The sequence below is a fragment of the Bradyrhizobium sp. CCBAU 51745 genome (assembly GCF_028128715.1).
Classification (GTDB): Bacteria; Pseudomonadota; Alphaproteobacteria; order Rhizobiales; family Xanthobacteraceae; genus Bradyrhizobium; species Bradyrhizobium manausense.
Window position 1 is genome coordinate 230,686 of record NZ_LBJP01000093.1, and the last position, 56,562, is coordinate 287,247.

Below are 56,562 nucleotides of genomic sequence, written 5' to 3' on the forward strand. Positions count from 1 at the left end.
CCGCGAGCGCGCGGGTGTCGAACACCCACTGCATCGCATAGGGCGAGCAGAACTTGCCGTGGAAGTCCGCGGTGCCGGTGGAGTGGGTGATGAACAGCCGCTTCTTCTCGTTGGCGATGTTCTGCAGCGCAAGGCCGACGGCCGAGACCGGCACGTCGACGATCAGGTCGACCTGGTCGACATCGTACCAGCGCCGCGCGATCGCAGCGCCAATGTCCGCCTTGAGCTGGTGGTCGCCGATCACGATGCGGATCGGCTTGCCGAGCACAGTGCCGCCGAAATCGTCGATCGCCATCTGCGCCGCCGTCACCGAGCCCTGGCCGGTCGGCGCGGAGGCGGGGCCATTCATGTCGGTGAGCACGCCGATCTTGACGACGTCGTCGGACACCTGCGCCATCGCGGCACCCGACAGCAGCGCCGCCGCCAAGGCGGCCGCAACCGGCAGTCCAAATTTCATTGGATTCACGCTCGTCCTCCCCTGATCCGGCGCGTTGACCGAAACTTGCCGGGTACGGCCCGGCTGAATTGGTTTCTTTTGCAACTATTTGGGGGTGGGCGTCAATCTCAGGCCGCGAAACGGATTTGGCCTGCGGGCGAGGGATCGTACCCGGTCAGCTCCTCGGCGCGTTGGCACAGCCGCCGTTCGTCCAGGAACCGGATCAGGGCCTGCATGGCGGGGCGGAAATAGCTGCGCTGCCGCATTGCGAGGTCAAAATTCTCCCAGACCAGCGGCACGAAATCGAGCCCGGCCGAGCGCGCTGCCGCGCGCGTCGCGACGCCGCAATCGGCTTGTCCGGCGCGGACCATCTCGGCGAGGTCGGGCCCGGTGAGGGCCGGCGTCTCCACCCGTCGCAGATCGCGCGTCGAGGCGCCGGCGCGCTTCAGCAGCACGTCGAGCAGCATCTGCGCGCCGGTGCCTTGCTGTCGCATCGCCATCCGCGCGCCGAGCGCGAGCACGTCGGAGAGCCCCTGCAACTGCTTTGGATTGCCGGACGGCAGCACGAGCCCTTGTTCGCGGCGCACGAAGGCGACCAGCAGCGCATCATGTAAGTCAGGTGCGTCCCGCAGCGCCGTCACGCTGGCGTCGGAGGCAAGGTTGCCTTCCGCGTCGAGGCTGTGGAAGTGCACGGCGACCGCCATCACCTCGTTGCGTTGCAGCCGCTCGAGCCCGCGTGCGCTGCCTTCTGTCATCGATCCGAGGCCTGAACCGGACTCGCGGAGGCTCCAGTCCAGCAGCTCGTCCTGGCTGCCGCCCACCACCGGCGGCGGCTCTGCCGTCAGCATGCCGGCAGGGCGCGCCAGGCCCGACAGCACCCAGAGGTCGAGCTCGTGTCGCGGGAAGAGCCATTTGCCTGTTACCTTGGTGCAGGGGATCGCGCCGTTGGTTACGAGTTCGTAGAGCTTGCGTTCGCCGAGGCGGAGATAGTCCGCGGCTTCGCTGGTCGTCAGGAATTCCATCCTGCATTCCTATGCAAATTCTTGCTTCCTTTTTGACGTTCAACGCAGGGGAATTCTGCATTTCAGTTTTTGTCCGCGGGAACCATGCCTGATCATCTCGCTGCTTTGCAACACGTCCGCACGCCGGTTTTCACTGCTTTAGTGAACGATCTTAAAGCGTGCGCGTGCTTGCCGAGATTTCCCGAAAGACCTTCCCAATGGGTATCGCGTCACGAGTGCGGCGCAATCGATCATCATCATGATCGCGTCATAGCAATGGGAACCTGATATGGGCCGCCTGTCCGTCGCTTTCGCGCTTTCCTGCGGCCTCACGGCGGCCGTTGCGGCCGCGTCCGCGCAGGACCGCAGTATCGTCCTCGCGACAACGACGGCGACGCAAGAATCCGGCCTCATGGATTATCTGCTGCCGATTTTCCGCGACAAGACCGGCATCGAGATGACGGTGATTGCACGCCGAAGCGACGAGGTGCTCGATGTTGCCCGGAGAGGCGAGGTCGACGTGGTGTTGATGCATGCCCGGCCGCAGGAGGAGAAATTCGTCGCTGACGGTTTCGCCAGCAAGCGCTACGACGTGATGTACAATGATTTCGTGCTGATCGGGCCGAAGAGCGATCCCGCCGGCGTGAAGGGCAAGGACATCGCCACTGCGCTGAAAGCCATCGAAGCCAAGGGTGCGCCGTTCGTGACGCGCGGCGATCGTTCCGGCACTCATGCGGCGGAGCTCGCACTCTGGATCGTTGCCGGCATCGACATCGCCAGTGCCAAGGGCGCCTGGTATCGCGAAAGCGGGCAGGGCATGACCGCGGCGCTCGATGCCGCACGCAAGGCGAATGCCTATATGCTTGCAGATCGCGCCAGCTGGATCTCGTTCAGGGAACGCGGCGATCTCGACATCATCGTCGAGGGCGACAAGCGGTTGCTCAACCAATATGGCGTGATGCTGGTGAACCCGGAAAAATTTCCGGACGTGAAGAGAGAGCTGGGCCAGACCTTCATCGAGTGGCTGATCTCTCCGGAGGGGCAAGCGGCGATCGCCGGTTACAAGGTCGACGGGCAGCAGGTGTTCTTTCCGAACGCGGACAAATCGGGCGGCTGACGGCCGAGGTAGGAGCGGTTGCCAAACCGCGCGATGCGTGGTCCATCATGAGACATGATCCAGCGCCTGCCGCCTTCATTGACGCCGCTCGAGACCGGGCTCGCCGCACTGCTGCGTGGCGTCGATCCGGTCGTGCCGGTCGAATTGTCGCTGATTGAAGCGGCCGGCTGTATTTCCGCGGGCATGCCATTGCTGCCGGCCTCTCCGCCGCGCGACATCGCTGCAGTGGATGGCTGGGCGCTTTGCGCCCGCGATCTCGTCGGCGCGTCCTCCTATTCGCCGCTGCCTCTGGCCGGCCTTCCGGTGTGGGTCGAGGCCGGCGGCGCGATGCCGGCGGGCTGCGATTGCGTGCTCGATGTTGACGCAGTCGAGGTGTCGGGCCCGCTCGCCCAGGTGCTGATGGAGGGCGTTCCGGGACAAGGTGTCGCGCGTGCGGGCAGCGATATCGCCGAGAACGCGCCCGCGGCCGCAACGGGATGTCCCGTCGATGCAGCAGCTCTGTTGCTCGCGCGCGTTGCGGGTGCGGACAGGCTGAGCGTCAGGCGGCCGCGCCTGCGCATCGTCAACGTGCCGGGTGGAAGCGCGACGCTGCAGATGATCGCCGAGCTTTCAAGCGCGGCAGGGTTGGATGTGAGCATGCATGAAGCCGGTTCGCGCGATGCGGCGTCGATCGCAGCGGCGCTCGATGTGTCCGCCTGCGATCTTCTGCTGACGATCGGCGGCAGCGGCGTCGGTCGCGCGGATGCCGCGGTGACGGCGCTGGCTGAGCGCGGGGCGGAGCTCGCCCACGGTCTTGCGCTCCAGCCTGGACGGACCGCAGCCGCTGGTCGGCTCGGAAACATTCCGGTCGTCGCCTTGCCCGGTTCGCCGGCTCAAGCGCTTGCGGTCTGGGTTGCGCTGGCGCTTCCGCTGATCGATCGATTGTCGGCACGGCAACCACGTCGCACGGTGACCTTGCCGCTCGCGCGAAAAATCGCATCCGGCGTCGGCATTGCCGAGATCGCGCTCCTGGCGGAGGAACATAAAACCTGGATGCCGCTTGCCATGGGCGAATGGCCGCTGCACGCAATCGGCCGATCCGATGCATGGTTGCTTATTCCCGCGAGCCGCGAGGGATTTGCTGCGGGCGAACCGGTCGATGCTTATTTGATGCGGGAATGATATGGGTTCCGGCATGACGATGATCCCAAGGCCGCCAGATCGCAGCACGCTCGAGCAGGAGCAGTTTCTCAAAATCCTTTCGCGTGAGGAGGCGTTGGTGCGCTTCGATGCTGCGCTGTTTCCGCGTCCGGTCCCGAATGAGGCGCGCAAGCTCGCCGATGCGCTCGGTGCGGCCCTTGCTGAAGACATCACCGCGCCGATCGACGTGCCGCCCTTCGATCGCTCCAATGTCGACGGCTTTGCCGTGCGCTCGGCAGATCTTTCAGTCGCCGGCGAAGGCGCGCCCGTGCGGCTGGCGCTGAACGGCGAGACCATTCACTGCGGCACCGCACCTGTGCTGCAAGTGACGACAGGAACCGCAACGCCAATCGCGACCGGCGGCCCGCTGCCGCGCGGCGCCGATGCCGTCGTCATGGTCGAGCACACCCAGCCGTCCGGCCTCGCTGCGATCGATGTCCGTCGCGCAGTCTCGCCGGGGCAGTTCGTCTCGTACGCCGGCTCCGACATCGCGCGCAGCGAAGCGCTGTTGCGCGCCGGCACAATCATCGGCTCGCGCGAGATCGGCATGCTGGCGGCCTGCGGCATAGCCGAGGTCAGAGTCGCACGGAAGCCGCGGGTTGCGGTGATCTCCACTGGCGACGAGCTCGTGCAGCCCGGCGAGGCGCTTGCGCCGGCGGCGATCTACGACACCAATGGTGCGATCGTCGCAGCCGCGATCAACGAGAACGGCGGCGAGGCGATCTTCCTCGGTGCGATTCCCGACGACGAAGTCAGGCTGGAAGTGGCGATGCGTCAGGCGCTGGCGGATTCCGACATGCTGGTGCTGTCGGGCGGCACATCGAAGGGAGCGGGCGACCTGTCCCATCGCATTATCGATCGGCTCGGCCTGCCCGGCGTCATCGCGCATGGCGTGGCGCTCAAGCCCGGCAAGCCGCTGTGCCTTGCCGTGTGCGACGGCAAGCCGGTGGTGATCCTGCCGGGCTTTCCGACCTCGGCGATGTTCACCTTCCACGACATGATCGTGCCGGCGCTGCGCAAGATGGCCGGATTGCCGCCACGCTCCGATGCCAAGGTGAGTGCGACCGTGCCGGTACGCATTGCCTCCGAGCTAGGCCGTACCGAGTTCGTCATGGTCTCGCTGGTCGACGGCAAGGACGGGCTGATCGCCTACCCTTCCGGCAAGGGCTCAGGTGCGATCACATCCTTCGCGCAGGCCGATGGCTTTCTGCGCATCGATGCGCTCGCCGACCAGATGCCGGCGGGGACGAAGGCCGAGGTGACGCTGTTCACGCCGCATGTGCGGGTGCCTGATCTCGTCATCGTTGGCAGCCATTGCACCGGCCTCGATCTCGTGACCGCGCCGCTCGCCCATGCGGGCCTCACTGTGCGCTCGATTGCCGTTGGCAGTCTCGGGGGCCTGGCGGCGGCCAAGCGCGGCGAATGCGATTTCGCGCCGATCCATCTGTTCGACGACAAGACGGAGACCTACAACGCGCCGTATCTCGTCGAGGGGCTCGAGCTCGTGCCGGGATGGCGGCGGATGCAAGGCATTGTCTTCCGCAAAGGCGACAAGCGCTTCGAGGAGAGGGGCGCAAACGAGGCCGTCGCTGCCGCGGTCGCCGACCCCGCCTGCATCATGGTCAACCGCAACCAGGGCGCCGGCACGCGTATCTTGATCGACCGCCTGCTCGGCGGAGCGCGCCCGGAAGGCTATTGGAATCAGCCGCGCTCGCACAACGCGGTTGCCGCCGCCGTCGCGCAGCACCGTGCGGACTGGGGCCTGACCATTGCGCCGGTCGCCCATGCGGCCAATCTCGGTTTCATTCCGTTCGCGGAAGAGCATTATGATTTTGCCTTGGTGACCTCGCGCAAGCAGCGTCCGGCCGTGCAGGCTTTTCTCAATGCGCTCGGCTCGGAGGAGGCGCGTACGGCGCTGCAGCGAGCCGGATTCCGGCCTGCCTAAAGCGCGATGAGATGGGGTTCAATCGTCATCGCGCCTAAGCTCTTTGTTTGAGGATGATCTCCGCGCAAGCGCGTTCCGCTGACGTCGCCAGGGAAAACCGCTTCACACTTTTCCGGATCATGCTCTAGACGACCGAGCCGATGCCGTTGGCTTGAGCGGCGCGCTCTCTCGCGCATTCCCGCTCCTCGGCTTCCGCATGGCTGATCCGGAGTGCGTCCCGATCAGTAGTCGCAGCTCGTCTCCATCCGGTTCGATGTTCCGTTAAATGCTAGGATGCCGCATCCAGTGCCGCGAGACGCTCGGCTGCAGTGATGTCCTCCACCGTGTTCGCATTGAAGAACGGATCGAGCGGCTCGGCGGGCCATGTTACTGTCGCAAGCGGATAGCGCGCGGTCCAGCGGTCGATCTTGCGGAGATCCTCGACGACCAGGGCGTGGCGCAGCTCGTCGCGCAAGGCGACGCGCCACAGGCCAATCACCGGATGCGACTGGTCGCCCGAGGCGGCGACCGCGAGCTGCGCGTTCTCCCGCGCCCGCGCCGCGTGGAGCCGTGCGACGAGGTCACGTGGCAGGAACGGGCAGTCCCCGGCGGCGCTGAGCACCCATTCGATCTCCGGCCGGTTTGCTGCGGTCCAGTCCAGTGCGGCCAAAATGCCGGCGAGCGGACCGGGGAAGCCGGGCACGTCGTCGGCAACAACCTGCAAGCCGAATGTAGCGAAACGCGCCGGATCGCCATTGGCGTTGAGGATCAGTCCATCGCACTGGGGCGACAGGCGCGCGATCACGCGCTCCAGAATGGTGCGGCCGCCGATGGTGCGCATCGGCTTGTCGCCACCGCCCATGCGACGTGCCAGGCCGCCGGCGAGCAGCACGCCAAGAGTCGGTGGAAGGCTCGTTGGCGGAATGCTAGTCGTCACCACTTTCGCCCTTGCGCTTGTGCCTCGCTGATTCCTCTTCGACGTAAGCGAGGTTCTGGTCGTAGACGATCCGCTCCTCGCCGGCGAGTGCGATGAAGCGCTTGCCGCGGGTGCGTCCGACCAGCGTCAGGCCGACTTGCCGCGCGAGATCGACGCCCCAGGCGGTGAAGCCGGATCGCGACACCAGGATCGGAATGCCCATGCGTACGGTCTTGATCACCATCTCCGAGGTGAGGCGGCCCGTGGTGTAGAGGATCTTGTCGCCGGGATCGACGCCGTGGCGGTACATCCAGCCTGCGATCTTGTCGACCGCATTATGGCGGCCGACGTCCTCGGTGTAGCAGAGCGGCTCGCCTTCCTTGCACAGCACGCAGCCATGGATCGCGCCGGCCTCGAGATAGAGCGATGGCATGGTGTTGATGGTTTGCGTCATCCGGTAGAGCCAGGAGGTGCGCAGCTCCGCCCTTGGCAGCGCGACGCTCTCGACCGCTTCCAACAGATCGCCGAAGGCGGTGCCCTGCGCACAGCCGGAAGTCTGCGTGCGCTTCTTGAGCTTGGCTTCGAAATTGGTGTGGTGTGAGGTGCGCACGACAACGACCTGAAGGTCGTCGTCATATTCGACCTCGGTGACCGCGTCGTTATATTTCAGCATGTTCTGGTTCAGCAAATAGCCGAGCGCCAGATATTCCGGATAGTCGCCGATCGTCATCATGGTGACGATCTCCTGGGAATTCAGGTAGAGCGTCAGCGGCCGCTCCATCGGCACCTTGATTTCGACCCTGGCGCCGGTCTGGTCAGTCCCGGTCACGCTCTGGGTCAGGCGCGGGTCGCCGGGGTCAGGGATAATCAGAGGCACCGGGGCCTTGTCGATCTTCATCATGGCCGCGACGTTAGCATGACATTCGCCCCAAGCCGATATAAGCATGCCGGGGAGTGGGCAAAATGCCTGCGTTCGTCAGTGCGAGCGAAGCGATCCGGCATCTTTCCTCGGAAGCACCCTGGATTGCTTCGCTGCGTTCGCAATGACGGGGAGAGGCCGGAGGTTCCATCTGCTCGCGAGCCGGTGGCGGAGATCGAATGGTTATGAAAGTCATCGGCCTTGCAGGCTGGAGCGGAGCGGGCAAGACCACGCTGTTGACGCGGCTGATCCCGCATTTCAACGCGCAGGGCCTGCGCGTCTCCGTCATCAAGCATGCCCACCATCGGTTTGACGTCGATGTGCCCGGCAAGGATTCGTGGCGCCACCGCGAGGCCGGGGCGGCCGAGGTGCTGGTGGCGTCGTCGAACCGCTGGGCCTTGATGCACGAGTTGCGCGGCGCAGCCGAGCCGCGGTTGCCGGAACTTCTCGGCAAGCTGTCCGCGGTCGATCTCGTCGTGGTCGAAGGCTTCAAGCGCGAGCCGCATCGCAAGATCGAGGTGCATCGGGCCGCCAATGCCAAGCCGCTGCTGTTCCCCGATGATCCCGGCATTGTCGGGATTGCCACCGACGCTGCGGTTGAAACCCGGCTGCCGACCGTCCATCTCGATGACATCGAGGCTGTAGCGGCTCTCATGCTGCGTGCCGCCATACAGGTCGAGGATGCGATGGCAAGAAGCGCGGCGACGCGCTGACGAGGCACCATGGCGCAACTGTCGGACGATTGCTTTGCTTTCGGCGGACCGATGATGTCGGTCGACGAGGCTGTTGGCCTGATCACGACCCGCGTCCACGCGATTGCCGACCTAGAGACGGTGGCGCTCGTGGATGCCGACGGGCGCGTGCTGGCGCGCGATATCGCGGCGCCGCTGCCGTTGCCGCCTTTCACCAACTCTGCCGTCGACGGCTATGCCGTCGGCGACGCGGATCTTCCGCAGGACGGGGAACAGGCCTTTCCGCTCGATCGCCGTATCCAGGCCGGCGGCCTTGCGGAGGCGCCGATCAAGCCCGGCCACACTGCACGCATCTTCACGGGCGCGCCGATGCCGCCGGGGGCCGGGACCGTCTTCATGCAGGAGGATGTCCGCATCGATGTATCAGGAAAGATCGTGCTGCCATCAGGGCTGAAGTCGGGTGCGAACGTCCGGCCGGCAGGCGAGGATATCCCCGTTGGCCAGATCGCGCTGCGAGCAGGCCTGCGACTGCGGCCGCAGCATGTTGCCCTTGCCGCCGCGTTTGGTCTGACCCAACTCGATGTGGTCAGGCGCATTCGCGTCGCCGTGTTCTCGACCGGCAACGAGTTGGCCTCGCCGGGCGAGCCGCGTGCGGCCTCGCAGCTGTTCGATTCCAACCGTTTCATGCTGATGGCGATGCTGCGCCGGCTCGGCTGCGAGGTCTCCGATCTCGGCATTCTGCGCGACGAGCGTGCCTCGCTTGCGAGCGGATTGAAGCAGGTTGCAGGTCAGCATGATCTGATCCTCACCACCGGCGGCGTCTCGACCGGCGAGGAGGACCACGTCAAGGCGGCGGTCGAGAGCGTCGGCTCACTCGTGCTGTGGCGGATGGCGATCAAGCCCGGCCGGCCTGTGGCAATGGGCATCATCGGCGGCACGCCGCTGATCGGGCTGCCCGGTAATCCCGTCGCAAGTTTCGTCACATTCGTTCACGTGGTGCGGCCAACCGTGCTCGCGCTCGCCGGCAGCCTGCCGGAGCCGCTAGCGCCGATCCCGCTGCGTGCGGCGTTCACCTATAGGAAGAAGCTGGGTCGCCGCGAATATGTTCGCGCCTCGTTGCGCCGCGCACAGGATGGCGCGCTGGAGGCAATCAAGTTCCCGCGCGAAGGAGCAGGCCTGCTGTCGTCATTGGTGGAGACCGATGGCCTCATTGAACTCGGCGAAGATATCACGCGCGTCGAACCCGGCGACAGCGTAGGTTTCCTGTCCTACGCCAACCTGCTCTGAGGCCCTCGCGTTGACGCAATCGATCCCTCCCGCCATGTTGCCCTGATGACCAGAACGACGCTTAATCTCACCGGGCTCAAATGCCCGTTGCCGGCCCTCAAGACGCGCAAGGCGCTGAAACCATTGCAGCCGGGCGATCAGCTCGAAGTCCTCTGCACCGATCCCTTGTCGATCATTGACATTCCGAACCTGATCCGCGAGACGGGCGACACGGTGGAGATCACCGAGCGCAACGAGGCGCGCATCGTGTTCTTGATAGAAAAAGCGAATGGCTCGATAAAAAGTGCCAATGGTGCGCTGCGTTCTTAGGCGCGTTACTGCGCTGATACCGACCTTTTGTCTATCGACATCGATCCCGGCTTCTGCCCCAATTGACTTTGTCCGCGCCGGCGCGGAGGTTGAATCGTGTCCGCGATACGCGGATCAGCGGGCCACGCACGAAGCCGTCACATCGTATCGGGCATAGAGTCCTGTTCGAGGGGTTAACTTCTCAGACATGCGTGACGGTCCTGGCGCGTGTTGGATGATTTTGCGGAGCAGCGGGGACCAGAGCTGCGCCGCAATGGGCTGAGGAACAGGATCGTAGCGGCAGTCTCGCTCAGAAGGGCGACTGCAGGGGAGGAGTGCATGACGACAATCGAGAGCGCGGGAAGGATTTCAGGCGCTGGCGCAGGAATTTTCGATCGCGAACATACGGTCGCAAAGGCAGGCTTCAACCGATGGCTGGTGCCGCCGGCGGCGCTCTGCATCCATCTCTGCATCGGCATGGCCTACGGCTTCTCCGTGTTCTGGCTGCCGCTGTCGCGCGCGATCGGCATCACGCAGAGCAAGGCCTGCCCGGACATCTCGCTGTTTCAGGAGCTGTTCACCACCACCTGCGATTGGAAGGTCGCGAGCCTGGGGTGGATGTACACGCTGTTCTTCGTGCTGCTCGGCGTCTCCGCCGCGATCTGGGGCGGCTGGCTCGAGCGCGCGGGCCCGCGCAAGGCGGGTGCCGTCGCGGCCTGCTGCTGGGGCGGTGGTCTTCTGATCGGCGCCTTCGGCGTCTATGTCCACCAACTCTGGATCATGTGGCTCGGTTGCGGCGTGATCGGCGGCGTCGGTCTCGGTTTGGGCTACATCTCGCCGGTGTCGACGCTGGTGAAATGGTTCCCCGACCGTCGCGGCATGGCGACCGGCATGGCCATCATGGGATTTGGCGGCGGCGCCATGATCGGCGCGCCCCTCGCCAACCTCCTGATCAACTATTTCAAGACGCCGACCTCGGTCGGTGTCTGGGAGACGTTCGTTGCGATGGGCGTCATCTATTTCGTGTTCATGATGATCGGCGCGTTTGCCTATCGCGTGATCCCGGTCGGCTGGCAGCCCGAGGGCTGGACGCCGCCGAGCGAAAAGAAGTCGATGATCACCGAGCATCACGTGCATCTCGACAATGCGCACAAGACGCCGCAGTTCTGGCTGATCTGGTGGGTGCTCTGCCTGAACGTGTCGGCAGGCATCGGCGTGATCGGCATGGCCTCGCCGATGTTGCAGGAGATCTTCGCCGGCAAGCTGATCGGTCTGCCCGATGTAACTTTCAGCCAGCTCTCGACTGAGCAGAAGACCGTCATCGCCGGCATCGCGGCGGGCTTTGCCGGTCTGTTGTCGCTGTTCAACATCGCCGGCAGGTTCTTCTGGGCCTCGCTGTCCGACTATCTCGGCCGCAAGAACACCTATTACACGTTCTTCCTGCTCGGCATCGCGCTCTACGCGCTGGCGCCGACCTTTGCGGCAATGGGCTCGAAGCTGCTGTTCGTGGTCGGCTTCGGCATTATCCTGTCGATGTATGGCGGTGGCTTCGCGACCGTGCCTGCCTATCTCGCCGACATGTTCGGCACACAGTTTGTCGGTGCCATTCATGGCCGTCTGCTGACGGCATGGTCGACCGCGGGCATCATCGGCCCGGTCGTGGTGAACTACATCCGCGAGTTCCAACTCGCCGCCGGTGTGCCGCGCGATCAGCTCTACAACACGACGATGTACATCCTCTGCGCCATGCTGATCGCCGGCTTGATCTGCAACTATCTGATCAAGCCCGTCGATCCCAAGTGGAACATGAGCCAGGAGGAGGTCGCCCGCTTGCAGGCGGCCAGCGCGAAGAACGAAGCGGCGATCCAGCACGGCTCGTTTGGCATCGGCAGGGGCGGTCTGGATGCCAAGGCGGCGCTGTTCTGGGCTTTCGTCGGAGTTCCCTTGGCCTGGGGCGTCTGGAAGACGCTGGAGAGCGCGGTCAAGATCTTCTGATCGTAGATCCATGCCGCCGCGGAAGGTCACATGGCCTTCCGCGCGCATCTGTCGAATTGCTCAAGAACAGAATCTAGGGGGATTTCATGCTTCGCACCCGTATCTGCCTTGCCGCCATGATGCTGGCAGCAAGCCTTCACACCGCGTCCGCGCAGACCGCGACGGCGCCTGCACCTGCCGCAACGACCGACGCCAAGCCATCGGGCAAGATCAAGCTCACCATGCAGAAGCTGAAAGACATGAAGGCGAAGTGGGCCGCCAACAAGCCGAAGCTGAAGGCGTGTCGCGCCGAGGTGAAGGCCAAGGGGCTGATCGGCGATGACCGCTGGTTCTATATCCAGGACTGCATGGACAGGACCTAAGCCAGGGTTCCACTTTGCGGTTGCGCGGAGGGTACGCAGAGCGGTGGCCTTCCCCGTAAAGCATTATAGAGTCTTTCTAAATTCTCTCTTGCATCTGGCATACCAGAGACTAGAGTCGGTTCGATCGGGTTCGATCCACTGTGCCGCGGAGACGCGGTTCCCGGATGATCGTGCCTAGAAAATCAGGGCGGATCGCGATGGTCATCCCGCCCGGAGATCATCGCGCTTTTGAGGAGAACGCGACGTTTCCATGAGCAGCAACGACGACGTTCACAAGGTCAGGGAATTCGAGCACCCGGGCGAGGGGCGCCGGCGCGCCAAGGCGACGCCCAAGGGGCGTCAGGTCGATCCGACCGCCGCGCATGAGATCGAGCAATTGCTCGGAGATCGCCCGCGGCGGCGCGATCTCCTGATCGAATATCTGCACCTGATCCAGGACACATATCACCAGATCTCGGCTGCGCATCTCGCCGCGCTTGCCGACGAGATGAAGCTCGCCTTCGCCGAAGTGTTCGAGACCGCGACCTTCTACGCGCATTTCGACGTGGTGAAGGAGGGCGAGCCTGATATTGCCCCGCTGACGGTCCGCGTCTGCGATTCGCTGACCTGCGCGATGCTCGGGGGAGAGAAGCTGCTTGCGGATTTGCAAGACGCCTCTGGGCCCGGCATCCGCGTGGTGCGCGCGCCCTGCGTCGGCCGCTGCGATACCGCGCCTGCCGCGGAAGTCGGACACAACTTCGTCGATCACGCGACCGTTGCCAATGTGATGGCTGCGGCGAAGGTCGGTGATACTCACGCGCATCTGCCTGATTATATCGATTACGACGCTTATGTTGCCGGCGGCGGCTACAAGCTGCTGGGCCGCTTGCGCTCGGGCGAGATGTCGACGGACGATCTCTTGAAGTCGCTCGACGATGCTTCGCTGCGCGGCCTCGGCGGCGCGGGCTTCCCGACGGGACGCAAATGGCGTGCGGTGCTGGGCGAGCCCGGTCCGCGGCTGATGGCGATCAATGGCGACGAGGGCGAGCCCGGCACGTTCAAGGACCGCTATTATCTCGAAACCGATCCGCATCGCTTCATCGAGGGCATGCTGATCGGCGCGCATGTGGTGCAGGCCTCCGACGTCTACATCTATCTGCGCGACGAATATCCGGCCTCGCGCGAGATCCTGACGCGCGAGATCGCAAAGTTGCCTGCGGGCGGACCGACATTGCACATGCGCCGCGGCGCCGGCGCTTACATCTGCGGCGAAGAGTCTTCGCTGCTCGAAAGCATCGAGGGCAAGCGCGGTCTACCCCGGCACAAGCCGCCTTATCCGTTCCAGGTCGGCCTGTTCGGCCTGCCGACGTTGATCAACAACATCGAGACGCTGTGGTGGGTGCGCGACATCGTCGAGAAGGGCGCCGACTGGTGGAAGGGCCATGGCCGCCATGAGCGGCACGGCCTGCGCAGCTTCTCGGTCTCGGGGCGCGTCAAGAATCCGGGCATGAAGCTTGCGCCTGCGGGCATCACCGTGCGCGAGCTGATCGACGAATATTGCGGCGGCATGGCCGATGGCCACCAGTTCTACGCCTACCTTCCGGGCGGCGCGTCCGGCGGTATCCTGCCGGCGTCGATGGACGACATCCCGCTCGATTTCGGCACGCTCGAAAAATACGGCTGCTTCATCGGTTCGGCCGCGATCGTGATCCTGTCGCAAAAGGACAGCGTGCGCGCAGCCGCACTGAACCTGATGAAATTTTTCGAGGACGAGAGCTGCGGCCAGTGCACGCCGTGCCGCGTCGGAACCCAGAAGGCGGCGCTGCTGATGCAGAAGCCGGTCTGGAACCGCGCATTGCTGGAAGAATTGAGCCAGGCGATGCGCGATGCCTCGATCTGCGGGCTTGGCCAGGCGGCATCGAATCCGCTGTCCTCCGTGATCAAGTATTTCCCTGACGAGTTCAAGGAAGCGGCCGAATGACCAAGATTACGTTCGAGCTCGACGGCAAGCAGGTCGAGGCCAGGCCCGGCGAGACGATCTGGCAGGTCGCCAAACGCCAGGGCCGCGACATCCCGCATTTGTGCTATTCGCCCGCACCAGACTATCGGCCCGACGGCAATTGCCGCGCCTGCATGGTCGAGATCGAGGGCGAGCGGGTGCTGGCGGCTTCGTGCAAGCGCACGCCGTCGGTCGGCATGAAGGTGAAGACCGAATCCGCGCGCGCGACCGCCGCGCAGAAAATGGTGATGGAGCTGCTTGTCGCCGATCAGCCGGCGCGCGAGACCAGCCACGATCCGGATTCGAAGTTCTGGCACTGGGCCGAGACCACGGGCGTCACCGAGAGCCGCTTCCCGGCTGCCGAGCGTTGGGAGACCGACGCCAGCCATCCGGCGATGCGGGTCAATCTCGATGCCTGCATCCAGTGCGGCCTCTGCGTGCGCGCTTGCCGCGAGGTCCAGGTCAATGACGTCATCGGCATGGCCTATCGCAACCATAGTTCCAAGATCGTGTTCGACTTCGACGATCCCATGGGTGAGTCGACCTGCGTTGCTTGCGGCGAATGCGTGCAGGCCTGTCCGACCGGCGCGCTGATGCCGGCCGTCATGCTCGACGACAAGCAGACCCGCGTGACTTACGCCGACAGGAAGGTGGATTCGCTCTGCCCGTTCTGCGGCGTCGGCTGCCAAGTCACCTACGAGGTCAAGGACGAGAAGGTGATTTATGCCGAGGGCCGCGATGGCCCCGCCAATCATAACCGTCTCTGCGTCAAGGGTCGCTTCGGCTTCGACTACATCCACCATCCGCATCGTCTGACCAAGCCGCTGGTGCGGCTGCCGAATGCGAAGAAGGATGCCAACGACCAGGTCGATCCGGCCAATCCCTTTACCCATTTCCGCGAGGCAAGCTGGGACGAGGCGCTCGACATCGCCGCCAAGGGCCTCGTCGAGATCCGCGACGAGAAGGGCGTGAAGGCGCTCGCCGGCTTCGGCTCGGCCAAGGGCTCCAATGAGGAGGCCTATCTGTTCCAGAAGCTGGTCCGCACCGGCTTCGGCTCGAACAACGTCGATCACTGCACCCGGCTATGCCACGCCTCGTCGGTCGCGGCGCTGTTCGAAGGCCTGAGCTCCGGCGCGGTGTCGGCGCCGTTCTCGGCGGCGATGGACGCGGAAGTGATCTGGGTGATCGGCGCCAATCCGACCGTCAACCATCCGGTGGCCGCGACCTTCATCAAGAACGCGGTCAAGCAGAACGGCGCAAAACTGTTCGTGATGGATCCGCGCCGGCAGTCGCTGTCGCGTCACGCCACCAAGCATCTGCAGTTCAAGCCCGGCTCCGACGTCGCCATGCTGAACGCGATGATCAACACGATCATCACCGAAGGCCTGACCGACGATCAGTACATCGCGGGCTACACCGAGGGCTTCGAGGACCTCAAGGAGAAGATCAAGGAGTTCACGCCGGAGAAGATGGAGCCGATCTGCGGCATCCCGGCGCAGACGCTGCGCGAAGTCGCGCGTACCTATGCACGCGCCAAATCGTCGATCATCTTCTGGGGCATGGGCATCAGCCAGCACGTCCATGGCACCGACAATGCGCGCTGCCTGATCGCGCTGGCGCTGATCACCGGCCAGGTCGGCCGGCCCGGCACCGGCCTGCATCCGCTGCGCGGCCAGAACAACGTGCAGGGCGCCTCCGACGCCGGCCTGATCCCGATGTTCCTGCCGGACTACCAGCCGGTCGGTCGCGACGATCTGCGCGGGGCTTTCGAAAAGCTGTGGCAGCAGGATCTCGATCCCGTCCGCGGCCTGACCGTGGTCGAGATCATGAACGCGATCCATGCGGGCGAGATCAAGGGCATGTATATCGAGGGTGAGAATCCCGCGATGTCCGACCCCGACTTGCAGCATGCGCGCCAGGCGCTCGCGATGCTCGATCATCTCGTGGTGCAGGATCTTTTCGTCACCGAGACCGCGTTCCACGCCGACGTCATCCTGCCGGCCTCGGCGTTTGCCGAGAAGGACGGCTCCTTCACCAACACCGATCGCCGCGTCCAGCTCGCGCGTCAGGTGATCAAGCCGCCGGGCGATGCGCGGCAGGATCTCTGGATCATCCAGGAGATCGGCAAGCGCATGGGCCTGCCGTGGAATTATGCCGGCCCGGGCGATGTCTACACCGAGATGGCGGAGCTGATGCCGTCGCTGAAGAACATCAGCTGGGAGCGGCTGGTGCGCGAAGGCGCCGTCACCTATCCGGCCGATGCTCCCGACAAGCCCGGCAACGAGATCATCTTCACCACGGGCTTCCCGACCGCGAGCGGTCGCGGCAAGATCGTGCCGGCCAAGGTCATCCCGCCGGATGAGCTTCCGGACGACGAATATCCGATGGTGCTGTCGACCGGCCGCGTGCTGGAGCACTGGCACACCGGCTCGATGACCCGCCGCGCCCAGGTGCTCGACCAGATCGAGCCCGAGGCGGTGGCGTTCATGTCGCCGAAGGACATGCGCAAGAAGAAGCTCGTGCCTGGCGATTTCATTCGGCTCGAGACCCGCCGCGGCGCGGTCGAGGTCAAGGTGCGGTCGGATCGCGACGTGCCCGAGAACATGGTGTTCATGCCGTTCTGCTACGCGGAAGCGGCGGCGAACCTGCTCACCAATCCGGCGCTCGATCCGTTCGGCAAGATCCCGGAGTTCAAGTTCTGCGCGGCGAGGGCCGAGCGGGCGGAGATGCGGGACGCGGCGGAGTAGCATCAGGCGAAAAACAACCCCATGCACAGTAGGACGGGGTTGAAAGGCTTGAGGAATTTTCGGTCTTACCGAAAAATGCTTGCGGCGTCGGGCAAAACACCTGTATAAAGGCATGATCACCAACAGCGCCGGGCATCGCCGTTCGGCAAACGTACCTCATGTCCAAAGTCACCCCGGCCACCCGCGCGCTCGCAGCCGCCGGTGCCGCCTTCACCGTCCACGCCTACGACTATGATCCCGATGCCGAAAGCATCGGCCTGCAGGCCGCCGCCGCGCTCGGCGAAGATCCGGCGCGCGTCTTGAAGACGCTGATGGCGCTGGTGGACGGCAAGCCGGTTTGCGTCATCGTGCCGTCCGACCAGGAAGTTTCGATGAAGAAGCTCGCAGCAGCCGTGGGCGGCAAGTCGGCGCAGATGATGAAGCCGCCGGAGGCCGAGCGCGTCACCGGCTACAAGGTCGGCGGCATCAGCCCGTTCGGGCAGCGCAAGCAGGTCGCCACCGTGATCGAGAGAAGCGCGCTCGTGCATGATCTCGTTTATCTCAATGGCGGCCAGCGAGGCCTGCAGGTGCGGATGAAGCCGGCCGATGTACGGGACGTCGTGAAGGCCGTCGTGGCCGAGGTGATTGCCTGACGATCCTTGAGACAAAGCGACAGATCGGCCTGCGGCGTTTCCCCAGGGAAGCCGCCCGCATGTCTAAGTTGGATTTTTCGACGCTTCTGTTGAAACGGTTTGAGGTCTGTTCTGGACCAAGAATCCGATGGCACCGCGCGATCTAACCAACGCGATGTCACTCTCCTCAAGGCGATCTACCAGACGCTGCGAGCAAAGCGTTAGTTTGGGACTTGCGGCTGCTGTAGCGGATCGCCGAACTTTCGCCGCATCGACCTATCACCTCAATCCGGCGCCCACTCATTTCCACTTGAAATAGAGACCTTCATGCCGGCTGTTAAGAGAGTTCTTGCCTCAGGCGTTTGGTGGAATGCCTGGACAACGTGGTGGTGCGGGTTCGTTCCGCCAACTCCAAACTCGCCAAATTCGATCTTTACGCCCTGCTGCTGTAGGTACGCAACCAAGCGACCGACGTTCGTGCTGGGATCACCCCACTGATCTTTTCTCCCATCCAGTTCCCAGGCCGCCGCGAAATCCGGCATTGAGAGCGTCAGCCGCTTCGGAAGAAGGCTCCTATCGACGACCATCGCCGGAACCAGCTGGCATTTCGTGATGTCGTTTACGCAATTGCTCGCTGCGCTAGTTATGTCATTGAGCGACTTGGCCACCTTGGCGACGTACGCCGTCAATGCCGAAGCGTCGTACGGTTCGAATTGATCGGAATGGGTCTCAACATAGTCGACGTCCGAAAGAAACTGCTGCAGAATCGCTCGGTCTTGCATAAACTTGGCCAGGCTATCTCTGGCTGCTTGTATTTGCACGAAGTTGGGAGGCTTAGGAAGGTCAAGCGCAAGGTAATCTTGCAATGATACGGTATACCTCACGGGACTTGCTTTGACTGTAGAAGGAAACGCTGTAATTTTGGCAACCAGTTCAGGCAGCGAAATTGACATCTTCGCCGTGTCTCCAGCACCACCTCTTTGAAACACATTTACAGATATTTGCATATTCTGGGTTATTCTCTGAATAGAGTCCGCGAAACCAACGCTTGCGTCGACACCCCCGACTCCAAACTGGAGCCCCGCGCTCAATCGATTTGTTATATCGACCTTGTCGCTATCTGTGCGCGTTGTAAATTCTAACACTGCCCATAACTCGCCGCCCGAAGTCATTTCCTTCACGTACAAATCGCCAAACTCCTCGCGGAAACGCTTATTGTCTCCGTTCGCTAGCAACGTGCTTGCAGACGTCGTAAGCGCCTCATTTTCAATAATCGTCGGTGGGTTGGAAACCGTGATCCCCGCGACCAAAAAAATAGAATAGGCATGAAAATTAGATTGTTCAGTGAATGAAAATTTCTCCGAGCCCGAGAACAGGTCGTAAGAACCTGACACACTTACGTCAATGCCCATGGACTTCTTCAGATCATCAACAGTCTCAATCATCTTGAGGTGGAAGCGTACGGTTTGCCCGCTAAATGATCCATCAGAGCTAGGGGCGGAGTAAGTCACCCCCTTTCCCCGTACGTTTCCGTTTAGGTCGTCAACTCCATTGCCGAAATCCATCATTGGGTTGAATTCCCGCGTAGCGTTCATGGACGATCTCCCTATCCGGCAACGGCGCGCTATAATTCAAGTAATCGCGAAATTCTGTGCGACGTCAGTATCGTTGACGAGCGTTACGGTGATTTGAGAATCATAATCTCCATCCCAAGAGAAACATCGGGACGGCATTGAGCATCGCGGTTCGCAATACGCGTCTTTCCTCCGATGCAAACCGGGACTTACTGTACGGAGCACCGCCGTTCTACGTTGTGAAGCAGTTCACAACTTCTACGTTCATTTTCAAACGCCTCCGTGGCGCAAGGCGGTTATTAGCCCCGGCAGGCCACCACTGGGGCAAGGGTGAATGTCGATCAGCCGCGTCGCGATCTGGAAGCTTCCGGGATCAACCGCCGTGGGAGTGCGGACCTTTGTATTTGATTGGAACGCGTCTACTGCGATAGCGAGCTTCGCGCTTTCGACTGGCCAGACCTGGAGCGTGGACGAACCGGCTCAACTCAAGCCATCTCCCACACTCACGATGCGCAGTGTCTCGCGCGCGTTCCGAACTTCCAGTCCTCGACAATTTGACTCTCGCTGGCGCCTCGCTTCGATGCCGACATGACTGTCCGCCTCATTAAGCACGGAGCGTGCCCGGTACTGGTAGCTTCGAGGTGCGCTTCTCTGATGGACGCCGGCGTCGATGTTTCGACAACCGCCATCGCCAACGGATCAGGTCCGATCGTAGTAGTTTGATCTACCACACGAGGCGACTTCCGCTTGACCCGCGGACGTGACGTTCACGAGTGCACGTCCTACTGCTTCTGCAACAGCTTCAGCCGGCAGCGCAGCGCCTCGCGGATGTGGGCGCGGGCGAGCTGCTCGGCCTTGTCACCGTCGCGCGCGGCGATGGCATCGATGATGGCCAGGTGCTCGCCGTGGCTGGTCGAAGGGCGCCCCGACACGGTGAAGGTGGTCGGGCCGAGCAGAGCGATCCAGTCCTGCAATTCGCGCGAGGCGTTGTCGAGATAGCGGTTGCGCGCGGCGCGGCAGATCGCTTCGTGGAAGGCGCGGTTGAGCCTTGCCATTTCCCTTGCCATCTCGGCGGCGTCGGTCTCGGATGCTTCCGCCAAAGCCTGCTCGATGTCCCTGAGCGCGTCGACCTCCGGCGCCGAGGCGTGTTCGGCGGCGAGGCGCGCAGCGGCGCCCTCCATGATCTCGCGCATGGCGTAGAGCTCGAGCACCTCCGAGATGTCGAGATTGCGCACGATCAGGCCGCGGCCGCCGGCGGGCTCGACAAAGCCGCGCGCCGCGAGGCGGCCCAATGCTTCGCGCACCGGGGTGCGGCTGACCTTCAGCCGCTGCGCGACCTCTTCCTCGCGCAAGCGGTCCCCGGCGCGGTAGCTGCCGGCCTGGAGCGCCTCACAGAGCGAACGGAATACGGCCTCGCCCAGCGCGACGCCGCCGTCGCGCGCGATTGCTCCGCCTGACTTTACCGGGCGCCTGGCCATGGTCCCTCGAAGCACCACGCGCATCCTGCCCATGCAGAGATGCCGCTTGCGTTTCGTCCGTATATCTTCGTATACAAAAGTACGCAAGAGCCGCGAGGGTTGACCAAGCGCTTTCGCGGGCAGAATGTCTCCAACCTCGTCGCATCGGACGGACCGTATGGGCAGCAAATACGATGTGCTGGTGATCGGCGGCGGCAATGCGGCGCTGTGCGCGGCGATTTCGGCGCGCCGCGGCGGCGCCTCGGTGCTGGTGCTGGAAGGCGCGCCAAAATTCTATCGCGGCGGCAACACCCGCCACACCCGCAACATGCGCTGCGCCCATGACGCCGCCACCGAAATTCTCACGGGCCCTTACACCGAGGAGGAGTTCTGGGAGGATCTGCTGCGCGTCACCGGCGGGCAGACCGACGAGCTGCTCGCTCGTCACATGATCCGCGAGTCCAAGGACATCCTGAACTGGATCGTGGAGCAGGGCGTGCGCTGGCAGCCTTCGCTCGGCGGCACGCTCAGCCTCGGCCGCACCAACTCCTTCTTTCTCGGCGGCGGCCGCGCGATGCTGAACGCGCTTTACCTCACTGCCGAACAGCTTGGCGTCGAGGTCGAATACGATGCCGAGGTCACCGACCTCGTGATCGAGGACGGCATGTTTCTCGCCGCCCGCCTCAAGCGGCCGATCAAGGGCGAGACCGAGATGCGCGCGACCGCGCTGGTCGCGGCGGCCGGCGGGTTCGAGGCCAACATCGAATGGCTGAAGCAATATTGGGGCGAGGCGGCCGACAATTTCCTGATCCGCGGCACGCCGTACAATCGCGGCTCGATCCTGAAGATGCTGCTCGACAAGGGTGTCCAGGAGGTCGGCGATCCCACCCAGTGCCACGCGGTCGCGATCGATGCCCGCGCGCCGAAGTTCGACGGCGGCATCATCACGCGGCATGACTCGGTCGTGTTCGGCATCGTCGTCAACAAGCACGCCCAGCGCTTCTATGACGAGGGCGAGGACATCTGGCCGAAGCGCTATGCGATCTGGGGGCGGCTGGTCGCGGCGCAGCCCGACCAGATTGCCTACATCATCTTCGATTCGACCGTGGTCAGCAGCTTCATGCCCACGCTGTTCCCGCCGATTGCCGGTCAAACCGTGGCTGAGCTCGCCGGCAAGCTGGGGCTCGATCCGGCGGCGCTGGAAAAGACCATCACCGAATTCAACGCGGCGGTGCGGCCGGGTACCTTCGATCATACCATTCTCGACGACTGCCGCACCGAAGGCGTCACGCCGCCCAAGACGCATTGGGCGCGCAAGATCGAGACGCCGCCCTATCTCGCCTATCCCGTGCGGCCGGGCATCACCTTTACCTATCTCGGCACGCGCGTGAACAAGGAGGCGCGGATGTTGATGGCGGACGGCAAGCCGTCGGCGAACATGTTTGCAGCCGGCGAGATCATGGCCGGCAACGTGTTGGGTAAAGGCTATGCCGCCGGCATGGGCATGACCATCGGCAGCGTGTTCGGGCGGATCGCAGGACGGGAAGCGGCGAAACATGCACGGAACTAGAATTCTTGATGAGGCCGACCGTCTGATGACGGTCTGCAATTCCTGCCGCTATTGCGAGGGCCTGTGCGCGGTGTTTCCCGCCATGGAGATGCGGCGCGCCTTCTCGGACGGCGACCTCAACTATCTCGCCAACCTCTGCCATTCCTGCGGCGCCTGCTATGTCGACTGCCAGTTCTCGCCGCCGCACGAGTTCAACGTCAACGTTCCCAAGACGCTGGCGGTCGCGCGCGCCGAATCCTATGCGGCCTATGCCTGGCCGCGGGCGCTGTCCGGCGCCTTCGCCCGCAACGGCCTCGTCATCAGTATCGTTGCCGCGCTTAGCATGGCAGCCTTTATCCTCGGTTTCGCCGCGCTCAACGACCGCGGCGTGCTGTTCGGTGTGCACACCGGGCCCAGTGCGTTCTACAAGCTGATGCCACACAGCGTGATGGCCGTGCTGTTCAGCGCCGCGTTTCTTTATGCCGTTCTCGCTCTGGTGATGAGCGTGCGTGCGTTCTGGCACGACATCGGCGCGCCGATCGGCGGGCACGCCGACGGCGGCTCGATCTTCCAGGCGATCCGTGATGCCGGCGAGCTGCGCTATCTCCATGGCGGCGGCGTCGGCTGCTACAACGAGGACGACAAGCCGACCGACCGGCGCAAGCTCTTCCATCACCTGACGTTCTACGGCTTCCTGCTGTGCTTTGCCGCGACTTCGGTGGCGACGCTCTATCACTATCTGCTCGGCCGGGAGGCACCGTATCCTTGGTGGGATCTGCCGGTCGTGCTCGGCACGCTCGGCGGCGTCGGCCTCATCGTCGGCCCAATCGGGCTTCTCGTCGCGAAATCTCGGCGCGCGCCCGAACTGCTCGACGAGAACAGTTACGGCATGGATGTCGGCTTCATCGCCATGCTGTTCCTGACGGGTCTCACCGGCATGCTGGTTCTGATTTTGCGCGAGACAGCCGCCATGGGCCCACTGCTGGCGCTGCATCTCGGCGCGGTGTTCGCATTGTTCATCACCATGCCCTATGGCAAATTCGTGCACGGCATCTATCGCTTCGCTGCGCTGGTGCGCTACGCGCAGGAACGGCGCAGCGAAGCCGGCTCTTGAGGGACGCGCGGCTCTAACGTATCTCTTGCGCCATTCGCGCTGTGCGCGAATCGCTTGGGGAGCCCGCGCTCATGTACATGTTTGTGCCATTTCTGTTGGCGCTCGCCGGCTGCGCGAGCGTCTGGCGTTCCCACGCGCGGCTGGGCTACGGACTGTGGGGCGCAACGATCGTCGTCACCATCGTGTGGTTCTTCCATCACGCGACCGATCCGCTGAAATTCTCTTTCTGACGGTGTCGCGATGAGCATCGTTGATACGAGCAAGAAACCGCCGGTCGGCGCGATCCTGAATGCGGCGGGATTGCTCGGGATCTCGCTAATCCTGACGGTCGCCTTCTCCTACCAACTTGGGCTGGGCGAATTGCCTTGTCCGCTTTGCCTGCTGCAACGAGCCGGGTTCATCGCAATCGGCATGGGGTTCCTGTTCAACCTGCGTCTCGGTGAGCGGCCGTCGCACTATGCGATGATCCTCATGGCCAGCCTCGTCACCGGCTTTATTGCGATGCGGCAGGTGTCGCTGCATCTGGCGCCCGGCGATCCCGGCTACGGTTCGGCGTTGTGGGGCTTGCACTTCTACACTTGGGCGCTGATCGCGGCCGTAGCTGTGGTGTGCTATGTCGCGTTGGTCTTTGTCCTGAAGGATGCGACCGGCAAGCAGGAGGGGGATGCGCCGGTGACCGGGTTCGCGTCCAATGCGGTCTTCGCGATCTTCGCGTTGCTGGTTGCCGCAAATCTCCTGTCCACCGTGCTGGAGTGCGGCGCAGGTCAGTGTGACGACAACCCGGTCCGCTATCTCCTGCTCAAGTGACAGAGGCGGCGCGGAAGCGGCTGTCCTGCAGGAAGGCGATCGTCTGTTCGATCGCGACGGGGTGCCGGAGCAGCCCGGTGTGGGACGCCTTCACGACGACATGGTCGGTCATGCCTGAAAGCATCGTGCTCTGCACCGATACGCGGCCGTCATTCGGTTTTGGCAGAACGAAGAGGCCGGCGACGGGGTCTATGAAGCGGTTTCCGGCGATGACGCCGACCGGATAGTCGATGGCGGGGAGGGCATTCGGCGCGGCCGCAGGCGTGGTGGTGAGCTCGAGGCCGGCCGGCCCGTAGAAGGCGCGGTAAGGCAGGAATCCCTGCAGGAGATCGGCGACCTCGCTGCCGCGGTTCGGTGTACCGAGCATCACGACGCGGCCAAGCCGGGCCGGGCGGTGTCTTGCGATATAAGCGCGCGCGACGAGGCCGCCCATCGAATGCGCGACAAAATGCAGCGGCGCGTCGCGCTCGGCGAAATGGACGATCGCCGGATGAATGTCGTCCACGATGGCCGATATCGGCTTGCTGCGGCTGGAATAGTCGATTTTGAGCGTCGTGAACCCGCTCGCCTGGAGCGCCCGCTCCAGCTTCTTCAGGGATGCCGAGGTCCGCGCGATGCCGTGAAGCAGAATAACTCCGGGGCATCGCGCGTCGCCTGATTGAGGCGCCTCGGGCATCTCGTTTACGCGACCTCGCGCTCCGGCGCCGAGGCCTGTTCGCGGGCCATCGCCGTCGCGGTGACGTAGTCGGTCTTGCCGGTGCCGAGCAGCGGCACCTTGTCGACCACCATGATCGTCGCGGGCACGGTCAGCTCGGAGGCGCCGATCGCCTTGGCCTGGGCCTGCATTGCGCTGCGCTCGGCATTCTTCTCCGTCGTCAGCAGCACGATACGCTCGCCCTTGCGCTGGTCGGGGATCGACACCGCGACCGAAGCCGCCTGCGGCCACAGCGTGGTCGCGATGCTCTCGACCGCCGACAGCGAGACCATCTCGCCGGCGATCTTGGCAAAGCGCTTGGCGCGGCCCTTGATGGTGATGAAGCCGGCCGTGTCGATCGCGACGATGTCGCCGGTGTCGTGCCAGCCCTCGGGCAGCACTTCGAGCACACCAGGGTTTTCGGCCCTGAGGTAACCGAGCATGACGTTCGGTCCGCGCACCGACAGGCGTCCGCCTTCCTCGATGCCGGGGACCGGATCGAGGCGGCTTTCCATCAGCGGCGACAGGCGGCCGACGGTGCCGGGGCGGTTGGCCATCGGCGTGTTCATCGCCAGCACCGGCGCCGTCTCGGTGACGCCATAGCCTTCGAGAATGCGGATGCCGTAGCGCTCCATGAACACCTGGCGTGTGCGATCCTTCACTGCCTCGGCGCCGGCGATCACCAGGCGCAGGGTGCGGAAGTCGTAAGGGTGCGCCGAGCGGGCATAGCCGGTGAGGAACGTATCGGTGCCGAACAGGATGGTGGCGCCGGTCTGGTAGATCAGCTCGGGCACGATGCGGTAGTGCAGCGGCGAGGGATACATGTAGATCGGAATGCCCGCCAGCATTGGCATCATCATTCCGCCTGTGAGCCCAAACGAGTGGAACACCGGCAGCACGTTGAACACCTTGTCATTGGCGTTGGCATCGACCCGCGCCAGCGCCTGCGCCGCGTTGGCGAGGATGTTGCGGTGGGACAGCACCACGCCCTTGGGCGTGCCTTCCGAGCCCGAGGTGAACAGCACGACGGCCGGATCGTTGGCCTGGCGGGCAACGCGCGGCGCGGTGCCTGCAAGTAGTCCCTTGATCTTGTCGACCGTGCCGATCGAGGCTCTGATGTCCTCGAGATAGACGATGCGCGCCTCCGCGGAGATCGCGGCCATCAGCTTGTCGAGCTTGCCCTTCTCGATGAAGGCCTTCGACGTCAGCACGGTGTTGACCTGCGCGGCCTTCATGGCGGCGGTCACGTTGACCGGGCCGGCCGAGAAGTTGAGCATGGCCGGAACGCGGCCGATGCTCTGCAGCGCCATGAAGACGGCGGCGACGCCGGCGGAGTTCGGCAGCAGCACGCCGACATTCTCGCCGGCCGAGGTACCGGCCTCCAACTTGCGGCTCAAAACCTGCGCACCGAGGATCAGCTTGCGATAGGTCAGCTTGGTGCCGAGCGCATCCTCGATGATGACCTTGCCGGTGTCGCGGTCGCGATAGGCATGGCCCAGCGCTTCGAACAGCGTGTGATCGAGCATGGCGTTCTTGACCATCGCGTCGATCATGACGTCCTGCAGCGCAGCACCCGCGGCATTGCGGCGCGCCTTGCCTTTCAGCTCCGAGGCGACCGGCAGCTTGACCGGCGGCAGGATCGTCACCGTCACCCGCGGGAACCACGAGCGCTTGATCTGGCTGCTATTGAGATAGCTGAGGTGGGAGCGCTGCGCGCCTTCGATGCGAACCGGCACGACCACTGCGTCGGCCTTATCAGCGATCATCGCGGTGCCGTCATAGACCTTCATCAGCGAGCCGGAGACGGTGATGCGTCCCTCCGGGAAGATCACGACGGGCTCGCCGGCCGCGACGAGCTTGATCAGGTCGCGCGCGGCCAGCGGCTTGCTCGGGTCCATGGTGTAGTGCTTGACCACGCGCAGAAACGGTTTGGCCCACCAGGCCTTGGAGATGCCGGTGTCGACCGCGAAGCTCGCGTCGATCGGCAGCACGGCGTGCAGCAGCGGACCGTCGATCAGGCTGACATGGTTGGGCGCGATCAGCATGCGCGTGCCCGGCGGCGGCAGGTTCTCGAGCCCGCGCACTTCGGTGCGGAACAGGGCGCGGAACAGCAGCGCGCCAAAGTCGCGCACGCCTTCCTTGCCCCACTTCGTCAGCACGAACCAGACCGCGCCGAAGCTGGCGAGGCCGAGGCCGAGAAAGATCCAGCCGACATGCAATCCGCCCGCCTGCAGCAGAGCAACGAACAGCGAGCCCACCACCATGAAGGCGGCCTGCAACACGTTGCCGGCGGCGATGATGCGGGCGCGTTCGTTTGGCGCGGACCAGGCCTGCACGGCGGCGAATGACGGCACCACGAACAGGCCGCCGCCGAAGGCGAAGGCGACGAAGTCCGCCAGCATGCGCAAGCCCGCGAACGAGGTCGCGAAATCGACCGCTGCAATGTCCTGGCCCTTGGTGGTCACCGCGATGGCCCAGGCGAGGTCCAGGCCGGCGCAGCCCATGATGATGGCACCGATCGGCACCAGCGCGAGGTTCGGGCGAACATGGCTCAGGCTGGCCGCGAACAGCGAGCCGATGGCGATGCCGATCGCGAAGATTGCCAGGCACAGCGTCACCACGCCTTCGTTGCCACCGACGACGTCCTTGACCAGCGCCGGCAAGAGCGACAGCACGATGGCGCCGACCAGCCAGAACCAGGAGACGATGACGGTGCCGTCCCACAGCCGGTGGTCAGCGTGCAGCGTCCTGAGCAGACCGAGTGTCGAGGTCCAGGGATTGGCATCGACGGGCAGATCGGGCGCGGACGGCGTTGTCTGCGGAATGCGGGAGGCAAAGGCCCAGGACAGCAGGGCCAGCACGACCACGGCCGATGCGACCCAGCCCATATGGGCGGAGCCTGCGACGAACTGGCCGCCGGCAACAGTGCCGAGCAGGATGGCCATGAAGGTCGCGCCCTCGACCAGCGCGTTGCCAGTGGCGAGCTCGCCCAGCTCGAGCTGGTCCGGCAGCATGGCGTATTTCACGGGACCGAACAGCGCGGCGATGATGCCGAACAGTGCAAGCGCGGTGAACAGCAGCGGCACCGAGTGCATGAAGAAGCCGGCGGCAGCGAAGGCGGCCGCGAAGATCTCGGCAAACTTCAATCGCCGTGCCACGACCGATTTGACGTATTTGTCGGCGAGCTGGCCGCCGAGCCCGGACAGGATGAAATAGGGGAAGATGAAGACGGCGCCGGCCACTGTCACAAGCGCATCGCCGTGGCCTGTCGCGGCGCTGTAAAGCAGGATGATGACGAGTGCGTTCTTGAGCACGTTGTCATTGAGCGCCGAGAAAAATTGCGCCCAGAACAGCGGCGCAAAGCGGCGAGACGACATCAATTCCCTGATCATGACGAGTCCTGTTGTGGAAAGGCAGCCTGAGATTGTTACGTTGCGGGTCGAACGTCACGACCGGAAGGGGGGTGGGGAGCGATTGCAGGCGACGATGGTTGCCGGCCTGTCATGTCCCCTGCCATCCCTCCGATCCTGTTGGTCTCCAGCTTGTCTCGTTAGGTTCGCAAAATATCCGGTCGCGGGCCGCAGCTTCGGGCGCAAATGCCGCGATTATGCGGATATCGCCGGGGCCGATAGCAAAAGCTGAGCGGCATGCCTGACTTTCGCCGGGCGGCCGGCAATATCGCGACATGGTGAGTCCTTTGTTGCGACCGGCGTTCGCATTCGAGTGGACCTGCATGTGCATCGGCTTGTCCTCTAGGTGAGGTGAGCGAGATGGCGAAACGGGTTGAGGCGGCCAAGCAGGCCGACGCGGCGACCCTCGTGGCGGGGGCGGCTGGTCCGCCACATCCGAAAATTGGCGCGGCGCTCGGCGAGCACGCCGGCAATATCGCAGGCATTGGCAATCCGATCGATCGGCGCCATCGCGAGCCGCAGGACGGCGCGGCCAAAGCCGCTGACGAGAGCCGTGGCGTCATCGATGAAGGTGGAGGCGATATCAACAGCGAGGGTTTGCATTTTGCAGGTCTCCGGGTTAATTTGAACAATGTTCACGTGAGTAGCTTGAAAATGAACAATGTTCAAGAAGAATCGGTCCGAGATCAAAAAAAATTGCGCAGGCGGCTCCAGATCATCGAGATCGCCCGCGGTATTATCGCCTCTAAGGGATTGAGATCGTTGAAGGTTCGGGACGTCGCGGACGCCGCCGGCTGCTCCGTCGGCAGTGTCTATAACGAGTTCGGCGACTTCGACGGGGTGATCCTGACCGTCAACAGGGAGACGGTTCAGGCGCTCACAGCGCGGCTTGGTGCGGTCCCGGCTGAGGATCCGGTTCGCCAGCTCTATGGATTGGCCGAGACCTATCTCGATTTCTTCGCCGAGAACGCCAATCTGCTGCGCTCGCTGTTCGAGCATCGGATGGAGGACGACCGCCCGTATCCCGACGACATCCTCCAGATGGTGATGGACGCCTTCGCACTGATGCATCCACCCCTGGTGCGGGTGCTGCCTGACGCGGATGACGTGAAGATCGCGCTACTGTCACGCACGCTGTTTTCCGCGGTTCACGGCATCATTTCGCTCGGCCTCGAAGAGCGCATGGTCGCGGTGCCGCCGCAGATGCTGCGCCAGCAGGTCACGCAGTTCCTCGACGCGCATCTCGTGGGGCTCGGAGTCTTGCCGGCGCGCTAGACTAGACCAGCACCGGCTGGCGCACGCGCCCGGCATCGCCGAACACGCGCAAATAGCGCTCGATCTCGGAGGGCATTCCGGTCGCCTTCTCCGGATTGTCGGAGAGCTTGACGGCCGGACGTCCGTCGACCGACGACACCTTGCAGACCAGCGAGATCGGATCGAGATTGAACGAGCCGTCCGGCGCACAGCCGACAAAGTCGTTGGTCAGGTTGGTGCCCCAGCCGAAGGAGAGCCGCACGCGACCGGCGAAGTGATGATAGGTCTCCTCGATCGAGCCGACGTCCATCGCATCCGAGAACACCAGCAGCTTGTCCTTGGGGTTGCGGCCCTTCTTCTGCCACCAGGCGATGATCTCTTCACCGGCCTGGATCGGCGGCGCGCTGTCGGGGCGGAAGCCGGTCCAGTCGGCCACCCATTCCGGCGCATCGCGCAGGAACGCCTTGGTGCCGAAAGCGTCCGGCAGGGCGATCAAGAGATTGCCGCCATAGGTCTGGCGCCACTGATCGAGGATGCGATAGGGCGCCCAGCGCAATTCCTCGTCGTCCTTGGCGAGCGCGGCCGCGACCATCGGCAGCTCGTGCGCGTTGGTGCCGATCGCTTCGAGATCGTTGTCCATCGCCAGCAGCACGTTGGACGTTCCGATGAAGGACGGGCCCAGCCCTTCCTTCACCGCCTCCACGCACCAGCGCTGCCAGAGAAAGCCGTGGCGGCGGCGGGTGCCGAAATCGGACAGCCGCAAATTCTCCAGCTTGCGCAGCCGCTCGACCTTGGTCCACAGCTTGGCCTTGGCGCGGGCATAGAGCACATCGAGCTCGAACCGGCCGCGGCCCTTGCATGCCGCGCGGGAGCGCAATTCGTTGAGGATGGCGAGCGCCGGAATCTCCCACATCGAGCTGTGGGTCCACGGGCCGTGGAAGTGCAGCTCGTACTGGCCGTCGACCTTGCGCAGCTCGTAGTCGGGAAGGCGGAATTCGGCGAGCCAGCGGATGAAGTCCGCCGAGAACATGTGGGTCTTGCCGTAGAAGGTGTTACCGGCAAGCCAGATCAGCTCCTTCTTGGTGAAGCGGATGGTGCGGGCATGGTCGAGCTGGGCGCGCAGCTCGGCCTCGTCGATGATTTCGGCCAGGCGCACATGGCGCGAACGGTTGATGACTGAGAAGGTGACTTGCTGATCCGGGTAATCCTCCCGAATCATCTGCAACATCAACAGTTTATAAAAGTCGGTATCCAGCAGGCTGCGGATGATGGGGTCCAGCCGCCAGCTGTGATTGTAGGTTCGGCTCGCAATGTCGGTCACTGTCATGGCCGAATTCTAGCGTGGCCGCTCGCGCGCAACCAGTGGGTTTGGCGAGGGGCAGGCCCGGCCGGCATCAACAGCCGGCGGGCAACGACCGATTCAGGCGGCTGCCGTCGCCGCTACGTGTTCCAGTTGTGTCCTGATCCAGCGGTGGGCCGGGTCCTTCTGGTAGCGCTGGTGCCAGACCATGAACATCGGCAGCTCGGCCAGCGTGCGCGTGCGTGAGGCCAGCGGAATCTGCACGTGCGCGAAGCCGCGCATGACGCCGGACGCCAGCAGGCTCGGCATGCTCGCGAGCATTTGCGAGCCACGCAGGAACGAGGGCACGCCGGAAAAGCTCGGCACCGAAATCGCGATGTCGCGGTGGAAGCCGTTGGCCGCGAGCCGGCGGTCGAAGTCGAGCCGCTCATTGTCGGTATAGACCACGGTGACGTGGCGCGCCGCGAGATAGGCCCCTCGTCCCGATGGGGCGGCGCGCGTCTTGGGATCGTAGTAGCAGACGTAATGATCGCTCAGCAGGCGCTTCTGCACGATGTCGACGCCGACGGGCGGCAGTGGCGTGATCATGAGGTCGCAGCGATTTTCGCGCAGCATCGCAGGCGAGGGCGATTGCGACGGGATCACGCGCAGGTTCAGGCTCTTCACCTGCGCGACAACATGGCCGAAGAAGTGTGGCAGCAGCAGGTCGCGCTGGAAATCATTGGCGGCGATCGTCAGCGACAGCTGCGCGCTTCCCGGCTCGAAGGTGACGCCGCCGGCGAAGCTGCGCATCTCGTCGATCAGCGCGCGGGCCTTGGCCGCCAGTGCCTGGGCATGGGCGGTCGCGACGATGCCGCGGCCGGATTTGGCGAACAGCGGATCGCCGACGATCCGTCGCAGCTTGTTGAGGTTGTGGCTGACGGCGGATTGCGTCAGGCCGAGTCGCGTCGCGGCCGCCGTGACCGAGCCTTCCTCCAGCACCGCGAGAAACAATTCGAGGGCGTGGCCGTCAAGCGCCAAATGATCGATTTTGTTCATGGGATTCATTATAATCGATCTATTTATCTTGAGAATAGGGAGCGGCATTATCGTTCAACAAGCCGCGCACCCGGACCCGGGGCGCCCAAGGGAGAGACAACGCCGATGAATGCCCAGGCGACAGCCTTGCAGGATCCCCGCCTCAACCGCCCCGAGCCGTTCACGCCGCCACTCGGCGATGGCGGCTTCTTCCAGCGCGACCGCTCGATTCATCCGCCGGCCTATGCGCCCGGCTACAAATCCTCGGTGCTGCGCTCACCGCGCCAGTCGCTGCTGTCGCTCGAGAACTCGGTCTCGGAGATCACGGGGCCGGTGTTCGGTCACAACGATCTCGGGCCGCTCGATAACGATCTGATCCGCAACTACGCCAAGGACGGCGACCCGGTCGGCGAGCGCATCATCGTCCACGGCCGCGTGCTCGACGAGACCGGCCGCGGCGTGCCGAACACGCTGGTGGAGTTCTGGCAGGCCAATGCCGGTGGCCGCTATCGGCACAAGAAGGACACGTATCTCGCACCGATCGATCCGAACTTCGGCGGCTGCGGCCGCGCGCTGACGGACGACACCGGCTACTATTATTTCCGCACCGTGAAGCCCGGCCCCTATCCCTGGCGCAACTTCGTCAACAGCTGGCGCCCCGCCCATATCCACTTCTCGGTGTTCGGCTCCGGCTTCGCGCAGCGGCTGATCACGCAGATGTACTTCGAGGGCGATCCGCTGATCCCGGTCTGCCCGATCCTGACGACGATCCCGGACAAGGACGCGCTCGACCGCCTGGTCGCGCCGCTCGACCTCAACGCCTCGACGCCGTTCGACTCGCTCGCCTACCGCTTCGACATCGTGCTGCGCGGCCAGCGCTCCACCTATTTCGAAAATCGTCCCGAAGGGAACTGAGCACATGCCGCAGCCGCTCAACTATCTCAAGGAAACCGCCTCGCAGACCGCTGGGCCCTACGTCCATATCGGCCTGATCCCGGCCATGGCCGGCTTCGACATCTTCGAGAAGAACTTTTCCAACGTGCTGGTAACGCCGAACACCAAAGGCGAACGCATCACGCTGGAAGGCAAGGTGCTCGACGGCAGCGGCACGCCGCTGCGCGACGTGCTGCTTGAAATCTGGCAGGCCAATGCGGCCGGCCGCTACAACCATCCGGCCGATCGCTCGGCCGGCGCGCTAGACCAGGATTTCCGCGGCTGGGGCCGCGCCGGCTCGGATTTCGAGAGCGGCCTCGTGACGTTCGAGACCATCAAGCCGGGCGCCATCACCGACAAGGCAGGGCGCAAATGCGCGCCGCACATCAATGTCTGGATCGTCGCGCGCGGCATCAATATCGGCCTCAACACGCGGCTCTATTTCTCCGACGAGGAAGCCGCCAACGCCGCAGATCCCGTCCTGAACCTGATCGAGCAGCCGGTGCGCCGCGCGACCTTGATCGCCAAGCGCGGCGAGCGCGCAGGAAAGGTCGTCTATTCCTTCACGATCAATTTGCAGGGCCCGGACGAGACGGTGTTCTTCGACGTTTGAGGCCTCAGCCCTCATCGCCATGGAGCTGCGCGCGAAAGGCGCGCGGCGACAGGCCGGTGGCCGCGGCATAGACCCGGCTGAAATAGGCGGGGTCCTCGAAGCCGAGGGCATAGGCGATCGTCGAGACCGGCAGGTTGGTATAGACGAGGTTGCGCCGCGCCTCGCGGATCAGGCGGTTCAGGATCAGGTGCGAGGCGGTGTCGCCGGTCGCCGCGCGCGTGACGCGGTTGAGATGGGTCGGCGTGATCGCCAGCGACTTCGCGTAGTCCGCCACGGTCCAGCGTTCCAGGTGATGCTGTTCGAGCAAGGCCTCGAAGCGGCGGAACAGATTTGTCTCGGCATTGCCGCCAGCGCCGCTCGCGCCGGCGAGCGCACGTGCGACGAGGCCGATCATGGCCGCCGACAATGCCCGCAGCACATGCGCGCGGCCGAAATCGCGCGCGGCATGCTCGGCAAAGATCTGCTTCATGATGGCGCGGATCTGCGGCGTGCCGCGCACCACTGATGATCGTGACAGCACGCCGCGCAGGCCTTCGGCAGCGAGCAGCGCCTCGTCGAGCATTTCCGCGGCGATGGTCAGCACCCAGCCTTCGGTTCCTGGCACGAAGCGGAAGCCATGGACATGGCCGACCGGCACGTTGACGATCTGCATCGGCTTCAAGGGCACGACGCGTCCGTCGAGCGTCGCTTCGCCGCCGCCGCGCTCGATCAGCAGCACCTGGTGCAGACGGGCATGCCGGTGCACGGCGAGCTTCCAGTCGTGCAGCACCGAGCGCGACGCAATCGTCTCGCAGTGGACGACGTCAGGCAGATCGCCGGCTTCGCCGAACAGATTGTAGACCCGGATCGCCGGGGCGGGGGCTGCGTTCCTCATGTTCGAATAGTACAAGACAATGGCGAAACCCTCCATCGGTCTTCCGCATTGAATCTGCAAAAAAGCGCCGTCGGGAGGACGCAAAAATGAAAGTTCAGGTCTGCATCATCGGCGGTGGGCCGTCCGGGCTGCTGTTGTCCCAGCTTCTGCACCTGAAGGGCATCGACACCATCGTGCTGGAGAAATACAGCCGCGACCACGTGCTGGCGCGCATCCGTGCCGGCGTGCTCGAGCACGGTTTCGCCAGGCTGATGCGCGAGGCGCAATGTGGCGAGCGGATGGACCGCGAAGGCGAGATCCACAACGGTTTCGAGATCGCCCATGACGGCGTGCTCTCCCATATCGATCTGCACAAGCATTCCGGCGGCAACTCGGTGTTGGTCTACGGCCAGACCGAGCTGACGCGCGACCTCTACGAGGCGCGCGACCGGCTCGGCGGCAGGGTCGTCCACAACGCCGAGGACGTGACGCCGCACGATCTGACCTCGGATCGACCTTATGTGACGTATCGCTCGAACGGCGAGACTGTTCGCGTCGATTGCGACTACATCGTCGGCGCCGACGGCTTTCACGGCGTCAGCCGCAAGTCGATCCCGAAGGACGTGCTGCGCGAATATGAGAAGGTCTATCCGTTCGGCTGGCTGGGCGTGCTGTCGCGCACCAAGCCGGTGTCGCCGGAGCTGATCTATGTCAAGCATGAACGCGGCTTTGCGCTATGCTCGCTGCGCTCACAGGTGCTCAGCCGCTATTACGTCCAGGTGCCGCTGACCGACAAGGTCGAGGACTGGAGCGACGATGCGTTCTGGGCCGAACTGAAGCGCCGCCTGCCTGATGACGTCGCCGCACGATTGATCACCGGTCCCTCGATCGAGAAGAGCATCGCACCGCTCCGCAGCTTCGTTGCGGAGCCAATGAGCTACGGGCGCCTGTTCCTCGCCGGCGACGCCGCCCACATCGTGCCGCCGACCGGCGCGCGCGGGCTGAACAGCGCCGCCTCCGACATCTACTATCTCTATCACGGCATGCTCGCGCACTATCAGAATGGCGACGATTCCGGGTTGAAGGGCTATTCCGCCAAGGCCCTGGCGCGGATCTGGAAGGCGCAGCGCTTCTCGTGGTGGATGACGATGATGCTGCATCGTTTCCCCGATCGCTCCGAGTATGAGGACCGGCTCCAGCAGACCGAGCTCGAGTACCTCTTCTCGTCCGAGACGGCGCAGCGGCTGCTTGCGGAGAATTATGTGGGGCTGCCGTTCTAGGGGCCGTTACTTCCCTTCCAGCGTGTTCACCGGCGTCCAGTCGGCCGGCGGTGGATCGGCTGCCAGAGCCCGCGCACGCTTGGCAAAATATCGGGACGGCGGATCATCGCCACCGGCGCTTTCGAACAGTTCGGCGGCCTTCGCAAAGTCGCGCGCCCGCCAGCATGCAAGTGCCCTGGCGTAAGTGGCCGCGCGCATGTCCTGCTCCTCCGTCTCCTGGTTCGTCTCGGCGAGCGGCTCGTACACCCTGATCGGCTCGTCGCGTCCCTGCACCTTCACCGTGTCCAGCTCGCGCCAGGTATAGGCGCTGCGGCTCTGGTTCACCGTCGCCTCGGAGGCCAGGATCACGGTGCCATAATATTTGTTGGCGCCCTCGAGGCGCGATGCGAGGTTCACGGTGTCGCTCATGACGGTGTAGTTGAAGCGCCGGCGCGAGCCGATGTTGCCGACGACGGCCTTGCCGCTGTTCAGCCCGATGCGGTGAGCAAGGCCACGGCCCTGAAAGGCGGGGTGGCTGTCGTTGAGCTCCTTCAGCCGGTCGCGGCATTGCAGCGCGGCGGCGACCGCGTGCCGCGCGTGATCGGGATCGTCGGCCGGCGCACCGAACATGGCGACAACGGAATCGCCGATATATTTGTCGACATAACCGCCATGGCTTTCGATGATGTCGGTCATGGCCGACAGATAGTCGTTCATCAATGCGACCAGCTCGGCCGGTGTCATCTTCTCGGCGATCGAGGAGAAGCCGGCGAGGTCCGAGAAGAACATGGTGATGTCACGCATCTCGCCGCCGAGCGCAGGCATCTTGCCGGAGGCAACCATGCTGTCGATCACTTCGGGCGCGAGGTAGAACGCAAAGCTCTTGCGCAGAAAGCGCTCCTCGCGGTCGGCGATCACGAAGCGATAGCCGATCATCATGGCGATGGCGGTCAGGCCTGCCAGCACCGGCTCGGTCAGGGGAAGTGCAAGCGCATGAACGAATGCGCTGACAGCGACGGTGGTGTAGGCGGCAGTGAGCGCGAGCCAGCTGAGTATCGCACCGGTCGGGGCGAGCATGCAGGCCGCGAAGGCAATGACCATTGCGAACCCAATCGCCAGGGCCGCGCGCTGCGGGACGCCGAACTCGGTGACAGCGTCACGCTCGATCAGGTTCCGGACCGCCGTGGCATGCACGAAGACGCCGGCGATGTCACTACGGGCTTTTTGTTCCGTACGGGCGGGCGTTGGCAGGGCGCATCGCGCGCCCGGGCTGCCGTCATAGCCGCCGGAGAGGTGCATCGAGGTGAGCTTGCGGTCCTCGAAATTGAGGATGGTGCCGAGCAAGACGACCTTGCCGTCAAAGGCGCGACGGAAGAAGTCCGTGTCGCCTTTCTCGATGCAAGCGCGCAGGTCTGCGAAGGAATAGGCCGGGACGTCGCGGCCCACGCCGCGGAAGTTGAGCGTCAGTGTGTTGGGCTCGGCGCTCGGAATAGCGTAGCCGGACAACGACATGGTGCCGGACGGCCCGGTCTCCGGCGGTAGGGCGAGTGCGCGCGAAGCGAGCTCGACAGCCATGGCCGGGATCGGCTTGCCGCCGATGGAAAAGCTGAGCGGCATCCGCCGGATCACGTCGTCGTCATCGGTGTAGACGTTGAGGGCGCGGACATTGTTCTTCACTGCAAGTCGCTGCGCGGCGAAAGGACTGTCCGGATGGTCATTGCTGAGAATCTCGCCGAGCACCAGCTTGCCGCTGTCGGACAGCTTGCGCAACGCGATCAGATAGTCGCGGTCAAATCCTTTCATGCGCGCGCCGACCGGCGCGTCGCCGAAAGGAATGTCCGACTGCTCGATCGAATTCTTGAAGATGACGTCGAATCCGATGACCTTGGCGCCGCCCTCGGTAATGCTGCCGAGCACCCGGCCGACCTCGCGCGTCCAGGTCTGCGTCGGCGATCCCTTGAAAGGCGGCGTCTCGTAGGTCTCCCCGTCGATCGCGACGACGACGACCGGCGATGTCGCGGGATCGCGCCGGTCGCCGATCAGCGTCCAGCGCAAGGCCGTGAGAATATCGAGCGAGAGACCTTGCAGTCTCTGGAGCGGCGGGGACGTGAAAGCAGCGCCGGTCACGAGCGCAATCACGATCGCTGCAACGATGTCCCGCCTGCCGATCCGCCGCATCGTTGCTGTCGCGGACCCTATTCGAACCGCAGCAGACGCCCGATGATCGGCGTCGGCGACGCGGTGGCGCTGGCATCGACCTGGAACGTGTAGCGCTTGTTGCCGAGTTTTGCGAGATAGCTGCCGCCCGGCGTCAGCGACTTTCCGGCCTTCGAGAGGTCGAAGAATTTGCCGGCGACCATGATGTCGCTCTTGAGCGGCAGGCTGATCGCGGGCTCCTTGCCGTCGGTGCGTTCGATCACCAGCGTGCTGCCGCTCTTGGCCTGGATCAGCGGCGCGGTGCCGTAGATCGTCGGCAGCTTCGCCGGCGCGCTGCCAGCATCGGATCGCATGGTGCGAAACGTGGTCGCCGCGCTTTGGTTCGCCTCGCGTTCGGAGAGCTGCGCGGCGTTGGCATCGCACGATACCTTGACGCGCTGGACGTTGCCGAGTTGCACGGTGCTCTGCTCGGTGCCGACAAGCACCACGCCTTCGGTGATGGTCTCGCGCAGGCAGGATTTCAGGTAGCTGAGCGTGACGCCGGCCTTGGGGCCGAGCTTGATGATCTTGCCCGGCGCCACGTAATCCATGAAGTCGATACCGTCGACCTTGCCCTGCACGTCCTCGACGATCGCGGCCGGTGTCTCCGCGACGGCGGGGGCGGCGAGGCAAATCGCGCCGACGATGGCGCCGATCAGGGTTCTCATGACTGTCTCTTCCAGTTCGAACGGTGTGTGACTGACCCAGGTCCCGACGCAAGCCTAACAGGGGATGACCGAGCCAAGTGTGATCAGAATCACTCTTGGTGTTGATGCAGCCTAGCAGGAACAGGTTCAAGCCTGTGATGACAGAAATGGGCGGTGCCGCAAATCCCGGCCGTGGGCCTGATGTCAGACCGCCGTTGCGGCGGCGCGGTCCTGGGCCGGGCGGCTCCCGGTCACCCCTGGCATATAGGGTGAAAGGGCGGCCTCGGATTTCTGCAGCGGCAACGTCGTCTGCCCGGTGGCAATCCCGACCCGGCGCTCGTGATGGCCTGCGGCAATCTGCGCACCGAGCCGGATCAACTCGCAGCCGGAGTCGGCCAGGATCCTCTCGCCGATCGTGGCATGGGTGCGGATGACAGCCATCTCCTGGTCGGTCAGCTTGCCGGGCTTGAGCAGGATCTTGTCGGGAATGGCGACCTTGCCGACGTCGTGCAGGGGAGCCGCGAGATAGATGTCCCGGCAGAGGCGGGCCGGGAGGCCGAGCTGCTCGGCGCTGATGCGGCTGTAGCGAGCGACCCTCAGCGTATGCTCGCCGGTGTCGTTGCCGCGACCGCGCTGCAGGAGATCGCGGCGTGGCTGAGCGAGCTGGCGCGGGCGCTGCCGGCCGAGAGCGCGCTGCTCGCGATGATCGGCAAGAGCACGACCGAGGCGTCCGCTCTGCTGAAGCCGTTCTTCAAGCATATCCAGATGATCACCATCATCGCACGCAGCGCGCGGATCGAGGCGGCGCCGCTCGATGGCGATCGCGAGGGTTCTCTGGCTTTCACGCAGGAGGCCTACGATCTGGGCAAAGCTGCGCGCGGGACCGGCAGCGCCTGTCGGAGGCCGTCGTCACCGCATCTATCAGGCAGAAGGAGTTCGACAAAAGCTATGGTGACCAGCTGGTGGCGGAGAGCGCCGGGCTCGGCGCTGCCTATTCCGGCCTGAGTGATCAGCGCAGCAAGAGCAGCCATCTCGCCGATCTGGCCAGCGGCAGCACGCGGAAGATCGCCGAAGCCGTCGGCAGCGCGATCATATCCTTGCAAGCCGGCGACAGCACGCGCCAGCGCCTAGCCGCAGATTCTCCAGGCGCTGCGCGAGGTCGAGGCCGGCAACGAACGGCTCGGCAAGCTGATGACCCGCCTCGTCGACGAAGGTGCCGAGTTCGAGGGCCTGATGAATTCGGCGCAAGGCCTGATGAGCTCGCTCGGCGAGTCCTCCGCAACGTTGCCCGCGGTCGCTGCGCGCCTCGAGACGGCGAGCGCGGGCACGCATCGGCCGCAGCTCCCGGACGAGGCGCTGCTCGACGATCTCTTCGCGCGCTACACGATGGAGCGCGAGCGCGACGTTCACGGGAACTTCTTGCAAGCCTTTGGGCTGTCGTCGAGCGCCGCCACGCGCCGCGTCGACGCAGTCGAGCCTGCGGATGACGGCATAGAATTGTTTTGAGCTTGCCGCCGTCGCGGGGCAGCCCTGCGCCGCAATTTTAGGAACCGGCTTTGCAGGGCGTTAACCGTGGCGGAACACGCGCCATATCGGTCATTGTCGCGCCCCACGGATCATTGCAAGTACGTCTGAATTTCACGACGGATGTCTTCATGCTGAGAGACGGCAAATACGCTGCCTGGTTCAGAACTCCGCGTGGCCAGGGCACTGGCCTTGTCGATTTGACCGAGGGACGAATCTCCGGCAGCGACAGCTTCTTCACCTATGGTGGTTCCTATCAGGTCGATCAGCAACGCTTCACGGCTGTCCTGACCGTGAAGCGTCATACCGAGGGCAATCCGAGCGTGTTTGGCCCAGACGAAGTCGAGGCCAATCTTTCTGGTGATTGCAGCGGCGCGGTTGCGACGTGCTGGGGCACGGCAAAGGAGGCGCCTGACGTCAGGTTCGAGTGCACCTTGATCTACAGCCAGGAAGACGTCGTGGCGGCCGACGCCAAATGCGCGGTCGTGAAGCTCAATTCCGACAAAATGCCCAAGGGGCTCGACAGCTGGTCCCGGCCGCGCCGTCCGCTTGCGCCCGGGCCATTCGGATCGCCGCGCGATTAGCGCTCAGGCGGCTGCAGCCTCTTGAGCGCAAGCTTCATCAAGAATCCGTCGCGCTTATTTGGGCGGATGCGCCTTCTGGTGCCAGGCCCAGGCGGTGCGGATCACGGTCGGCAGGTCGGAATGGCGCGGCACGAAGTCCAGCACTTTTCGCGCAGCCGAAGGATCCGCGACGAGATAGGTCGGATCGCCAGCGCGGCGCGGCTTGACGGTGTGAGGCACCTCGCGTCCGGTCTCTTGCTTGATGGCGTTCAGGATCTCGCGCACCGAGAAGCCTGAACCGGTGCCGAGATTGAAGCTGCCGCCGCCATGTCCCGTCTCCAGCAGCTTCAGCGCTGCGACGTGGGCTGCAGCGAGGTCGGTGACGTGGATGTAGTCGCGGATCGCAGTGCCGTCGGGCGTGTCGTAATCGTCGCCGAATACGGCAAACTCGACATGGCCCTGCAAGGCCATCATGGCGCGAGGAATGAGATGGGTCTCGTTGTCGCGCAACTCGCCGATGCCGCCGGCGGGATCGGCGCCGCTGGCATTGAAATAGCGCAGGCAGAACGCACCGAAACCGTAAGCCGCGCGATAGTCCGCCAGCATGCGCTCGATCATCCATTTCGAGGCGCCGTAAGGATTGATCGGTACGCAGGGGAAATCCTCGGACAGCGCCTTGGAATCGGCATTGCCATAGACCGCGCCGGTCGAGGAGAAGACGATGCGGTGGCAGCCCGCATTGCGCATCGCCTGCAGCAGCGACAGCGTACCCTGGACGTTGTTGACGTAGTATTTCTGCGGGTCGGTCATGGACTCGCCGACGAGGCTTGCCGCCGCAAAATGCATCACCGCCGTCACCTTGTGGTCGGCAAAGGCGCGCGCCAGCGTCGCGCCGTCGAGCAGATCGCCCGTCACCAGTTCCCCGGCGACGAAGCTGCGATGTCCCGTCGTGAGATTGTCATAGACGACGGGCCGATAGCCGGCAGCGGCGAGGGCGCGGCAAGCATGCGCGCCGATATAACCAGCGCCTCCCGTGACGAGGATAGTCGGTCGGTCTGTCATGTCCTTTTACCCCAACGCAAATGCAACGACCCATCCGGACCTGAGGCCGCCAGCAGCAAGTCCACGCAAAGCACAAGTGGCGCAATCGTCGACCGGTTTCGTTATATCGTGTTTGATCATCCTGGATAGCTGCAAGCCTTGATCCGTCAAGGCCACGAAAGAACCTGGCTAGTCTCGCTTCGGCGCAGGCCCGGAGGCTGATATCCCGGTCGTTCGAGGTTCCGCCATCGCACCCTTTGGCTTCGCATGCAAACCGCTCCTGATTCAGCTTCAATTGACCATCGTGCGACGAAAATGTCGACGGATTGCGCTCGCAGCAACAATACTTTTAGAGCCGAAAAATTAGGCTGAGGTCCATAACAAGGGACGGACGGACATGGCTCAGATCTGGATGACATATGACGAACTCGCCACGCTTTGTGAATGCAGCAGCAGCGAGGCGAGATTGCGGGCCATCCACCTGTCGCTTGACCGTCGCAAAAGCCGCGACGGGGCAACCCGCGTGAAACTGGATCTGGCGTTGACGGCCAAGTTTCTTGCCTCTGTCCGCGAGTCGGATTTTGACCTCGACAGCGCCATCGAAGCGCTCCAGGCCACACACCGGCAGATGGCGGAACTGCTGGCGCCGAACGAGGTCCATAGGCGCGGGGTGGCTTAATCGCCGGGCACTCCCGGGGATGGGACCAGCCGGCTTGGCCGTACGCCGTGATTCCCGCGGTGGTTGTCGTCCCGAATCAGGCATAAATCCGCATCCGGAATTTCCGGCTGCGGTCGGTGTTTCAACCGAGTTGGGCCGAAGAGCCTGCAGGAGGATGCCATGAGGCAAGCCAATCATTGGGTCTGCGTGAGAGTTTTGGGAGTGGCGACCCTGGGAGGGCTGCTCATCACCACAGTTGCTCCCGCAAGAGCGGAGGTCGTGAAGCTGCAGGCCGATCTGAAAGGCAGCAACGAGGTGCCTCCGAACAATTCGGCCGGCTCGGGTAAGGCAGAGGCCACCTACGACACCGAGACCAAGACGCTGACCTATACGATCACCTTTACCGGCCTGTCGGGCCCCGCGATGGGCGCCCATTTCCACGGGCCCAGTGAAGCCGGCAAGAACGCCGGCATCGCACTGCCGTTCAAAACGGCGCAAAGCCCCATTCAGGGCACCGCGACACTCACTGGCACCCAGGCGACGGATTTGCTGGCCGGAAAGTGGTACGCGAACATTCACACGGCTGCGAATCCCGGTGGTGAGTTGCGCGGTCAGATGGTGAAGTAGAGGGCCGATATCCTGGCGCGTTGACGCTTCGCCCGTGCCAGGTTTTCCCCACGTCAGGACGGCGGACGGGGAAGGAAAGCCAGGATCGTCTGGGCAAGGATGACCCCTACGGTGCCTCCCGCTGCCTTTTGCAGAACGTCCAGCAGACCCGGATCGCGATCAGGTGTCAGAGCCTGCAGCACTTCCAGCCCCATTGCGACGGCCACGACGAGCGAGCACGCCAAAACGAAGCGGCCCGGCAGCAAGAAGGAGAGAAGAAATCCCAGCAGGCCATAAGCACTGAAGCGCTCGATGACGACGACCCAATATGCCTCGTGGTGACCCATGAGCGCGGGCCGCCCCGCCAGCCGCGCGAAGGTGGCGTAGGCGATCAGGGCAAGGCAGATTGCTGAGGCTGCGATGAGGTGATTTCGGCGCATGGCGGCATCATAGCCGGCCAATCGGCGTACCGCTCTCAAAAGCGGAAAGTATCGTTAAAGCTCGAAGATTTCCGATGCAGCGTTCATGACTGGTGGTTCGCACCGGAACGCATCCATGCAGGGTGGTTGGGCGCCTGTCCGAATTCGAACCAGCCGCCTCGGTCAAGCCACCAGCGCTGCGTCGTTTGCCTGCGCTGCCGCGGCATGACGCGGCGCCATCAATTCGCTGAACTTCGCAAAGGGCAGCGGCGCGGCGACAAGATATCCCTGCCCGGTCTCGACACCGGAGGCGACCAGGGCGCGGAGCTGCTCTTCCGTCTCGATTCCTTCCGCAACGACCGTCATTCGGAAGTCCTTGGCGAGTGCGACCAGCATCTCGACGATCGTCGTGGTCGATGCATCCACGGTGATCGTGTCGACGAAGAATTTGTCGATCTTGATCGTGTTGGCGCCCAGACCCTTCAGTCGCGACAGTCCGCTGTGGCCGACCCCGACGTCATCGATGGCCACGTGGAAGCCATATTCGCGCAGCTCGGCCACGACGGCGGCCGCGCGCGCGAGATCGTCGAGCTCGTCGCGTTCGGTCACCTCGATCATGATTTGCCGGGTCGCAACTTTTGCCGTCACGACGGTACGCCGAAGCGTTTCGACGAAGCCGGCGCTCAGGAGATGCTTGGGGACGACGTTGAAGGAGAGCTTGAAATCCTTGTCTGCTTTCAACAACGGCCGGAGGTCGGACAATGCTGATTTCAGGATCTGCCAGGTCATGGCCTGGATGCGGCCGCTGGACTCGGCAAGCGGAATGAAATTCATCGGCGGGACGACCGAGCCGTCTTCGCGTACCCAGCGCGCCAGGATCTCGCAGCCCTTGATCTCTCTCGTCCTGAGATCGAAGACGGGCTGATAGTACGGCTTGAATTCTCCTGCGGTCAGGCCGCGATCGAGATCTGCGACCGGTCCCTCCGTGCGGCGGCTTCGTCCCAGCAGGATCCCGAACAGCGCGCCAAGCCCGGCGGCGACGGCTAGTGCCGGCCAATAGGCTTCGCTCTTCCAGGCCGAGAGGACGGCACCGTCGACCTCGATGGTCGTGTGAAGGGGATAACGGTCCGAAGACCTGTCGAAGCGCTTCGAATTTCGCCGTGGCTGGTCGGCATCGAGCTGGAACTCACCAAGCTTCTCTCCATTGCTCAAGGAGAGGGTCACCTCACTGTGCCCGCGCAGCTCGGACGGCATGATGTCAAACAGGCTCGCATTGATGCCGACAATGGCGACCAGTGCAGCGCTGCTGTTGATATCCCTGAGAACGCCAAGCGCGTCGCCACCGAACTGCTGAACGCGGAACAGTGAGAGTTTCCCGTCGCGCGAGGCGAGCATGTCCCGGCGGTCGACCCATCCCTCGTCGAATTCCAGCGTTTCGGAATAGGCCGAGCAGATCACCGAGCCGTCCGGATTGACAAGGCGGACGTCCTTGATTGCCGAGCGCTGGTAGACATGGAGGCGGATGGCCTGGAGCGTCGCAGGCTCGCAGTTCACAGCGTCACGCTTGCCGAGTTCGGTCAGACTTGCGGCCGCGAACTCGACCGCAAATTCGGAGCGACGCAGGACGACCTCGGTCAACTCGTCGAGCTGACGGGCCTGCTGGTGGCGGATGAAGCTCTTCGCCGCAAGGTGTCCAGCCAGGCCGAACACGACCGTGCTCGCAAGCACGAGCGCTGCAAACGCGAAGGTCGGTCGCTGTAGTCCCATCCTGCCCGAGCGGAAGTTGAGGAGGCTTCCGGGAGATCCTAGCCCGGACGCGCTAAGATAGGGTTTAATGAAGCCAGCGGAGCGGACGGATGGGAACGGGTTTTGCCTATTTGGCAGGCTGTGTGGGGCGTTACTCATAGTTGTGGGCGCCGGAGATGCCGGGGCTCTGGCACAGGGAACCAAGGATCGGGCCCCTGGCACCCAGACCGGCTCTCCAATCCGAAGCGGTCAGCGCGAACTCCCGCTCCGACAGCATGGGGGCGCCTTCAAAGGCAGGGGATGCCCAGCTATGGAAGCAGTCCGGGAATGGGATCGCCCAACAAGCCGCGGCCCTAGGCCCCTGAGATCGCTGGCAAATCCATGAACTTAGAGGCCGTGATCCTTCGCGGCTTCAAAGCTTTATCGCCGCATGTGGCGGTGCAGGGAAACGATCTCGGGGCGATAAGCGGCGATCGAACTGTTCAGGTTCTTTCCGCCGTGCGGGGATCGCGTCGCTCTCATTCTCAGCGCGACGTAGGCGATGTTGATGGCCAACCAGACCAGCATGACGGAAATGGCAAGATGCAGCACGGTCTGACCTCGCTAAAAGCCTAGGGCAAACGCCGAGTCTCTGCCTATGTTCCCCGCCGAATGCGTGCCGCGCACCTCTATAACCCTGCCTGACACGTCAAAGGAGACATGCCCGGATGGTCCCCGATCTGCCAAAGATTCTGAAGGTCGAGCGCACGAGGATCTCACCATGGCTTGAGGTTGTCGCTCGTGACGTGAGTTTCTCGCGCGACGGTCCGGAGGAAACCTACTACGCAATTGCGCAGCCTGATTACGTGGCCGTCCTGGCCGTCACGCCCGACTCGCGTGTCCTCCTGGTGCGTCAATATCGCCCCGCGATCGAGCGCTTCTCACTGGAGTTGCCGGCTGGAATTGTCGACCCGGATGAAGATCCGCTGGAGACCGCCAGGCGCGAGCTTCTGGAAGAGACCGGCTATCACACTGTTAGCATCGAGCGTATCGGTCAATGCGCAACATGCTCGAGCCGGATCAGCAATACGACCCACTCGTTCTTCGTCAGGACCGGGGACCGCGTCGTCGATTTTGTCGAGGAGCAGGGCGTTCGGGTCAGCCTTGTTTCGCCAGGCGAGCTTCGCCGGCTGGTTCTCGCGGGCGAGTTCGGCGAGCTGACGCACCTCGGCGTGCTGGCGCAGGCATTCGCAAGAGGGCTTCTGGCCCTTTAGTACGAACAGACTGCTTCGTAAGGCTAGCTCTTCTTGCCTGCCTTCGACTTCAACGTCAGACCAAGCCGCATCGCCATGCGCCTGATCGCGTCAGGCGATCGCCCGAGTTGCTTCGCTGCTTCTTCCACCGACGTGGAAGACTTGGCCAGCTCCATGAGCCGGCGATCCTCTTTGAACGACCAGGGCTTCCGCGCCATAACCGAAACGTTCCTCTTCGCATAGACACAACGACAAAGCCGCCAAGCGGACCCATGTTCGCTCGACGGCTTTGCTTGGGTGGGGCCGGGCTTGGGGGAGCCCGGTGCGAGAAGTGGATAGGGTATTGACAAAACTTCGCAACAAACACCGCGGATTAAGCTAACTGCTCAACCTTACCAGGAGGAAGTTGACGCATCTCGCCCCGTACAATCACGGAGGTTTCGTCAGCCGAGACCTATTCATGCAGGTCGTAGCCAAGGCGGTCGGACACGAAAGCTGATGAGATCGCCGTGCGGAGTGCCTCGGGCGGCAATTCATTGAGCAGACCGCAGTTGCGCTCCACAACCCCGCCCGCAGGGCGCGCCGATGCTGTCGGTATCGCAGACCCTGCTGCGCTCAAAGTATCAAGGTCAGCGCGTTGCGTGCTCGGCGACATAGAGGCAGTCGCAGATATTGCCGCCATCGCCGTAGGCCAGCAGCGATTCGCCCGACAATCCGCGAACGATCATGTGAGGAATGAGCTTTCCGGAAAGTGACAGGGCCCGGAATCGTTGAAGCAGTTCGTCACCATGATGGGAAGACCGGGAGGTCCTATGCGGGCGCCGGTTGTTCGCCAAAGATGCCGGATCACGGCCGGGCCGATGAAGCCTGCACGCTCGTGCAGAATCTCTCGCTCGTGATTTTCGATCGATCTACACGCGAGCGTTGACTTTGGTCCCATCCCGTAGATCCGCGCCGAGGTGCGTGGGCTCACTACCGGGGGGCAGACCTGTGGGGTGATCTCGTCTTATTTGCCGGAGGTGCAGGCGGTGTCCGATCGCATCCTGTTAGCGCCCCAGGGCGCGTCGTGGGCGAACCCGAGGCCGCGGAACCAACGGAGAAGATTTTTCTCGCCGGATTAAGGAAATTCCAGAATCTTCAAAGCGCTGCCGACGGTGAATAAAACAGAAACAATTTGTGACCGAAATTTATTCGTGGAGTTCCGAGAGTTAATTGAGGTAAGATTTTAATATTAATTCGATCCGGCGGAGGAAGAAATGTCCGAATATTGGGAGCTGGCGCCCTCTTCGATTCACAATGATATGGCTGAAATGCAGCGGAAGCTGAGGAGCATCGGCGAGATGGAGCGCGTCTTGACCGAACGGAGTGCCGGCCGCGAAGCCTATCGATATCTGCTGGATGCCCACCGAATTTTATCACGAGAGGCATTTGAGGCCACTCGGTTGGTGGATCTCCACCAGCTCACGACGCTCCGAGTCAGTCAAATGGCAGCCTAGCGGCGGCGTGAGTGCTGTGCTCTAGGAGTGGCCCAAGGATCTTTATCAGGATCTTTATCGCTCGACGCAAACTCGATTTTGGATTGAGCGCCGCGCGCGGCTGCGTCGTTAAACACCAACGCGAGTGACGCTCGGGGCAACTAAGCGCGCGCTTCACGAATGCTCCTGCTCGTTCGTGCTTGTATCGGTAACCTCTGTTTTTTCCGGAATTTTGAATTCCTCGAGCGCATGTCCCGATTGCAGCGCCGCAACCAGCCATCGCGGTTGTTTTCCGCGCCCGGACCAGGTCTCGGAAGGTCTAAGCGGGTTGTAGTATTTAGGTATGACCTTTGGATATTTGCGTCGAACTGGTGCACTCGGGTCGAGAGTTCGCTCGTCCGGAGTTGCTTGGTCTAGACGATAGAGCTGCGAAAGGCGCTTTTCGAGTTCCTGTTTCTCCGCTGTAATCTTTTCGGCAAGTACCTTCGTTAGCTCCTCGTGAAGGAGCCAGAGTTCCTCGAAGTCCATTGCCTCAAGATCTTCCTTGCGCATCCTGCCCTTATCGATGTTCTGCTGCCTCCAACTTCATCGTGCCGATGTCGACATGAAGTCGTGCTCCGATGGAAAGTAGGCAAGCAAGGAAATCCCCATTTCAAATTGACGTCCCGAATAGATTTAAATATAATTGATTTAAGAGAATATGCGATAATTATTTTTTAGATAATGGCCGTGCGAGGTTTGCCGTGTTGCACAGCGCAAAAATCAGAGTGGTCGATCTGCCCCTTTCGCAATTGAAGGCCTGCATGGCCGAGTTAATCATGCCTCCGGCGCGTTGCAGGGACATCGAGTTACTGGAGGTGCAAATCCAGTTGCGGCTCCGGGCCCTGAGGGATATGGCGGTCATTCGATCACGGCTGCGGTCCTGTAGAGGCTGCGCGCCCCAACAAGCGCCACGGACAACGGCCCGGCGCCGCAGTCGAGTACACCGAAGGCCTTCGGCTGGCTGGCCTCCGCAACTCGCCGGCCCGCGGATCTAGGCGTTCCATCCGGACGGTGACTTTAGGCCGGGGGGTGCACGTGACATGTGTGCCTTGCGCTGTTAATGTGCAGGCCTCGGCATTTTTTGCCCTTGATTAATGGTCGGGCCGCCGGTATTTCACTTGTGCATTTCTTTTGGTTCCATATTTCGCTTTGGATAATGCTTGTCTGTCGCTTGATTAATGTCCTCTCTGGGGATATAAACGAGGTACAACTATAGGGTGGTGACATGTCCCCGAAGAAGCTTGAATTAGAGATCATGTCCCTTGACGATCTTTGGGTGCTCCACGAAGAGATCAGTGGCATTTTGTCGGCCCGGATCAAGGCCGAAAAGCAGGAGCTGGAAAAGCGTTTGGCCGTGCTTAATGGAGAAGCACGAGGGCCGCGGGACCCGAGTTCTTTTGAAAGAGTTCCGGACGACAAGCCGCGACGCAGGTATCCTCGGGTACTTCCAAAATATCGGAATCCTCAAACGTCGGAAACTTGGTCCGGTCGTGGCAAGCGGCCGCGCTGGTTGGTGGCTGCAATGAAATCCGGACGCAAGATCGAAGAGTTCCAGATCAGCGACGCCGGCGGGAAAGCCCGCCAGCGAGCTTAGGTCCCGGTCGGCGCGCGGGCTCTGCGGTACTGACGTGGTCCGTGGATAATGTTGGCTAGAGGGCATTGCGTCCTCTGAACACCTCAAGGGGCGTCCGCAACAAGATTGCCAGGTCGAGTTGCAAGCTCCAGTTGTCAATGTACCACAGGTCATATTCAACGCGTCGTTCGATTGCAGCTGAATTAGGCGTGGGACCCCGGCATCCATGAATTTGGGCCCAGCCGGTCAAACCGGGCTTGACGCGGCGCCGGAAAGCATAATTGCGCAAGAGTTTATTGAACTGCCCGTCGTGCGCCAAGGCGTGAGGGCGCGGGCCAACGAGCGACATGCTCCCGTCGAGCACGTTAAGCAACTGCGGCAACTCGTCCAGGCTGGTGCGGCGCAGCCATTTTCCAACGCGTGTGACGCGGTGATCTGCGGGGATTGCTTGAACTACAGCAGGCCCATCCTCCATCACATTCATGGTACGGAACTTCCGGATTAAGAAGTTATGGCCGTTAAAACCGCAGCGCTGTTGCCTGAATAAAACGGGCCCGGAAGAATCAACCTTGATTGCCAGCGCAACCAAGGCCAGGAAAGGAGCCAGAATAATCAAGGAAAGTCCGGCGCCGAATAGGTCGATAGCGCGCTTTGTTGCGTTTGCCATAAACGACAAGGGGCCATGCTGGAGTTCTATGCAGACGGCTCCACCGATGCGCCGCGTAGGATGACGGAGCAAATCTGAAGTCGCACCGACGGGCACAAAAAAAATCGGAATTGGCAGAACTTTCAGGTCCGCCATAAGCGCGCGCCACTCAGGCCACCGCTCCGGATTTGCCTCCAGGACGATTTCATCGATCATCGAACCGCGAATGTGCTCAATCACTCGCGCACTCAGTCGCTTTCGAGAAGCGGCACTGGAGCCGATCGGAGGCAGGGTGAATCGGCCAGCTACGCTAAAGCCGAGTATTGCAAGACTCTGTGACAACCCAGCATATTCGGACAGCGGTTGATCCGTAATGAGAACGATGGTTGTCCCGGCAAACTTTCGGCCACTCAGACCTTTAAGTAGAAGGGCCCTGAAGAGGCATCGCTCGGCAATCAGGCAAGCGAGACCGAAGACAGCGAAGAATGGACCAGCGCCCCGGCAGAATTGCGGAGAGATGCTCAAGGCATCCACCGCCAACGCCAACAGAATCAACCAGGTCCAGGCTAGACAAACCCCCCGAATCTGCGTGCCCAGCACAAGCAATTCGGGGGGCGCATAAAGGCCCTTCAATTTTGATACGGAACCGAAAAAGCTCGCCGCAAGCAGCGCGTGTGCAACGCTCTGCTCCACTTCAGTCATGGTCCAGCCAGTGCGGATGTCGCTGACCAGCGAGGACAAAAGGCTCGCGACCAAAATAGCCATGAGGTCGGCAGCGACGACCGCAAGTTCGATGGAGTCGTACCGGATCGGCCACTTTCGCCCGGAAGATAGCGAGGACGGCAAGCGCGTCCGGGCCGCCTCGCAGTCTTGTTCCGCAATATGCCGGTTGACGAAGTTCATCACCAGGAACACTAAAATTTTAAATGCCGAAAAATTTTAATTTATATTAACCAATTGATTTAATTTGTTCAAGTCAAAAATCGAGAATCATCGCCGGCGCGGCCTAGCGCTAGTCCGTTTTCTTCTGCTGCGAGTAGCTGGCATTCAGTCCGGACATGAGATTCTCGGCGAAAACTTTGCCGCCCGCTGAGGCGGATCGGTAGGCCGCCATGAGCGCTGGTTCGAGAGTGCGCTGCCGCGTCAGGACAATTTCAATGTCCCTCTTGATGAGGTCACGCAATTCTGGGTTTCTAACGAGTCCATCGCGGGACAGCGCTAAAGAAAGCCGCAGTGGAAACAGCTCGACCTCGTTAGGAGCCGTGTAATACGACATCTTAAGGAGCCCGGCCATGTCATACCTGGGCTTCTCGGCCTCGGCCGAGGCAGCCGCAAGGAGGAGCCAGAGCTCGCCACGCAGCGGCGAAGAGTGCAGCTGCGATATGAGCAGGTGGAGGGCTGAGGGACTCGCCGTCACGCGAGATTTCGTTGACAGCAGATCGCCTGTGTTGAAATTGCGACGGACAAGCCAGCGGTCGGATTGTTCCTCCTGCGCTGACTCGCTCAAACTCGCCGTAAGCATAACTGTTCTCAGGATGTGGCCGGCCGAAACAGGGATCGCGTCGTCGGAATATCGCGGGTCCGCAAGAAGCCAAATCGTTTGCGACAGTAGCGCTACGGCTAGCAAAACCAGGAGGACGCGATGCCCCATCTGCGCCGGAAGAGTTGATCGGAGGTGCCTACGATCGATCGGCTCTTGCGGCGGCGAACAATTGGTTTCATGCCCCGCACCTGCCAAGCTCCGCCCGAATGCCAACCCAAAGAGGCCGGCAAGTAGCAGTGATGGGCCTAAATCCGTCAGCCCTCCGGTGGAGAGACTTATTACCGCTACCGATACCGCTGCTGCTGCGCCTAGCGTAGGATACAAATAGTCGCGCCCGCGCGACAGAGATCGCTTCACCAGCGTCCAGGCAGTCACCGCTACGACCAGAAGCAGGCCGCAGAAGAATACCCGTCCCATATCTATTGCGATTGAGGCCGCGTCGGTCGGGCGCTCGCGAATGGAGCTTACGCCAATGTCCCGATAGATTGGTAGCACTGAACCGAACGAGCCCGCCCCGAACCCCGTCGGTCGAATATCCTGGAGCATCCGCTCGGTTGCGCTCTGGCTTTGGGTCGCTATCGCGATCGTCAGATCCGTATCCTTCTTGGCCGGGATGGCTGTAAAAAACGCAACGAAGATCAGGGTAGCTGTTGCGAAGACGCCGGTACTGCCCCAGATTCCCAAGGACCATTTGCGAATGATTGGAATCGCAAGCAGCAGCTCCGCTCCAAGCAAAGTGGCAATGAAGATGGTGGGGGTCTCGCGGAGAACAAGAGTCAGCAGGCAGACCAACAAGGACGCAAGGGCCACGGGCAACGCCCAATTGGCGGGGATAAAGGCTGGTCGGGGCTCGCGCCGGCGGCGCGCGTCGTCCAATTCGCGCAGGATAGCTGCGCACGATAGCAGAGTACCTAACACAGGGGCGACATGACCGCCCTCTGATGCGGGCGCGAACTCGTTTCGGAACTCCATGGCCCACGACAGCAGTGATATCGCCGCTCCGCAGCTCGCGATGCACAATAGGACGTAGAGGAAATCGGCAGCCCGCTGTCTGTCGAGCGCCACGATCACCGCGACAAGACCGGTGGCTAAAACGGCATTGTACTGAACAAGCGAGAGCACCGTGGCCCGGATGTCTACCGTGATTCTTTCGGCCAGCGGTTCGTTCAATGCAGCCGATGCAGTTATCCAGATCGAGTTACCCCAGCCTTGCACCGGAACAGGAACTAGCTGCAAAATCATCCAAAGGATCGGCGCCGCAAGGATCGCAATCGAGAGGGGATTCAGCACCTTCACAAAGCGAGCGAGGAGAGATGACGGGACCAAAACGCTCGCTGCCAGAAGCGAGGGTGCCATGATGACCGATGCGACAATCGGGCTTCTAAAGCCCTCGGACACAGCGATGGCCGAGGATAACGCCACGAGTAGCGCAAAGAATGTGAATCGGGAAATCATGAGAGACCATCCCCGTACTGCTGGCGGAGGTCGGCTTAATCAACGATAACCGGACTTCGCTCTGGCCTTGTTTGCGGTTTCAGGAGTCGGAAAAGCCATATCGAATGTAATGACTGTCGTTGTAGTAGTCGCTGCGAGACGCGTCGTAGCGAGCCATTGCTTTGATGTTGGTTTTGTTGAGAACCGCTCCGATCACCGAATCCGAAATGGTCGGTGCAGTGTGCAGGGCGTGCTGAACGACATCGGTCTTCGTGCGTCCCCATTCGACCACGAGAACGTAACAGTCAACCAGCGGAGATGTTACACGCACGTCGACCAGAGGGGTGAGTGGTGGAAGATCCACGATCACATAATCATACGTCTGTCGCAGACGCTCAAATAGCTTGCAGATGGCTTCCGTGGAAAGAATCTCGCTTGTATGAAATAGTGCTCCGCGGCGCACGGCCGGAAGGAAGACGAGATTGGTCTTCGGATCTCGCCAGATGACTTCCTCGAGCGAGCGACTGCCATTGGAAACCTCGATGAGGCCTGCGGAAGCTTTTGGACAGATACTTGCGGTCAAGGACGGGTTCCTAAGGTCGCAATCGACAATGATGGCCCGTTTTCCGCTGTGCCCAATCAGCTGGGCCAGAGATGCTGCGATGGTTGTCTTGCCTTCATTGGGAAGGGCCGAGGTTATCCCGATCACCTGGTTCGAAGTCTTCGCCGGGCTGTGGTCCACCGCAAGCTTGATGGAACGGATAGCTTCGGTGAAGCGGGAGAGCGGCATTTCGACTACCGCGCGATGAATCGCCGGAACGTTGGAGATCGTCCTTGAGCGCAGGTCTTCCTCCGCTTGCGAAGACTTGGCAGGCGATTTCGAGGGCTTTGGAGCTTGCAATGCCGGTACGAGGCACAAGCAGGGTAGCTCGAGGCCGGCTTCGATCTGGGATGACGTACGAAAGACCCCGTCCATGACATCCCGCAGGAGCCCCAGGAGGACTCCGAGAGCGATCCCTGCGAACATCCCGAGGCCCAGTACGAGGTTGGTTTTTGGCTTGCTCCTGCTTTGAGGCGGGGAGGCGCCAAAGATCACCCGCGCCTCCGAAATTGGAAATGTCTCCTGCTGCGTTGAACCCATGTACCGCTGCAGAAAGCTCTCGTACAAGCTGCGCAAGCCCTTTGCGCGGCTTTCCAGATCTCTAATCGTGAGTTCAGCGGAATTCACCGATTGAGATTTTGACACGGCTTCGGCAAGCTGCTTCTCAATCTCCTGTTGTCTTTGCTTGGCAAGCTCGGCCTCACTTCGGCTGATTTCGGCGAGGCGCCGGACCTCATCGAACATGGAGGTTCGATACTCCCGCATTCGGTTGCGGATGTTCACGACAGCTAAGTGGTCGCGACCGACCCGACCAGCTAACTCGGCCTCGCGGCGCGCGAGTTCAAGATATTGCTGGCGGAGATTCGTTAGAATTGTACTGTTTGTTGCGTCTGTTCCGATACCATCGAGACCGCCGAGCGGTGCTTGCCTTGCTGGATCTGAGCTGAGAAGAGATTCGTAGCGGGTTAACTTCGCGCTGGCTTCTGAGGTTTGAGCCCGCGCGGCGGCCAATCGAGTGTTGAGCTGGGTGATCAGTTGCTCGTCGATCGATTTGCCGTCGGAGGCGACGATGTTGTTCTGGGCCTTGTATGTATCGACTGCGCGCTGGGCAGTGAGAGCCTGCTCGCCAAGATCGTGCATTCTCTCCTGTAACCAACTCGTTGCCCTCCGATTGGCTTCGAACTTCGCGTCCAGCTGATCGGTGACATAGGCGTTAGCAACCGCGTTCACGATCTCAGCCGCCCGTGGAGCGCTACTCGAACTGAAGCTGATTTCGATTACGTTACTCACGCCGACGCGATTTGCCGAGAGTCGATTTAGAAAAACCCCGAGAGCCGCTTCGGACGGATCGTCCTCTGTATCCGATGGAGGAGGATTTTTCGAAGACGACATCTGAGCTCGAGCCCACTGCCACGACGAAAGCAGTGATGAACTAGATCCGCTGAAGTCTGGGTCGTCGGCAAGCTTCAATTGATTGAAGACCTTGGTCGCGATCGCCTTTGATTTCAGGATCTGAAGCTGCGTCTCAATTTGAGTGACGTCGAAGGCCGGTTCGGCAAGAAGAGACTGTTGCTGCACGAACTGTGCTCTGGGAATTCCAAGCAGAACCTGGGCCTGCGCCGTGTAGGTAGGAGAAGCCAATCGCAAGTAAAGCACGCTGGCGGCGCATGCAAGGACGGCAGTAACAGCGATCACGATGTACTGCCGCCTCAAAAAGCTAACTGCAAGTTTTACAAGGTCTCCAAATCCGCCGCTGTCCGGCTGATCGAAACTCTGACCGCTCAGCGCGACGCGCGTTCTCTCGGTGTGTAGAAGATTGCTCTGGAGCATCGGGTACCTTTGAAGCGGATGGCGCCGTCATTGCGACAGTGCAGGGGGAGGCTGCTGCCCATTTGGTATTTAAAACATATATTATAAAAATCCAGTTGCAAAATTAAATATTAATCTGTTATTAAGATCGCCATCCAATGACGAAGGCGCGCCGAGCTTCGTTGAGATTGCGTCAAGTATCGGTGTTTTCTGAACTATTTTGTTTCCTGTTTAGATTTAAAGCGTGGCGAAATTCAATGAGGTAGGGCGCGTGTGAGTTAAATGTGGCCGTGAGCCTCATTATTTCACGGCTCCGACCGGAGCGCGCGTCTCGGGAGGGTGTGAAATGATCGATATTCAATCTCCGCCGCCTGCCTGGATTGCACCCGCTCCCCCCGGAATGGTGGAGCTAGAGTTGTCTCTTCCGCAAATCGATTTGCTCTGTCGGACCCTCGGTGCGGCAGCCGCCGAAGGAAAGCAGATCTTCGGCTGCTCTATGTGGGGCTCTGGAGGATGTTTGATTATTGTTCCCAAGATCGGCCGGGTGAGCTCAATGGAAGATCAGGCGCGCGTCCGCGAACACGAGGTTGCGCACTGCAACGGCTGGAGACACGAAGACCGATGATTGCCAAGCCGAGAGTGGCGTTCCTTCAACTCGTCGAGTGATTGGAGAGCCTGCGATGCCTGTCTTGGTAACCGGGGGGCCCGGCATTATCGCCTCAGCAGTGTGTCGGTTGGTACTGCCGTTGCCACGTTCGCATTATTGGAGGCGGCCAGGAGATATTGCGACCGACGTTCAATTGCGTGGCAAATCCGGTTCCGACTACGCACGCGTCGACTGATGAGGCGCGCTCGCTGGGCGATCTATGGCGGAGAACGTCTAGGTCTCCTGGCTGGCCAAGATTGAGGACGCAAAATGGCGCAGAGACCCATTCTAGTCACGGGCCGCAAAGGACAGTTGGCCAGGTGTCTTCGTGAGGTTGCTTGCCAGCAAGGGCGGCCGATAGTGGCACTCGGGCGGCCGGACCTCGATTTAGAAGCCCGCCAGGACCTCGACAAGCTCGTCGCGTCGATCTGGCCATCTGTCATCATCAATGCGGCTGCATATACTGCGGTTGACCAAGCAGAAAGTGAAGTTGCCAAAGCGTTCAGCGTCAATCGCGACGGTGCAGCTGCGTTGGCTGACGTCGCTTGGCAGATGAACATTCCGTTCGTACATCTTTCGACCGACTATGTATTCAGCGGCACCAAGCCCGACGCTTACGATGAATCCGATATTCCAGCCCCATTGAACGTGTATGGCGCCTCGAAGTTGGCGAGCGAAGCGGCGGTGCTGGCAGCGCATCCACTAGCAACCATCGTCAGGTGCTCGTGGCTGTACAGCCCGTACGGTGCCAATTTCGTTCGCACCATGCTGCGCCTAGCTGAAACGCGACCTGTCGTTCGGGTTGTCCGAGACCAAGTTGGCAATCCAACATCTGCGTTCGACTTGGCGACGGGTCTTCTCCAGGTGATTGCGCG

51 protein-coding genes and 1 pseudogene (2 of these 52 cut by a window edge) are annotated in these 56,562 nt (G+C 62.5%); 28 read left to right on the forward strand and 24 right to left on the reverse strand.

What is annotated here, in order from left to right:
- A protein-coding gene (locus XH98_RS37405) for an ABC transporter substrate-binding protein (protein WP_271621525.1) crosses the window boundary here: on the reverse strand, nt 1-466 show its beginning. 749 nt of this gene lie to the left of the window's left edge; the window shows 466 of its 1,215 coding nt (coding positions 1-466); the start codon lies at nt 464-466; the stop codon falls past the left edge of the window.
- 98 nt (nt 467-564) lie between these two features.
- The gene (locus tag XH98_RS37410) at nt 565-1,458 is read right to left on the reverse strand and encodes a helix-turn-helix transcriptional regulator (RefSeq protein ID WP_271600948.1); all 894 of its coding nucleotides are present in this window, start codon (nt 1,456-1,458) and stop codon (nt 565-567) included.
- Nucleotides 1,459-1,726: 268 nt separating this feature from the next.
- On the opposite strand from XH98_RS37410, the gene XH98_RS37415 reads away from it, so the two are divergent.
- From XH98_RS37415 to XH98_RS37425, 3 genes are read left to right on the forward strand one after another with little or no spacing between them, the layout of a single operon-like run.
- Entirely contained in the window at nt 1,727-2,554 is an 828-nt protein-coding gene (locus tag XH98_RS37415; RefSeq protein ID WP_220001649.1) for a substrate-binding domain-containing protein, read from the forward strand.
- Nucleotides 2,555-2,608: 54 nt separating this feature from the next.
- On the forward strand, nt 2,609-3,715 hold the full coding sequence (locus XH98_RS37420; RefSeq protein WP_271621526.1) for a molybdopterin-binding protein: 1,107 nt from the start codon (nt 2,609-2,611) through the stop codon (nt 3,713-3,715).
- 13 nt (nt 3,716-3,728) lie between these two features.
- Nucleotides 3,729-5,678 (forward strand): molybdopterin biosynthesis protein, encoded by a 1,950-nt coding sequence (locus XH98_RS37425; RefSeq protein ID WP_271621527.1) that lies wholly within the window; start codon nt 3,729-3,731, stop codon nt 5,676-5,678.
- Between the two features lie 268 nt (nt 5,679-5,946).
- On the opposite strand, the gene mobA is transcribed toward XH98_RS37425, so the two are convergent.
- Both mobA and XH98_RS37435 read right to left on the reverse strand, forming a co-directional pair.
- Nucleotides 5,947-6,582, reverse strand: a complete 636-nt coding sequence (gene mobA / locus XH98_RS37430; RefSeq protein ID WP_271601052.1) for a molybdenum cofactor guanylyltransferase MobA — start codon at nt 6,580-6,582, stop codon at nt 5,947-5,949.
- A 1-nt stretch (nt 6,583) separates the two neighbouring features.
- Nucleotides 6,584-7,474: a formate dehydrogenase accessory sulfurtransferase FdhD gene (locus XH98_RS37435; RefSeq protein WP_271621528.1), complete on the reverse strand. Its 891-nt coding sequence runs from the start codon at nt 7,472-7,474 to the stop codon at nt 6,584-6,586.
- A gap of 203 nt (nt 7,475-7,677) precedes the next feature.
- Here XH98_RS37435 and mobB point away from each other — a divergent pair, with 203 nt between their 5' ends.
- From mobB to ybaK, 8 genes are all read left to right on the forward strand, one after another.
- Nucleotides 7,678-8,205 (forward strand): molybdopterin-guanine dinucleotide biosynthesis protein B, encoded by a 528-nt coding sequence (gene mobB, locus XH98_RS37440; protein ID WP_057747728.1) that lies wholly within the window; start codon nt 7,678-7,680, stop codon nt 8,203-8,205.
- A 9-nt stretch (nt 8,206-8,214) separates the two neighbouring features.
- Complete coding sequence (locus tag XH98_RS37445) at nt 8,215-9,471, forward strand: molybdopterin molybdotransferase MoeA (RefSeq protein WP_271621529.1); 1,257 nt, start codon at nt 8,215-8,217, stop codon at nt 9,469-9,471.
- A 45-nt stretch (nt 9,472-9,516) separates the two neighbouring features.
- The gene (locus XH98_RS37450; protein ID WP_271621530.1) at nt 9,517-9,780 is read left to right on the forward strand and encodes a sulfurtransferase TusA family protein; all 264 of its coding nucleotides are present in this window, start codon (nt 9,517-9,519) and stop codon (nt 9,778-9,780) included.
- A gap of 318 nt (nt 9,781-10,098) precedes the next feature.
- The gene (locus XH98_RS37455) at nt 10,099-11,754 is read left to right on the forward strand and encodes an OFA family MFS transporter (protein ID WP_271600955.1); all 1,656 of its coding nucleotides are present in this window, start codon (nt 10,099-10,101) and stop codon (nt 11,752-11,754) included.
- 86 nt (nt 11,755-11,840) lie between these two features.
- Nucleotides 11,841-12,116 carry a hypothetical protein gene (locus XH98_RS37460; RefSeq protein WP_057747716.1) on the forward strand — a complete coding sequence of 92 codons (276 nt, stop codon included), beginning with the start codon at nt 11,841-11,843 and terminating at the stop codon, nt 12,114-12,116.
- A 250-nt stretch (nt 12,117-12,366) separates the two neighbouring features.
- On the forward strand, nt 12,367-14,076 hold the full coding sequence (locus XH98_RS37465) for an NADH-ubiquinone oxidoreductase-F iron-sulfur binding region domain-containing protein (RefSeq protein ID WP_271621531.1): 1,710 nt from the start codon (nt 12,367-12,369) through the stop codon (nt 14,074-14,076).
- On the forward strand, nt 14,073-16,841 hold the full coding sequence (fdhF, locus tag XH98_RS37470) for a formate dehydrogenase subunit alpha (RefSeq protein ID WP_271621532.1): 2,769 nt from the start codon (nt 14,073-14,075) through the stop codon (nt 16,839-16,841). Before XH98_RS37465 ends, fdhF begins: the two co-directional genes overlap by 4 nt.
- A gap of 158 nt (nt 16,842-16,999) precedes the next feature.
- Entirely contained in the window at nt 17,000-17,473 is a 474-nt protein-coding gene (gene ybaK, locus XH98_RS37475) for a Cys-tRNA(Pro) deacylase (protein ID WP_271600959.1), read from the forward strand.
- A gap of 263 nt (nt 17,474-17,736) precedes the next feature.
- Here the strand turns inward: ybaK and XH98_RS37480 are convergent, their stop codons facing one another.
- The gene (locus XH98_RS37480; protein ID WP_271621533.1) at nt 17,737-19,047 is read right to left on the reverse strand and encodes a hypothetical protein; all 1,311 of its coding nucleotides are present in this window, start codon (nt 19,045-19,047) and stop codon (nt 17,737-17,739) included.
- A gap of 761 nt (nt 19,048-19,808) precedes the next feature.
- On the reverse strand, nt 19,809-20,504 hold the full coding sequence (locus tag XH98_RS37485; protein WP_271600961.1) for a GntR family transcriptional regulator: 696 nt from the start codon (nt 20,502-20,504) through the stop codon (nt 19,809-19,811).
- Between the two features lie 157 nt (nt 20,505-20,661).
- Between XH98_RS37485 and tcuA the strand changes: the two genes are divergently transcribed.
- From tcuA to XH98_RS37505, 4 genes are all read left to right on the forward strand, one after another.
- Nucleotides 20,662-22,053, forward strand: a complete 1,392-nt coding sequence (gene tcuA / locus XH98_RS37490) for an FAD-dependent tricarballylate dehydrogenase TcuA (RefSeq protein ID WP_057747694.1) — start codon at nt 20,662-20,664, stop codon at nt 22,051-22,053.
- The gene (tcuB, locus tag XH98_RS37495) at nt 22,040-23,146 is read left to right on the forward strand and encodes a tricarballylate utilization 4Fe-4S protein TcuB (RefSeq protein ID WP_271621534.1); all 1,107 of its coding nucleotides are present in this window, start codon (nt 22,040-22,042) and stop codon (nt 23,144-23,146) included. Before tcuA ends, tcuB begins: the two co-directional genes overlap by 14 nt.
- A gap of 71 nt (nt 23,147-23,217) precedes the next feature.
- Nucleotides 23,218-23,376, forward strand: a complete 159-nt coding sequence (locus XH98_RS37500; protein WP_271621535.1) for a DUF5993 family protein — start codon at nt 23,218-23,220, stop codon at nt 23,374-23,376.
- Between the two features lie 10 nt (nt 23,377-23,386).
- Entirely contained in the window at nt 23,387-23,953 is a 567-nt protein-coding gene (locus XH98_RS37505) for a disulfide bond formation protein B (RefSeq protein ID WP_271600964.1), read from the forward strand.
- Here XH98_RS37505 and XH98_RS37510 read toward each other — a convergent pair.
- The 3 genes from XH98_RS37510 to XH98_RS40970 all read right to left on the reverse strand — a co-directional run bounded on the left by XH98_RS37510 (nt 23,946) and on the right by XH98_RS40970 (nt 28,660).
- Nucleotides 23,946-24,629 (reverse strand): alpha/beta fold hydrolase, encoded by a 684-nt coding sequence (locus XH98_RS37510; protein WP_271621536.1) that lies wholly within the window; start codon nt 24,627-24,629, stop codon nt 23,946-23,948. The two genes, XH98_RS37505 and XH98_RS37510, sit on opposite strands and share 8 nt — an antisense overlap.
- A gap of 5 nt (nt 24,630-24,634) precedes the next feature.
- On the reverse strand, nt 24,635-28,039 hold the full coding sequence (locus XH98_RS37515; RefSeq protein WP_271621537.1) for an acyl-[ACP]--phospholipid O-acyltransferase: 3,405 nt from the start codon (nt 28,037-28,039) through the stop codon (nt 24,635-24,637).
- A gap of 360 nt (nt 28,040-28,399) precedes the next feature.
- Entirely contained in the window at nt 28,400-28,660 is a 261-nt protein-coding gene (locus XH98_RS40970; protein ID WP_271600967.1) for a hypothetical protein, read from the reverse strand.
- Nucleotides 28,661-28,711: 51 nt separating this feature from the next.
- Here XH98_RS40970 and XH98_RS37520 point away from each other — a divergent pair, with 51 nt between their 5' ends.
- Nucleotides 28,712-29,332 (forward strand): TetR/AcrR family transcriptional regulator, encoded by a 621-nt coding sequence (locus XH98_RS37520; RefSeq protein ID WP_271621940.1) that lies wholly within the window; start codon nt 28,712-28,714, stop codon nt 29,330-29,332.
- A gap of 1 nt (nt 29,333) precedes the next feature.
- On the opposite strand, the gene pncB is transcribed toward XH98_RS37520, so the two are convergent.
- Together pncB and XH98_RS37530 are read right to left on the reverse strand one after the other, a co-directional pair.
- Nucleotides 29,334-30,638: a nicotinate phosphoribosyltransferase gene (pncB, locus tag XH98_RS37525; protein ID WP_271600969.1), complete on the reverse strand. Its 1,305-nt coding sequence runs from the start codon at nt 30,636-30,638 to the stop codon at nt 29,334-29,336.
- A 93-nt stretch (nt 30,639-30,731) separates the two neighbouring features.
- Nucleotides 30,732-31,658, reverse strand: coding sequence for a LysR family transcriptional regulator (locus tag XH98_RS37530; RefSeq protein WP_271600970.1), 927 nt, complete (start codon nt 31,656-31,658; stop codon nt 30,732-30,734).
- Between the two features lie 96 nt (nt 31,659-31,754).
- Here XH98_RS37530 and pcaH point away from each other — a divergent pair, with 96 nt between their 5' ends.
- Both pcaH and pcaG read left to right on the forward strand, forming a co-directional pair.
- A complete protein-coding gene (pcaH, locus tag XH98_RS37535; RefSeq protein ID WP_057747679.1) occupies nt 31,755-32,543 on the forward strand; it encodes a protocatechuate 3,4-dioxygenase subunit beta in 789 nt (262 codons plus the stop codon).
- A gap of 4 nt (nt 32,544-32,547) precedes the next feature.
- Nucleotides 32,548-33,174, forward strand: coding sequence for a protocatechuate 3,4-dioxygenase subunit alpha (pcaG, locus tag XH98_RS37540; RefSeq protein ID WP_057747677.1), 627 nt, complete (start codon nt 32,548-32,550; stop codon nt 33,172-33,174).
- A gap of 4 nt (nt 33,175-33,178) precedes the next feature.
- Here the strand turns inward: pcaG and XH98_RS37545 are convergent, their stop codons facing one another.
- Nucleotides 33,179-34,084, reverse strand: a complete 906-nt coding sequence (locus XH98_RS37545) for a helix-turn-helix domain-containing protein (RefSeq protein ID WP_271600972.1) — start codon at nt 34,082-34,084, stop codon at nt 33,179-33,181.
- A gap of 50 nt (nt 34,085-34,134) precedes the next feature.
- Between XH98_RS37545 and pobA the strand changes: the two genes are divergently transcribed.
- Nucleotides 34,135-35,307 carry a 4-hydroxybenzoate 3-monooxygenase gene (pobA, locus tag XH98_RS37550; protein WP_271621538.1) on the forward strand — a complete coding sequence of 391 codons (1,173 nt, stop codon included), beginning with the start codon at nt 34,135-34,137 and terminating at the stop codon, nt 35,305-35,307.
- 6 nt (nt 35,308-35,313) lie between these two features.
- Here pobA and XH98_RS37555 read toward each other — a convergent pair whose 3' ends face one another.
- The 3 genes and pseudogenes from XH98_RS37555 to XH98_RS37565 form a co-directional block, all read right to left on the reverse strand.
- On the reverse strand, nt 35,314-37,464 hold the full coding sequence (locus XH98_RS37555; protein ID WP_271621539.1) for an adenylate/guanylate cyclase domain-containing protein: 2,151 nt from the start codon (nt 37,462-37,464) through the stop codon (nt 35,314-35,316).
- A 17-nt stretch (nt 37,465-37,481) separates the two neighbouring features.
- Nucleotides 37,482-38,150, reverse strand: coding sequence for a hypothetical protein (locus XH98_RS37560; protein ID WP_271600975.1), 669 nt, complete (start codon nt 38,148-38,150; stop codon nt 37,482-37,484).
- 311 nt (nt 38,151-38,461) lie between these two features.
- Nucleotides 38,462-38,756 (reverse strand): annotated as a pseudogene (locus XH98_RS37565) (HD-GYP domain-containing protein); the annotation flags it as partial.
- A gap of 564 nt (nt 38,757-39,320) precedes the next feature.
- Here XH98_RS37565 and XH98_RS37570 point away from each other — a divergent pair.
- Together XH98_RS37570 and XH98_RS37575 are read left to right on the forward strand one after the other, a co-directional pair.
- Nucleotides 39,321-39,635, forward strand: a complete 315-nt coding sequence (locus tag XH98_RS37570; protein WP_271621540.1) for a hypothetical protein — start codon at nt 39,321-39,323, stop codon at nt 39,633-39,635.
- A gap of 149 nt (nt 39,636-39,784) precedes the next feature.
- Nucleotides 39,785-40,237: a hypothetical protein gene (locus XH98_RS37575; protein ID WP_271621541.1), complete on the forward strand. Its 453-nt coding sequence runs from the start codon at nt 39,785-39,787 to the stop codon at nt 40,235-40,237.
- Between the two features lie 54 nt (nt 40,238-40,291).
- Here the strand turns inward: XH98_RS37575 and galE are convergent, their stop codons facing one another.
- A complete protein-coding gene (galE, locus tag XH98_RS37580; RefSeq protein ID WP_271600978.1) occupies nt 40,292-41,278 on the reverse strand; it encodes a UDP-glucose 4-epimerase GalE in 987 nt (328 codons plus the stop codon).
- 376 nt (nt 41,279-41,654) lie between these two features.
- Here galE and XH98_RS37585 point away from each other — a divergent pair, with 376 nt between their 5' ends.
- A complete protein-coding gene (locus tag XH98_RS37585; protein WP_271621542.1) occupies nt 41,655-41,936 on the forward strand; it encodes a hypothetical protein in 282 nt (93 codons plus the stop codon).
- Nucleotides 41,937-42,095: 159 nt separating this feature from the next.
- Entirely contained in the window at nt 42,096-42,542 is a 447-nt protein-coding gene (locus XH98_RS37590) for a CHRD domain-containing protein (protein ID WP_271600980.1), read from the forward strand.
- A 53-nt stretch (nt 42,543-42,595) separates the two neighbouring features.
- Here XH98_RS37590 and XH98_RS37595 read toward each other — a convergent pair whose 3' ends face one another.
- The 3 genes from XH98_RS37595 to XH98_RS37605 form a co-directional block, all read right to left on the reverse strand.
- Nucleotides 42,596-42,961: a VanZ family protein gene (locus XH98_RS37595; RefSeq protein WP_271621941.1), complete on the reverse strand. Its 366-nt coding sequence runs from the start codon at nt 42,959-42,961 to the stop codon at nt 42,596-42,598.
- Nucleotides 42,962-43,123: 162 nt separating this feature from the next.
- On the reverse strand, nt 43,124-44,707 hold the full coding sequence (locus XH98_RS37600; RefSeq protein ID WP_271621543.1) for an EAL domain-containing protein: 1,584 nt from the start codon (nt 44,705-44,707) through the stop codon (nt 43,124-43,126).
- Nucleotides 44,708-45,106: 399 nt separating this feature from the next.
- Nucleotides 45,107-45,277, reverse strand: coding sequence for a hypothetical protein (locus XH98_RS37605; RefSeq protein ID WP_271621544.1), 171 nt, complete (start codon nt 45,275-45,277; stop codon nt 45,107-45,109).
- A 116-nt stretch (nt 45,278-45,393) separates the two neighbouring features.
- On the opposite strand from XH98_RS37605, the gene XH98_RS37610 reads away from it, so the two are divergent.
- A complete protein-coding gene (locus tag XH98_RS37610; protein WP_271621545.1) occupies nt 45,394-45,939 on the forward strand; it encodes an NUDIX hydrolase in 546 nt (181 codons plus the stop codon).
- A gap of 23 nt (nt 45,940-45,962) precedes the next feature.
- On the opposite strand, the gene XH98_RS37615 is transcribed toward XH98_RS37610, so the two are convergent.
- The gene (locus XH98_RS37615) at nt 45,963-46,136 is read right to left on the reverse strand and encodes a hypothetical protein (protein ID WP_271600984.1); all 174 of its coding nucleotides are present in this window, start codon (nt 46,134-46,136) and stop codon (nt 45,963-45,965) included.
- Nucleotides 46,137-47,174: 1,038 nt separating this feature from the next.
- Here XH98_RS37615 and XH98_RS37620 point away from each other — a divergent pair.
- The gene (locus XH98_RS37620) at nt 47,175-47,414 is read left to right on the forward strand and encodes a hypothetical protein (RefSeq protein ID WP_271621546.1); all 240 of its coding nucleotides are present in this window, start codon (nt 47,175-47,177) and stop codon (nt 47,412-47,414) included.
- Nucleotides 47,415-47,567: 153 nt separating this feature from the next.
- On the opposite strand, the gene XH98_RS37625 is transcribed toward XH98_RS37620, so the two are convergent.
- Nucleotides 47,568-47,945 carry an H-NS histone family protein gene (locus XH98_RS37625; protein WP_271621547.1) on the reverse strand — a complete coding sequence of 126 codons (378 nt, stop codon included), beginning with the start codon at nt 47,943-47,945 and terminating at the stop codon, nt 47,568-47,570.
- A gap of 715 nt (nt 47,946-48,660) precedes the next feature.
- On the opposite strand from XH98_RS37625, the gene XH98_RS37630 reads away from it, so the two are divergent.
- Nucleotides 48,661-49,029, forward strand: coding sequence for an H-NS histone family protein (locus tag XH98_RS37630; RefSeq protein WP_057747606.1), 369 nt, complete (start codon nt 48,661-48,663; stop codon nt 49,027-49,029).
- Between the two features lie 55 nt (nt 49,030-49,084).
- Here the strand turns inward: XH98_RS37630 and XH98_RS37635 are convergent, their stop codons facing one another.
- The 3 genes from XH98_RS37635 to XH98_RS37645 all read right to left on the reverse strand — a co-directional run bounded on the left by XH98_RS37635 (nt 49,085) and on the right by XH98_RS37645 (nt 55,062).
- Entirely contained in the window at nt 49,085-50,557 is a 1,473-nt protein-coding gene (locus XH98_RS37635; protein WP_271621548.1) for an exopolysaccharide biosynthesis polyprenyl glycosylphosphotransferase, read from the reverse strand.
- Between the two features lie 109 nt (nt 50,558-50,666).
- Nucleotides 50,667-52,652, reverse strand: coding sequence for a hypothetical protein (locus XH98_RS37640; RefSeq protein ID WP_271621549.1), 1,986 nt, complete (start codon nt 52,650-52,652; stop codon nt 50,667-50,669).
- 79 nt (nt 52,653-52,731) lie between these two features.
- The gene (locus XH98_RS37645) at nt 52,732-55,062 is read right to left on the reverse strand and encodes a Wzz/FepE/Etk N-terminal domain-containing protein (protein ID WP_271621550.1); all 2,331 of its coding nucleotides are present in this window, start codon (nt 55,060-55,062) and stop codon (nt 52,732-52,734) included.
- A 325-nt stretch (nt 55,063-55,387) separates the two neighbouring features.
- Between XH98_RS37645 and XH98_RS37650 the strand changes: the two genes are divergently transcribed.
- Together XH98_RS37650 and rfbD are read left to right on the forward strand one after the other, a co-directional pair.
- Complete coding sequence (locus XH98_RS37650) at nt 55,388-55,666, forward strand: hypothetical protein (RefSeq protein ID WP_271621551.1); 279 nt, start codon at nt 55,388-55,390, stop codon at nt 55,664-55,666.
- A 291-nt stretch (nt 55,667-55,957) separates the two neighbouring features.
- Nucleotides 55,958-56,562, forward strand: partial view of a dTDP-4-dehydrorhamnose reductase gene (gene rfbD / locus XH98_RS37655; RefSeq protein WP_271621552.1) — the 5' portion only. Its footprint extends 388 nt past the window's final position; only the first 605 of its 993 coding nucleotides appear in the window; it begins with the start codon at nt 55,958-55,960; its stop codon lies off the right edge, out of view.

Bases quoted from the DNA above. Each gene is read 5' to 3' on its own strand.
- XH98_RS37410 (WP_271600948.1), bottom strand. From the start codon at position 1,458: ATGGAATTCCTGACGACCAGCGAAGCCGCGGACTATCTCCGCCTCGGC.
- XH98_RS37415 (WP_220001649.1), top strand. From the start codon at position 1,727: ATGGGCCGCCTGTCCGTCGCTTTCGCGCTTTCCTGCGGCCTCACGGCG.
- XH98_RS37420 (WP_271621526.1), top strand. From the start codon at position 2,609: ATGATCCAGCGCCTGCCGCCTTCATTGACGCCGCTCGAGACCGGGCTC.
- XH98_RS37425 (WP_271621527.1), top strand. From the start codon at position 3,729: ATGACGATGATCCCAAGGCCGCCAGATCGCAGCACGCTCGAGCAGGAG.
- XH98_RS37435 (WP_271621528.1), bottom strand. From the start codon at position 7,474: ATGATGAAGATCGACAAGGCCCCGGTGCCTCTGATTATCCCTGACCCC.
- mobB (WP_057747728.1), top strand. From the start codon at position 7,678: ATGAAAGTCATCGGCCTTGCAGGCTGGAGCGGAGCGGGCAAGACCACG.
- XH98_RS37445 (WP_271621529.1), top strand. From the start codon at position 8,215: ATGGCGCAACTGTCGGACGATTGCTTTGCTTTCGGCGGACCGATGATG.
- XH98_RS37450 (WP_271621530.1), top strand. From the start codon at position 9,517: ATGACCAGAACGACGCTTAATCTCACCGGGCTCAAATGCCCGTTGCCG.
- XH98_RS37455 (WP_271600955.1), top strand. From the start codon at position 10,099: ATGACGACAATCGAGAGCGCGGGAAGGATTTCAGGCGCTGGCGCAGGA.
- XH98_RS37460 (WP_057747716.1), top strand. From the start codon at position 11,841: ATGCTTCGCACCCGTATCTGCCTTGCCGCCATGATGCTGGCAGCAAGC.
- XH98_RS37465 (WP_271621531.1), top strand. From the start codon at position 12,367: ATGAGCAGCAACGACGACGTTCACAAGGTCAGGGAATTCGAGCACCCG.
- fdhF (WP_271621532.1), top strand. From the start codon at position 14,073: ATGACCAAGATTACGTTCGAGCTCGACGGCAAGCAGGTCGAGGCCAGG.
- ybaK (WP_271600959.1), top strand. From the start codon at position 17,000: ATGTCCAAAGTCACCCCGGCCACCCGCGCGCTCGCAGCCGCCGGTGCC.
- XH98_RS37480 (WP_271621533.1), bottom strand. From the start codon at position 19,047: ATGAACGCTACGCGGGAATTCAACCCAATGATGGATTTCGGCAATGGA.
- XH98_RS37485 (WP_271600961.1), bottom strand. From the start codon at position 20,504: ATGGCCAGGCGCCCGGTAAAGTCAGGCGGAGCAATCGCGCGCGACGGC.
- tcuA (WP_057747694.1), top strand. From the start codon at position 20,662: ATGGGCAGCAAATACGATGTGCTGGTGATCGGCGGCGGCAATGCGGCG.
- tcuB (WP_271621534.1), top strand. From the start codon at position 22,040: ATGCACGGAACTAGAATTCTTGATGAGGCCGACCGTCTGATGACGGTC.
- XH98_RS37500 (WP_271621535.1), top strand. From the start codon at position 23,218: ATGTACATGTTTGTGCCATTTCTGTTGGCGCTCGCCGGCTGCGCGAGC.
- XH98_RS37505 (WP_271600964.1), top strand. From the start codon at position 23,387: ATGAGCATCGTTGATACGAGCAAGAAACCGCCGGTCGGCGCGATCCTG.
- XH98_RS37510 (WP_271621536.1), bottom strand. From the start codon at position 24,629: ATGCCCGAGGCGCCTCAATCAGGCGACGCGCGATGCCCCGGAGTTATT.
- XH98_RS37515 (WP_271621537.1), bottom strand. From the start codon at position 28,039: ATGATCAGGGAATTGATGTCGTCTCGCCGCTTTGCGCCGCTGTTCTGG.
- XH98_RS40970 (WP_271600967.1), bottom strand. From the start codon at position 28,660: ATGCAAACCCTCGCTGTTGATATCGCCTCCACCTTCATCGATGACGCC.
- XH98_RS37520 (WP_271621940.1), top strand. From the start codon at position 28,712: ATGAACAATGTTCAAGAAGAATCGGTCCGAGATCAAAAAAAATTGCGC.
- pncB (WP_271600969.1), bottom strand. From the start codon at position 30,638: ATGACAGTGACCGACATTGCGAGCCGAACCTACAATCACAGCTGGCGG.
- XH98_RS37530 (WP_271600970.1), bottom strand. From the start codon at position 31,658: ATGAATCCCATGAACAAAATCGATCATTTGGCGCTTGACGGCCACGCC.
- pcaH (WP_057747679.1), top strand. From the start codon at position 31,755: ATGAATGCCCAGGCGACAGCCTTGCAGGATCCCCGCCTCAACCGCCCC.
- pcaG (WP_057747677.1), top strand. From the start codon at position 32,548: ATGCCGCAGCCGCTCAACTATCTCAAGGAAACCGCCTCGCAGACCGCT.
- XH98_RS37545 (WP_271600972.1), bottom strand. From the start codon at position 34,084: ATGGAGGGTTTCGCCATTGTCTTGTACTATTCGAACATGAGGAACGCA.
- pobA (WP_271621538.1), top strand. From the start codon at position 34,135: ATGAAAGTTCAGGTCTGCATCATCGGCGGTGGGCCGTCCGGGCTGCTG.
- XH98_RS37555 (WP_271621539.1), bottom strand. From the start codon at position 37,464: ATGCGGCGGATCGGCAGGCGGGACATCGTTGCAGCGATCGTGATTGCG.
- XH98_RS37560 (WP_271600975.1), bottom strand. From the start codon at position 38,150: ATGAGAACCCTGATCGGCGCCATCGTCGGCGCGATTTGCCTCGCCGCC.
- XH98_RS37570 (WP_271621540.1), top strand. From the start codon at position 39,321: ATGACCCGCCTCGTCGACGAAGGTGCCGAGTTCGAGGGCCTGATGAAT.
- XH98_RS37575 (WP_271621541.1), top strand. From the start codon at position 39,785: ATGCTGAGAGACGGCAAATACGCTGCCTGGTTCAGAACTCCGCGTGGC.
- galE (WP_271600978.1), bottom strand. From the start codon at position 41,278: ATGACAGACCGACCGACTATCCTCGTCACGGGAGGCGCTGGTTATATC.
- XH98_RS37585 (WP_271621542.1), top strand. From the start codon at position 41,655: ATGGCTCAGATCTGGATGACATATGACGAACTCGCCACGCTTTGTGAA.
- XH98_RS37590 (WP_271600980.1), top strand. From the start codon at position 42,096: ATGAGGCAAGCCAATCATTGGGTCTGCGTGAGAGTTTTGGGAGTGGCG.
- XH98_RS37595 (WP_271621941.1), bottom strand. From the start codon at position 42,961: ATGCGCCGAAATCACCTCATCGCAGCCTCAGCAATCTGCCTTGCCCTG.
- XH98_RS37600 (WP_271621543.1), bottom strand. From the start codon at position 44,707: ATGGGACTACAGCGACCGACCTTCGCGTTTGCAGCGCTCGTGCTTGCG.
- XH98_RS37610 (WP_271621545.1), top strand. From the start codon at position 45,394: ATGGTCCCCGATCTGCCAAAGATTCTGAAGGTCGAGCGCACGAGGATC.
- XH98_RS37615 (WP_271600984.1), bottom strand. From the start codon at position 46,136: ATGGCGCGGAAGCCCTGGTCGTTCAAAGAGGATCGCCGGCTCATGGAG.
- XH98_RS37620 (WP_271621546.1), top strand. From the start codon at position 47,175: ATGTCCGAATATTGGGAGCTGGCGCCCTCTTCGATTCACAATGATATG.
- XH98_RS37625 (WP_271621547.1), bottom strand. From the start codon at position 47,945: ATGCGCAAGGAAGATCTTGAGGCAATGGACTTCGAGGAACTCTGGCTC.
- XH98_RS37630 (WP_057747606.1), top strand. From the start codon at position 48,661: ATGTCCCCGAAGAAGCTTGAATTAGAGATCATGTCCCTTGACGATCTT.
- XH98_RS37635 (WP_271621548.1), bottom strand. From the start codon at position 50,557: ATGAACTTCGTCAACCGGCATATTGCGGAACAAGACTGCGAGGCGGCC.
- XH98_RS37640 (WP_271621549.1), bottom strand. From the start codon at position 52,652: ATGATTTCCCGATTCACATTCTTTGCGCTACTCGTGGCGTTATCCTCG.
- XH98_RS37645 (WP_271621550.1), bottom strand. From the start codon at position 55,062: ATGCTCCAGAGCAATCTTCTACACACCGAGAGAACGCGCGTCGCGCTG.
- XH98_RS37650 (WP_271621551.1), top strand. From the start codon at position 55,388: ATGATCGATATTCAATCTCCGCCGCCTGCCTGGATTGCACCCGCTCCC.